A 54,581-nucleotide genomic window follows, 5' to 3' on the forward strand; every position below is an offset into this window, starting at 1 on the left:
TACGCGAGCGGCTCGGCCTCGTCCCGGCCTGATTGCGTCGTGCGTCCATGGTGCGGCGCACAAAGCAATTGAAAGAATCGGCAAAATCAGTCATGAATCGGACATCATGCAAGCCCCGACCGAGATTTTTGAAGCGATCGCGCTCCAGAAGTGCCTGAAGGTGACCTATAACAAGATGGTCGTCACCCTGGCCCCGCACATTCTCTACACGCGCCATGACGAATTGTTCATCGACGCTGTGACTGTCGATCGCGACGGCACCCCCCCGCGCGAACTCAAGCTCGGCACGTTCAAGCTGGTCGGCCTGTCCGACCTCAAGGTGCTGGATGAACAGTTCGAAGCGATGCACGGGCTCTATGACCAGAATGACGACAAATACCGCAACGTCACCCTGTTCGCCGTAGCCCCGGAAAGCGCCGCTGCCTGATCGGCGGAGGGCTACGCACAACCTCCGTTCGTTTCGAGCGAAGTCGAGAAACGCTGCGCTCAGGTTTCTCGACTTCGCTCGAAACGAACGGGTCGGGGCGCGCCCCCCTCACTTCTTCAACCGATACCCCGTCCGAAACATCCACGCGATAATGGCGATACACACCGCCAGCATCCCCGCGACGAACAACAGGCTGAACTCGATCCCCACATCCCCCTGACCAAAGAAGGTCCAGCGGAAACCGGAGATCAGATAGACGATCGGGTTGAAGAACGTGATCGTCCGCCACGGCTCGGCCAGCATCTGGACCGAATAAAAGGCCCCGCCCAGAAACGTCATCGGCATGATCAGCAGCATCGGGATCACCTGCAACTGCTCGAAACTCTGCGCCCATACGCCCAGAATGAAGCCGAACAGGCAGAAGCTGATCGCGATCAGCACCATGAACCCGGCCATCGCAAAGGGATGCGCCACCTGCACATCGACGAACAGATGCGCCGTCAGGAAAATGATGCTGCCGACGATCAGCGACTTGGTCGCCGCCGCGCCGACATAGGCAATGATCGTCTCGGTCGCCGACACCGGCGCCGACAGCAATTCATAAATGGTGCCGGTGAATTTAGGCATATAGATGCCGAAACTCGCATTGAAGATGCTCTCGGTGAACATCGACATCATGATGAGGCCCGGCACGATGAAGGCAGCATAGGGAATCCCGTCCACCTCCGTCATCCGCGACCCGATCGCGCCGCCGAACACCACGAAATAGAGCGAGGTCGTGATCACCGGCACCAGCAAGCCCGTCATCAGCGTGCGCCGGAACCGATGCAGTTCGAACAGATAGATGGCCGCAATGGCGCGCAAATTCTGGAGCATCACGCCGCCTTCTCCTGATGAACCAGGCTCACGAAAATATCCTCCAGGCTGCTCTGCCGCGTATTCAGATCCTTATACGCAATGCCCAGGTCCCCCAGCCGCCGCAGCAGCGACGACACGCCGGTCCGCTCCGCCTGCGTATCGAAAATATATTCGATCTCATGGCCATCGGCCTTCAGCGCCACGTCCCACTCGGCCAATTCGCCGGGCACGGTGGTCAGCGGCTCGGCCAGCACGACGCTCAGCGTCTTCTTGCCCAGCTTCTTCATCAGCGCGACCTTGTCCTCGACCAGCATCAGCTCGCCCCGGTTGATCACCCCCACCCGGTCGGCCATTTCCTCGGCCTCCTCGATATAATGGGTGGTCAGGATGATGGTGACGCCGGTCTGGCGCAATTCGCCGATCAGCGTCCACATGTCGCGCCGCAACTCCACGTCCACGCCAGCGGTCGGCTCGTCCAGAAACAACACGCGCGGCTCATGGCTCAGCGCCTTGGCGATCATCACCCGGCGCTTCATGCCGCCCGACAATTCCAAGATTTTGCTGTTGCGCTTGTCCCACAGCGACAGGTCGCGCAGCACTTTCTCGATATGCGCCGGATTGCGCGGCTTGCCGAACAGCCCCCGGCTGAACGTCACCGTGTCGATCACCCGCTCGAACTGGTCGGTGGACAATTCCTGCGGCACCAGCCCGATCGCCGATCGCGCCCCGCGATAGTCGCGCACAATGTCATGCCCGGCCACCGTCACGCTGCCGCCCGTCGCGCGCGCAATGCCGCAGATGATCGAAATCATCGTCGTCTTGCCCGCGCCGTTCGGCCCCAGCAGCGCGAAAATCTCGCCTTCCTCGATGGTCAGGTCAACACCCTTGAGCGCCTCATGTCCCGACGCATAGCGTTTGGTCAGGCCTTCAATCTCGATGATGGATGCCATGGATGGCTCTGCCCCTTATTGCGTTGCGGCAAAGATAGGGGGCCGATTGCCAAACGCAACCTATTCGCCCCGACGTGTGAACCGAAAGACCGTCGCAGGCGGAAAATTGCGCACCGTCTGACCGACACGCACGACATCCAGCCCCAGCGCCTCGATAACCTCCCGATTGACCGGGTGCCGCATCGAGTAGGTGAACTGCACGAAGCTGCCCCCCGGCTGCAACATACGGAAGGATTCGGACAATATGTCGTGATGCATATGCCGGTCCATCGCCAGCAGCGGTAGTCCGCTCACCACCACCTGATAATCGCCCGGTTCCCCCGCCGTCGCGGTCGACACGATCTGCGCCGGGGTTTCCAGCACCGATACCTGCGGGAAATGCCGCCGCAATCCGCGCGCAAAGGCGGGATTAATCTCCACCACTTCCAGCTTTTCGGGCGGCAGGCCGGTCTTGAGAATGGCGCGCGTGAACACGCCCGTCCCGCCGCCCAGTTCCAGCACCCGGCCATCACTCGGATCAATCTGCGCCACCATCAGCCGCGCGAGATAGCGGCTGGACGGCACGACCGACGCGGTCTGGCGCGGCTTCTGGACCCAGGCGGCCAGGAAATCGAGATATTCGGTGGCGCGGGCGCGAAATTCCCCGCTCGGCAGGGCGATTGCCCGGCTCCGCTTGGGCTTATGCTGCATGGGCGAAATACGACCGCTCTCTATCCATCGCGACTCCCTTAGCGAGCCGGAGCCGTCCCGTCGATTGGCTTTAGCGTTTCTATTCTCTCCTGCAGCCAATCAGCAACCGCCGCGATCCGCGCCAACTTGCGCAGGTCGCCGTGCATGACCAGCCAAAAGCTGCGCGTAATCTCCACCCGCTCGGCCATCAACGGCACCAACCCTGCGTCACGCCGGCCGATAAAGTCCGGCAACACGCCGATCCCCGCCCCCTCCGCAATCATCCTTTGCTGCATGATGATGCTGGTCGACCGCAGATGCGCCTCCAGCCCCGCCTCCACCTCGTCCAGATAGTCCAGCTCCGGCGAAAAGATGAATTCCGGCACATAGCCGATCAGCGTATGCCCACGCAGGTCAGCGGGCGTATCCGGCCGCCCCGCCCGCGCCAGATAATCCGGCGAGGCATAAAGATGCAGCCGATAATCCCCCAGCCGCCGCACCATCAACCGCCCCCGCTGCGGCCGCGCCAGCATCACCGCCATATCCGCCTCGCGCTTGGACGGATTGAGGAAGCCTGATGCGGTAATCAGGTCCAGCCGGATGCCCGGATGCCGCCGGTTGAAATCGCCCATCCCCGGTGCCAAGACCCAGGTGCCGAACCCTTCCGCCACCGATAGCCGCACCTGCCCCGCCAGCGTGCGCTCCTGCCCGCGCATCTCCTCGACAGCCGCCAGTGCCGCGCTTTCGGCCGCCTCGGCATGGCCCAGCAATTCCTGCCCCCGCGCCGTCAGGCTGCGCTCGCCCGCGCCCATTTCGAACAATTCGGCGTCCAGCGCCTTCTCCAACCGCGCCAGCCGCCGCGCGATCGTGGTCGCGTCGATCCCCAGCGCCCGCGCCGCCGGGGCCACCTTGCGCGCCCGCGCCACCGCCAGAAACACGCGCAGGTCATCCCAATCGAACATGCCGCCCCACCCCTGCAAAATTGCAGGCCACCCATGCATAACTTCCCCATTGCTTGCAATAACGCAAGCAGCCTAGAAGGCGGCAACAATTTGAGAGGATGCCTTCCATGCGTGAGATTTCGCACAAGCTCGCCTTCACCCATGACGCGCCAGCGACACGCTATAGCGACGTGTTCGATCCCAATAATGGCGGCGTCCAGGCCCGCGTGGCCTTGGGCGATGCTGCCCTGCTCGACCTCGCCGTCGCCGCTGCCAAGAAGGCGCAGCCCGCCTGGGCCGCCGTCAATCCGCAGCGCCGCGCCCGCGTAATGTTCAATTTCAAGGCGCTGGTCGAAGCGAATATGAACGAGCTGGCCCATCTGCTCAGCTCCGAACATGGCAAGGTGATCGCCGACTCCAAGGGCGACATTCAGCGCGGCCTCGAAGTCATCGAATTTTGCTGCGGCATCCCCCACGTCCTCAAGGGCGAATATACCCAAGGCGCAGGACCGGGCATCGACGTCTACAGCTTCCGCCAGCCGATCGGCATCGGCGCTGGCATCACGCCCTTCAACTTCCCCGGCATGATCCCGCTGTGGATGTCGGGCGTCGCCATCGCGACCGGCAACGCCTTCATCCTCAAGCCCTCCGAACGCGACCCCTCCGTGCCTGTCCGCCTCGCTGAACTGTTTCTCGAAGCAGGCCTGCCAGAAGGGATTTTGCAGGTCGTGCAGGGCGACAAGGAAATGGTCGACGCCATCCTCGACCACCCGGACATCAAGGGCGTCAGCTTCGTCGGCTCGTCCGACATCGCCCATTATGTCTATAATCGCGGCGTCGCCGCCGGAAAGCGCGTCCAGGCGATGGGCGGCGCGAAGAACCACGGCATCGTCATGCCCGACGCCGATCTCGACCAGGTGGTCAACGACCTGTCCGGCGCGGCCTTCGGTTCGGCCGGCGAGCGCTGCATGGCCCTCCCCGTCGTCGTCCCCGTCGGCGAAAAGACCGCCGTGGCTCTGCGTGAAAAACTCATCCCCGCGATCGAAGCGCTGCGCGTCGGCGTCTCCACCGATGCCGAGGCCCATTATGGCCCGGTCGTCACCGCCGCGCACAAGCAGAAGATCGAAAACTGGATCCAGACCGGCGTCGATGAGGGCGCGGAACTGGTGGTCGACGGTCGCGGCTTCACGCTGCAGGGCCATGAGGAAGGTTTCTTCGTCGGCCCCACCCTCTTCGACCATGTCACCACCGGCATGAGTGCCTATAAGGAAGAGATTTTCGGCCCCGTCCTTCAGATGGTCCGCGCCGACAGTTTCGAAGAAGCCGTCGCCCTCCCCAGCCAGCATCAATATGGCAATGGCGTCGCCCTCTTCACCCGCAACGGCCACGCCGCCCGCGAATTCGCCGCCCGCGTCGATGTCGGCATGGTCGGCATCAATGTGCCGATCCCGGTCCCCGTCGCCTATCACACATTCGGAGGCTGGAAACGCTCGGCCTTCGGCGACACCAACCAGCATGGCATGGAAGGCGTGAAATTCTGGACCAAGGTCAAGACGATCACCCAGCGCTGGCCCGATGGCGGCGTGGGCGACGCGGCCAACGCCTTCGTCATCCCGACCATGGGGTGATGGGATGGGGGAGAGCAACAACGCATCCCCCCTTTCTGCCGTCATGCCGGACTTGATCCGGCATCCATTGGCTCTACGCCTGATCGAGTGGAGGTAAACCCAGCATGATCGCACGATCCTCCCAGAACGGATTATCCTTTTCGATGAGCGCCACCTTCCACTCCCGTCGCCATCTCTTGAGCTTCTTCTCAAGCGCGATCGCAGCGGGGAAATCCGCCTGATGTTCGAACCACACCAATCGCTGGACCCCGTATCGCCGCGTAAACCCATCGAATACGCCGGTGCGATGTTGATGGATACGCTCGAACAAATGCCCTGTAACACCAATATACAGCGTAGCATGCCGACCGCTTGCAAGGATGTAGACACAGGGCTGGTTGGACATGATGATCATATGAAGCGCCAATGGATGCCGGATCAAGTCCGGCATGACGCCAATTTAGGGTAAGGCAATGACCAACCAATTCGACCTCACCGACGACCAACGCGAAATCCAGGAGCTCGCGCGCCGCTTCACCGCCGACGCGATCACCCCGCACGCCGCCGAGTGGGACGAAAAACACATCTTCCCCCGCGACACGATCCGCGCGGCGGCGGAACTGGGTTTCGGCGGCATCTACGTCTCCGAAAGCGCCGGCGGCATCGGCCTTGGCCGCCTCGAAGCCGCGCTCATCATGGAAGCCATGGCCTATGGCTGCCCCTCCACCAGCGCCTTCATCTCGATCCACAATATGGCCGCCTGGATGATCGACACGTTCGGCAGCCAAGCGCTCAAGGCCGCCTATCTCCCCGACCTCCTCCCCATGACCCGCATAGCCAGCTATTGCTTGACCGAAGCAGGCGCAGGCTCGGACGCGGCCAGCCTCAAGACCAAGGCGGTCAAGGATGGCGACCATTATGTCGTCACCGGCTCCAAGCAATTCATCTCCGGCGGCGGCGAGAATGAAGTCTATCTCGTCATGGTCCGCACGGGGCAGGAAGGGCCAAAGGGCATTAGCTGCCTCGTCATCGACAAGGATATGCCCGGCGTCAGCTTTGGCGCGCAGGAACGCAAACTCGGCTGGCACAGCCAACCCACCGCCCAGGTCAATTTCGACGCCGTCCGCGTCCCCGTCGCCAATCTCGTCGGCGCCGAAGGACAGGGCTTTGCCATCGCCATGGCGGGCCTCGACGGTGGCCGCCTCAACATCGGCGCTTGCTCGCTCGGCGGCGCGCAGCGCTGCATCGACGAAGCCGTCCAATATACCAAGGACCGCAAGCAATTCGGCCAGTCCATCGCCGACTTCCAGAACACCCAGTTCATGCTGGCCGACATGGAGACCGAGCTGCAGGCCGCCCGCACCCTGCTCTACGCCGCCGCCGTCAAGGTCACGGACAACGCCCCGGACAAGACCCGCTTCGCCGCCATGGCCAAGCGCTTCGCCACCGACACCGGCTCCTCCGTCGTGGACCGCGCGCTGCAACTCCATGGCGGCTATGGCTATCTGATGGACTACCCCGTCGAACGCTTCTGGCGCGACCTGCGCGTCCATTCCATCCTCGAAGGCACCAACCAGGTCATGCGCATGATCATCGCGCGGGATATGCTGCGGGATTAAACAGAAAAGCCGTTCGGGCTGAGCTTGTCGAAGCCCTCCACTTTTCTTCAAGAAAAACGGCCCTTCGACAGGCTCAGGGCGAACGGAAAGATAGGTCAGCGTGACAGACGACGTTCTCACTTTCATCGAAAACACTATCGGCCGCATCCGCCTCAACCGCCCCAAGGCGATCCACGCCCTCACGCCCGACATGTGCGAGGCGATCAACACCGCCCTGCTCGCCTGGCGCACCGACGACAGCGTAACCGCCGTGATGATCGACCACGCGGAAGGCCGTGGCTTCTGCGCCGGCGGCGATATCGCGCTCATCGCCAACAGCGCCAAAACGGACTGCGTCGAAGCCGAACGCTTCTTCCACCTCGAATATCGCATGAACCATCTGCTGTTCGTCTATGACAAGCCGATCGTCGCCTTCATCGACGGCATCGTCATGGGTGGCGGCGTCGGCATTTCGCTCCCCGCCCGCTATCGTGTCGCGACGGAACGGACGACCTTCGCCATGCCCGAAACCGGCATCGGCCTCTTCCCAGACGTCGGCGGCGGCTGGTATCTCCCCCGCCTGCCGGGCCGGGTCGGCGCATGGCTCGCCGCCACCGGCGCGCGGATCGACGGCGCGGATTGCGCCGCGATCGGCATCGCCACCCATTATATGCCGTCCGACACGCTGGACGAGGTCAAGGCACGCATCCTCGCCGACCCCGCCAATCTCGCGCCCATCCTCGACGCCGCCGCGCAAACACCCCCGCCCTCCAAACTCGAAGCCGCCCGCCCCGACATCGACCGCCTCTTCGCCTCGGACAAGGCGGAGGGGATCGTCGCCGCGCTCGACGCCGACGGCAACGAATGGGCCGCCAGGCAGCGCGCCACCCTCGCCACCAAATCGCCCCAGACGATCAAGGTCGCCCTGCGCCAACTGATCGAGGGCGCGGCCCAGCCGGATTTCGCATCCAACATGGCGATGGAATATGGCCTCGCCTGCGCGATCATCCGCCGCCCCGATTTCGTCGAAGGCGTGCGCGCGCTGATCTTCGACAAGGATAACAAGCCGCAATGGAACCCGGCCACACTGGAAGAGGTCAGCGACGCGATGATCGATGCGATCTTCACGCCCCTCCCCGCCGACCAGCAATGGACGCCGCTGCCAGCGCTCGCGACCTGATCTGTCCTACACCGCAGGCACCTGCTATCATCCCGATGCACGCTGCCTGCCCCACGCCGCCCGCTTTCCGATAGGATCAGGGCCGCGCACGAATATGTCCGTTTTTACGGGAAATATGCGAAGTTAAGCAGGAGAGAAGAGCATCATGACCCAGACCATCGCCTTCATCGGACTCGGCAATATGGGCGGCGGCATGGCCGCCAACCTGCTTAAGCACGGCTATGCCGTCCGCGCCTTCGACCTGTCGGAAGAGGCTCTCGCCAAGGCGGAATCCTTGGGTGCCATCCGCGCCAGCAGCGCCGCCGACGCCGCGACCGACGCCGACGCCGTCGTCACCATGCTGCCCGCCGGCAAGCATGTCGAAAGCGTGTATTCGGGCGAAGTCTATGGCGCGGCCAGCCCCGGTGCCTTGTTCCTCGATTGCTCGACCATCGACGTCGCCACCGCCCGCCGCGTGATCGACGCCGCGACCGACAGAGGCTTCGACATGGTCGATGCCCCCGTCTCCGGCGGCATCGCCGCGGCCAATGGCGGGACGCTCACCTTCATGGTCGGCGGCACCGACGCCGGCTTCGAACGGGCAAAGCCGATCCTCTCGGCCATGGGCAAGGCGGTCATTCACGCGGGCGGCGCGGGCAATGGCCAGGCGGCCAAAATCTGCAACAACATGCTGCTCGGCGCGACCATGGTCGCCACCTGCGAGAGCTTCGCTATGGCGAAGAAACTGGGCCTCGATCCGCAGACCTTCTATGATATCTCCAGCGTCTCGTCGGGCCAAAGCTGGTCGATGACCAGCTACTGCCCCGTCCCCGGCGTCGGCCCGCAATCGCCATCCGACAATGGCTATCAGGGCGGCTTCGCCGTCGGCCTGATGCTCAAGGACTTGAAACTCGCCACTGAAGCCGCCGCCTCGGTAGGCGCATCCATACCCATGGGCAACGTGGCGGAATCGCTCTACCAACTCCTCGCCAACCAGGGCGAAGCCACCCGCGACTTCTCCCTCATGATCGAGATGCTGGAGGGTAAGTAACCCCCTCCGTTCGTTTCGAGCGAAGTCGAGAAACGCTCGCACCCCGCTTCTCGACTTCGCTCAGGGCGAACGGTGCATCACTTCCCCTTCCCCGCCTCAGCCGCCGCCAGCACGCGCAACACATTGCCCGCCCAGATCTTCTGCACATCCGCCTCGCCATAGCCCGCCTTCAACAGCGCCTCGGTGATCCTGGGCAGGTCCAGCACATCCTCCATGCCAACGACCCCGCCGCCACCATCCCAGTCCGCGCCGATGCCGACATGGTCCGGCCCCACGACCTTGAGCGCATGCAGCATATGCGCCATGAAATCATCGAAGGTTGCCCGGTCGGTCTCAGGATAAAGCCGGTCGATCTCCTGCCGCTTGGCCAGCAGTTCCGCCCGCTTTTCCGCCGTCATCTTGCCGCCATCCCGCATCGACGCGAACAGCGCGCCCATCGCCTTCTGCCGTTCGGGGTTCGGCTGGGAAGCCTTCAAATAAGCCCCATAGGCGTTCATCTGAATGACGCCGCCCTTGGCCGCCAGCGCCTTCAACCGATCATCATCAATGTTGCGCGGATGGTCATAGACCGCCTTGCACCCCGAATGAGTCAGCAGCACCGGCGTCGTCGACAAGGCCAGCAGATCGTCCAGCACCTGGTCCGAACTATGCGAGGCATCGGGCACGATGCCCAGCCGGTTCATGTCCTTGAGCAATTGCTTGCCGAGCGGACTAAGCCCGCCATAGCGCGGCTTCTTGGACGGGTCGGTCGAACTGTCGGCAAACTGGTTATGCGCAAAATGGGCAAAGCCCACGACCCGCACGCCCATGTCGTAGAAGGTCTGGAGCAGGCCGATATCCTCGCCCAGCGGATAGGCATTTTCGATCGACATATAGACGACCCGCTTGCCCGCCGCCGCGATCGGCGCGGCGTCCTTCGCCTCCAATGCGAGCGCGAAATTGGCCGGGTCCGCCGCCACCATCTCGCGGATCGACACCCCCCGCATCAGCGCGAAATCCCGCGCCTTGGCGAACCCCTCGACCGTCAACGGCCCCTGCCCCGTATAGATGGCCCAGAAACCGCCATCCAGCCCGCCCTTCTTCATGCGCGGCAAATCGACCTGAGTATAGTCGCTATGCACGCCATGTTCCTCGTCGATCGACCAGTCAGGCAGGTCGAGCGAGGCGGGCGTATCGAGATGGCTGTCGAGCGTCAGCAGTTTCTGGTGCAATTGCTGCACCTTCTTCGGCACAGCCTGCGCCGACACCGCAACCGGGAGCAGCGCGATCAGCGCTGCCCCCATCATAAGTCCAACCCGCATCAGATTTCGCCCGAAATGGTGAACTGGAAGGTGCGCGGCGACAGCGGCCGGAAGAAGCCGTCGCCCGTCACGGTCGAGGAAATATAGGAGAGGGTGTCCTTGTCGAACAGATTGTCGACATTGAACCGCGCCTTCACGCTCTTGACCGGCCCCAGGCTGAATCCATCGCCAATATCGACATAGGCGCTGAACACGGTGAAGCCCGGCACGCTCGACCCCGGCGAATTGACGAAGGTGGACCAGCGGCGGCTGGTATATTTGCCGGAGATATTGCCCACCAGCCAGCTCGCCGGTTCGATCGTCACGCCGCCATTGACGATCCATTTGGCGCTGTCGGGAATGAACTTGCCATCGGTCGCATAGGTCAGGGTAGGCGTGACGATATCGTCCTTGAACTTGGCGATATTATAGGTGGCGCTCAGGTTGAAATAGGCAAGGCCATTGAGCACGGATGGTTTGAACGTGCCGCTGAATTCCGCGCCATAGGCCGTCACCCGGCCGACATTCTGAAAGAAGGTTTCGGTGACGTTGGTCGTACCGGGCAGGATTCCCGTGATCGACTGGATGCGATTCTTGAACTTGGTGTAATAGCCCGCCAGCGAGGCATAAAATTGCCCCTGGTTGGTGCGGATGCCCGCCTCGAAATTCTGCGACCGTTCCGGCGCAGGAGCAGGCACGACGGCCGCGCTGCTGTTCAGCGCGACGGAGAAGATGTCGTCCATCCCCTTGGGCAAAGCCATATTTTCGGCATAGGAGGCGAAAATCTGGGTCTGGCTATCGATCTTGTAGAGGACGCCCGCCATCGGCAGGAACCCGTCGCCATAGCTGGCCCGGTTGGTCTGCGGTCCCCATCCGGCGACCCAGATGGGCGCAGCGGCGGTGCCCGCGTTGCGATAATAGTCGTTGAAGTCGCGATAGCCACTCTGGCGATAGTCGACATGCAGTGCCTTGATCCCCAGGTCGAAGATCAGGCTGTCATCCATCAGGGAAATGCGGTCCTTCACGAACGCCTGCGTCGTATGCCGTTCCGACTGATAGTCGCGCCGCACATAGACGAGTTCATCCAGATTGGGCGCGCTGGCGGGCGACCCGTCGGTCGTGTTGAAGCGTGCCTGGGTGCGATTATAGCTGTCGACCTCGGCCCACAGGCCCGCCTCCACGCTATGCGCGCCCATGTCCCAATGGAGTTTGGTGGTCAGGCCATAGCGGTCGCCACCCACCGTCGACAGACCATATTGCGTGCCGCGCGGTGCCGTCAGCGCCAGGCCTGCCGCCGTTTGCCGCGTATATTGCAACAGGCTGTTGGCATAGCTGTCGGGCGACACGCCATAGCCGCCCTTATCCTCATAATAGGCCGTCGCTTCGGCCCATACACCATCGGCGATGCCCAGATGGACGGTGCCGCCATAGAGCTTGTCCTTCCGCACGTTAAGCGCGAGATTGTAGGTATAGGTATAGTTGCTGTTGGAAAAAGCAGGGCCGCCCGCCACCGGCGCGAAACCCGGCGTACTGTTGGGCACGACGGCGATATAGCCACGATCCCGGCCGGTGTTGCCGCCCACATCCGGCGTTGCGGAATTGTAGAGTGTGCGGCTGAGCGTCGGCGAGTCATAGTCGAAAAAGTCGTTAGACACGAATTTGAACCGCGCCCAGCTATCGCCGCCCAGGTCGGCGTGGATCTGCGCCTCCCAATGCTCGCGATCGACCGTGCCGACGCCGCGCCACAGATCACTGTTGAGCTTGGTGCGGCTCACATAAGCTCGGAACGGACCGACCTGCCCCGTGCTGGCGCGGATGAAGGTCCGCTTCAGCCCGAAATCGCCAAAGCTCTGCGACACGAACAGGCCCATATCCTCCTGCGGCGCGATGCTGTTATATTGCACCACCGGCCCCAGCGTCGAATAGCTGGGCAGGCCTACATCGCCTGCGCCGACGGCGGCTTCAACCACGCCCAGATTTTCATTGTCGACATAGCGGAATACCGGGCTGCCACCGAACGCATCACTGCGGCCTGTTGGGATACCATCGACAATGAACCCGATCTGATCGAGGTTGAACGCGCGGGTCTGGACGCTGTTGCCGAATTCATAGAGGCCCAGCGCCCCGTCCGTCTGGACGTTGAAACCGGGCAATTGCTCCAGCATTTTCAGGCCCGAAATGCCCGATGGCGCGGACAGCAAAGCCTCGCGCGTCACCGCCACGACATTGCTCACCTTGTCCTCGCCGATCGCCTCGGACGATTGGGAAATGCGACGGCCAGTAACGGTGATGTTCGTCTCATCATCGCCGACCGGCTCCTGCGCATGGGCGGCAGGAATCAGGGCTGCGGCGGCACAGGCCAGCAACAGCGCGCGAGTGGACGGACGGACGACAAAATGGACGGACATGAAGAGGCTCCCTGGGTGTCATGAGCCGATCAGGGTGACGCGCAGGGCGTCGCACCTCTCCATGGATTGTTGTTCAGTTTCCTTCTGAAACGAGGATGCCCAAAAAAGCCGCCATCATTCTGTCACAAAATTGCTGATTGTTGCTGATCGGCTCCAGCAGATCAGCGTCCTTTCCAGACGCCAGGCCGCTTTTCGACAAAGGCGGTCATGCCTTCCTTCTTGTCCTCGGTCGCGGTCAGGATCTGGAACATGCGCCGCTCGGTCAGCAATCCTTGGGCAAGGCCCGTCTCGAACGCGATATTGACCATTTCCTTGTTCACCATCGCGGCCATCGGCGGCATCGCGGCGATGACGGCGGCGGTCTTGAGCGCATCGTCCAGCAGCTCGGCGGCAGGCACGATCCGGCTTACCAGCCCCGACCGTTCGGCTTCGTCAGCCCCCATCATCCGGCCGGTCAGGCACATGTCCATCGCCTTGGCCTTGCCGACCGCGCGAGTCAGGCGCTGCGATCCGCCCATGCCCGGCGCGACGCCCAGCTTGATTTCGGGCTGGCCGAATTTCGCCGTATCGGCCGCAATGATGAAGTCCGCCATCATCGCCAGTTCGCATCCGCCACCCAGCGCAAAGCCCGCCACCGCCGCAATCCACGGCTTGCGGGTGGCGACCACCTTGCTCTGCCAGCCGGAAAAGAAATCTTCCAGGAAGAAATCGGCCCCGTCCTTGTCGACCATCTCCTTGATGTCCGCGCCCGCCGCGAACGCTTTTTCGCTGCCGGTCAGGACGGCGCAATGCTGGGTCGGGTCGGCATCATAGGCGGCAAAGGCAGCGCTCAGGTCGCTCAGCACCTGGCCGTTGAGCGCATTCAAGGCTTGGGGCCGGTTCAGCGTGATCAGCGTAACCGCGTCGCGCTGTTCGACCAAAATCGTTTCATAGGTCATTGCCATCTCCCATTATTGCGTTGCCAATCAAGTCCGCACCAATTCCGATAAATCCTCCCCCTGTGGGGGAGGTGGCAGCCCGAAGGGCTGACGGAGGGGTGTCACCTTCTCGATAGCAGGACACCCCTCCGTCTGGCTGCGCCAGCCACCTCCCCTTCCAGGGGAGCATCAACGATGCGCACTGCTCTATGGACAAGCGACGCCATCCGCCACCCCTTGCGGCCTAGCATTTCCGCCAAGCCTATCGGCACAGATGCATGAAGTCCCGATCATAGCTTTTCAGATGCGCGCCGCCATCGACATAGAGCGTCTGCCCAGTGACGGCGGTCGCGTCGGCCAGATAGAGGACAGCCTGCGCGATCTGATCGGCCTGCGGCAACCGGCCAAGCGGCATCATCGCTTCCAGCCGCGCCATTTGTTCCGGATCATAGTCGGGCGTCGCGATGGTCAGCCCCGGCGCGACCGCATTGACCCGCACCTTCGGCGCCAGCGCATTGGCGCTCGTCTGCGTCAATCCCGCCAGCGCCAGCTTGGACAGTGTATAAGCCAACTGATCGCCATGGGGATGGTCGATCCGCTGGTCGAGGATATTGATGATGCAGCGATCGCCCGTGCCCGCCGGAACCGTCGCGAACGCCTTGGTCAGCATCGCGGGCGCAGCGCAATTGACGGCATAATGGCGCATCAGGTCATCCGCCGTCACCGTGTCGATCCGGTCCTGCCCAAACATCGCGGCGCTGTTGACCAATATGTCGGGGGGACGACCGAACCGCTCGGCCACCCGCGCAATCAATTCCTCGGCATTTTCCGGGTCAGCGAAATCGACAACGAAGCCGTCCCACTCCGTGCCCTGCGCCTCCAGCGTCAGCGCCAGATGAGAATCGAGCCGCGTATCATGGCTGCCATGGATCGCGAGCGAATGACCGGCCTTGGCAAATGCCCCGGCGATAATGCCGCCCAGCCGGCGATGCCCGCCCGTAACCAGTGCCAGCCGCTTGGTCGCCAGCGGTAATGGACCGACCGGCTCCACCAAAGGCCGCGCGCTGCCCAGTGGACGATAGGGACGTTCCTCTTGGCTCATGAACCGATGAGCTTCAACACTTCCTCGCGCGACTTTTCATCGTCGCGGAACACGCCCAGCATCCGGCTGGTCTTCATGATGACGCCCGGCGTGCGAACACCGCGCCCGGTCATGCAGCCATGCGTCGCCTCGATCACCACGGCCACGCCCTGGGGCTTCAGATGCTCCCAGATGCAGTTGGCAACCTCGGAGGTCAGCCGCTCCTGCACCTGCAAGCGATTGGCATAGGCATGCAGCACCCGCGCAAGCTTGGAAATGCCGACCACATAATCGCCAGGCAGATAGGCGATATGCGCCTTGCCGACGATCGGCGCCATATGGTGTTCGCAATGCGACTGAAACGGAATGTCCTTCAGCAACACGACATCGTCATAGCCGCCCACTTCGTGGAAGATGCGCGACAGATGATAGGCCGGGTCATCGCCATAGCCCCGGCAATATTCGCGCCACGCCCGCGCAACCCGCTCCGGCGTCTCGACCAGGCCCTCGCGTTCCGGCATGTCGCCCGACCACCGGATCAACGTGCGGATCGCATCGGACACTTCGGCCGGAACCGGCTCCTTGCCGTTACCAACGGTTTCCGCATCGGGATCACATGCCATGAACAGCGCCACTCCTTCTCTATTGCCCCGCATATGAGGATTTGATCCCGTAATGACCAGCCCTTTCGGGATGACTGGACAGCGTATCGCACGGGTGGCAAATCGGCACCGAATGGGAGGTGATCGAATAATAATGACGTTAAAACAGTTGAAACATGCGCACTGAACGGATCGCCGCTGTACTTCTGGCCGCCGGCATGTCGTCCCGCTTCGGCGACGAGGACAAGCTGATGGCCGACCTGCGTGGTAAGCCCGTCGCGGCGCATACGCTGGAAACGGTCGCATCGATGGCCTTTGCCGAACTGGTCGCGGTCGTCCGGCCGATCGACGTGGCACCCGTGCTCCACCGCAAGCTGGATCGACGCGGCTACAGCATCATCGTCAATGACCGCCCCGAAGACGGCATATCGGGCAGCATCGTGCGCGCAGTCGAACATCTCATGCCGATCAACCGCGTGCGCGGCATTCTCATCTGCCTCGCCGACATGCCCGACGTGCCGCAAAGCCATTATAACCGCATCTGCCTCGCGGCCGAGGATATCCGTTCGGTCGTCGCCAGCACCGACGGCTTCTCCTCCTCGCCCCCCGCCTTCATCGGCCGCAAGCATTTCCCCGAACTGCTGCGCCTGCGCGGGGATCAGGGCGCGCGCGCCTTGCTCAGCCATGGCCTGCAAATCGAAACCAGCGGCGGCATCCTCCACGATATCGACACGCCGGAGGATCTGGTGAGCAGCGTGCCGCCGCTATCCGACGGCTCAGCTTGACCGGGTCGGATCGGTCATCGCATCGGCCATCTCGCGCGGATCAGGCGCGCGGCTGAGCGGCAGCGATCCGGTCTGCCGTTCCAGCATCCGATGCACCACCGGCGGCACCGGCCCGGTATGCAACGCCCAAATGGCATCGCTATTGGCAATGTCGGCGACGGTCCGCCGCTGATTATGCCGGACATAATCGAGCCAGGTCGATACATGATAGCGCTCGATCCACAGTTCAGGATCGCTCAGATCCCGCATCAGTGACCAACCATGCGCCCCATCGCGCCGCCTGATCCGCCGCCGCTCGCTCATCGCGGTCAGGAAGGGCACGACCGATCCCGCCGGAATGCGATATTCGATTGTCACCACCACCGGCCCGCTGCGCGGCTCGACCGGCACCGCCGTATCCGGCTCCCGCCATCGGTTCTGCAGGTCCAGATTATCGTCGCCAATCTGCGGCAGCGGGCGCATCAGGCCGATCAGCGCCGCCACGAACTGTATCGCCGCCGACGCATAAAGTGCCTCGACCACGCCCTGGCTTTCGGCCAGCCAGCCAAATAGCCAGGCGCCAATCGCCATCCCGCCAAAGGCGCTCATCTGATAGAGCGACACCGACCGCGCCACCACCCAGCGCGGCGCGGACATCTGCACCGACACGTTGAAGGTCGACAGCGCCGTGACCCAGCCGAACCCCGCCAGCAGATAGCCCAGCAGCGCCAGCCCCAGCCAACTACTCATGCCGGTGATCGCCGTGCCCAGCGCCAGCATCAGCGCGGCATAGCGCACGATATGTTCGACCGACAGCCGCGCCCGCAAACGCCGGGTCGACAGCGCGCCCGTCACCGCGCCCAGCCCGAAAGCCCCGCTCGTCAGGCCAAAAGTCAGCGCGCCGCCGCCCAATATGTCGCGCGCGACCAGCGGCATCAGCGCCGACACGGCGCTCGCCCCGATGCCGAAAACCGCGGCGCGCATCAGCACAAGCTGGATATTAGGCGACATCGACACATAGCGAACCCCCGCCCGCATCGCGAGAGCCAGCCGCTCACGCGGCAATATCTTGGGCGGCAATTCCGGGTCCCATCGGAACAGCACCACCAGCAACCCGACATAGCTGACTGCGTTGGTCAGGAACGCCGCTGCCGCGCCTGCCGTCGCGACGATGACGCCGCCCAGCGCCGGGCCGACGCTGCGCGCCAGGTTGAAGCCCATCGAATTCATCGCCACCGCGCTCGGCAAGATCGCGCGCGGCACCATGTCGCCGACCGCCGCCTGCCAGGCCGGGCCGTTGATCGCGGTCGCACAGCCCAGCGCAAAGGTGAAAGCGAGCAGCAGCCAGGGCGTCATCCACCCGGCCCAGGCCGTTACCGCCAGCAAAGCCGACACCACCAGCATCCAGCTCTGGCAGGCAATCATCACCTTGCGCCGGTCCAGATTGTCGGCCACCGCCCCCGCCCATAGCGACAGCAGCATGATCGGCAGCGTCGTCGCCGCAGGCACCAATGCGATCAGCATCGGCGACGCCGACAGCGAAATCATCATCCACGCCGCGCCGACCGACTGGATCAGCCCGCCGAAATTGGACGCCAGGCTCGCCATCCAGATCGCGCGAAAGGTGGGGACGGAGAAGGGCGACGGCGCAGGGGGAGACTCGGCGGGGGACACGCCCCCCATGAAGCGGAATTGGACCGCAGCGTCAAACCCGCAACGGGCGCAAACCGCCCCTACGTCACGGCCAGTGCGGGCAGAAAAACATATTTCCCGCTTGCACTTTACGTAAACGTAAATACATTCAGTGCCGGTATCCGATGCGCCCGGCAGGGGCGACCCACGGAGAGGAAAGCCACATGGAAGCTTATATTTACGACGCCGTCAGGACACCCCGTGGCCGGGGCAAGCCGGACGGTTCGCTGCACGAAATCACCCCCATCCAACTCGCGACCCAAGTGCTGGAAGCGATCCGCGATCGCACCGCGATCGACACGATCGATGTCGATGATGTCATTCTAGGTTGCGTGACGCCGGTCGGTGAGCAAGGCGCGGACATTGCCCGCACCGCCGTCCTCAATGCCGATTATGCCCTGACCACGCCGGGCGTGCAGGTCAACCGCTTCTGCGCCTCCGGCCTGGAGGCCGTGAACATCGCCGCGGCCAAGGTGCTGTCGGGCGAAGCCCTGTTCGCCATCGGGGGCGGCGTCGAATCCATGAGCCGCGTGCCGATGGCATCGGACGGCGGCGCGCTCGCCATGGACCCGGCGGTCGCGTACAAAACCTATTTCGCCCCCCAGGGCATCGGCGCCGACGTCATCGCCACCAAATTCGGCATCAGCCGCGACGATGCCGACGCCTATGCCGTCGAAAGCCAGAGGCGCGCCAAGATGGCGTGGGATGAAGGTCGTTTCGCCAAATCGATCGTCCCCGTCCGCGACGTGATGGGCCAGGTCGTCCTCGACCATGACGAACATATGCGCCCCGAAGCCACGATGCAGTCGCTCGGCGCGCTAAAGCCCGCTTTTACTGCGATGGGTGAGGAAATGCCCGGCTTCGACACCGTCGCCCTGCTCCGCTACCCCGAACTGGAGCGGGTCAACCATATCCACCATGCCGGCAATAGCAGCGGCATCGTCGATGGCGCGGCGGCCGTGCTGGTGGGCAATAAGGATATGGGCGACAAATATGGCCTCAAGCCTCGCGCCCGCATCCGCGCCATGGCCTCGATCGGCTCTGAACCGCTGATCATGCTGACCGGCCCGGAATTTGTCGCGGGTAAGCTGCTCGCCCGCGCAGGCATGACCACCGCCGACATCGACCTGTGGGAACTCAACGAAGCCTTCGCCAGCGTCGTGCTGCGTTACATGCAGGCGATGAAGCTCGACCATGACAAGATCAACGTCAATGGCGGCGCGATCGCCATGGGGCATCCGCTCGGCGCGACCGGCGCGATGGTGCTGGGCACCGCGCTCGACGAACTGGAACGATCGGGCAAAGGCACCGCGCTCATCAACCTGTGCGTCGGCGCAGGCATGGGCACCGGCATCATCATCGAGCGTATCTAACCCCCTTCTCCGTTCACCCTGAGCCTGTCGAAGGGCCTCTCTTCTTGAAGAAAAGTGCAAGGCTTCGACAAGCTCAGCCCGAACGGAATTTTAGAGGCAGCATCATCATGCAGACCATCGCATTCACCACCGACGCCGACGGCATCGCAACGCTGACGATCGACGTTCCCGACCAGTCGATGAACGTCATCGGCCCGGACTTCCTGGCCGATCTCGACACCGCCATCACCCGCATCGCGTCGGAAGACACGATCAAGGGCGCGGTCATTGCATCGGGCAAGGACAGCGGCTTCATGGCCGGCATGGACCTCAAATATTTCGGCTCCATGCTTGCGACCAAGGATGGCAGCCGCCCCGCGCCCGCCGCCATCTTCGACCAGGTTTTCGTCCTCAACCAACTCTTCCGTCGCCTCGAAACCTGCGGCAAGCCGGTGGCCTGCGCGATCGAAGGCACCTGCGTCGGTGGCGGCTTTGAACTCGCCCTCGCCTGCCATCGCCGCTTCGTCGGCGACAGCAGCAAGACCCAGCTTGGCCTGCCCGAAATCCTCATCGGCCTCTTCCCCGGCGGCGGCGGTTCGCAGCGTCTGCCGCGCCTGATGGGCGTGCAGGCCGCCCTCATGTATATGCTGCAGGGCAAGCTTTTCCGCCCCGCCGAAGCCGCCATGCTCAAGGTGGTGGATCAGGTCGTGCCGCAAGGCACGGCGGTCGAGGCGGCACGCGAATGGGTGAAGGCCAACCCCACTGCCAACACCCAGCCCTGGGACGTCAAAGGCTTCAAATTCCCCGGCGGCGTCGGTCAGTTCAACCCCGGCTTCGTCCAGACGATGGTCGGCGCGCTGCCCATGACGCTCAAGCAGACCCAGCGCAACATGAACGCGCCGATCGCCCTGCTCTCTGCCGTCTATGAAGGCGCGCAACTCCCCTTCGACCGCGCAATCCGCATCGAAAGCAAATATTTCGCTAGAGTGGCCGCCGATCCGCAGGCAAGCAACATGATCCGCAGCCTGTTCGTCAACAAACAGGCCGCCGAACGCGGCGCGCGTCGCCCCAAGGCTGAACCCAAGGTGCCCACCACGAAGCTCGCCATGCTCGGCGCGGGCATGATGGGCGCTGGCATCGCGACCGTCGCCGCGCAGGCGGGTATGGAGGTCGTGCTGTTCGACCGCGACATCGCCTATGCGGAAAAGGGCAAGGCCCATGTCGAAACGGTACTCAAGAAGCGCCTGGGCAAAGGGATGACGCCGGAGAAGATGGCGGCAACGCTCGCCCGCGTCACGCCCACCGCCGACTATGCCGATCTCGCCGGTGCGGACTTCGTGATCGAAGCGGTGTTCGAGGATGTCGCGATCAAGGCCGAAGTCACCAAACAGGTCGAAGCCGTCCTCGGCCCGGACGTCATCTTCGGCTCCAACACTTCCACCCTGCCGATCACCAAGCTGGCGGCCGCCTGGTCCAAGCCCGCCAATTTCATCGGCGTCCATTTCTTCTCGCCGGTCGAAAAGATGCCGCTGGTCGAAATCATCCTGGGCAAGAAAACCGGCCCGGCCGCCATTGCCAAGGCGCTCGATTTCGTCGCCCAGATCAAGAAGACGCCGATCGTCGTCAATGACAGCCGTGGCTTCTACACCTCGCGCTGCTTTGGCACCTATGTGCAGGAAGGCGCGGAACTGGTCGCCGAAGGGATCAACCCGGCGCTGCTCGAAAATGCCGGCAAGCAGCTTGGCATGCCGGTCGGCCCGCTCGCGGTCAGCGACGAAGTTTCGATCGAACTGGGCTATAAGGTCATGACGGCGGCGAAGAAGGAATTGGGCGACGCCTATGTCGTACAGCGTTCCGACGATGTCATGACGCAGATGGTCGAGCGCGACCGTCTGGGCCGCAAAAATGGCAAGGGCTGGTACGACTATCCCGAAGGCGGCAAGAAATTGCTGTGGTCGGGCATTGCTGACCTCTTCCCCCGCGCCGACGATCAGCCCGATGTCGAAGCGGTGAAGGAACGCCTCCTCTATCGCCAGTTGATCGAATGCGCCCGCTGCTATGAGGAAGGCGTGCTGGAAACGCCGGAAGATGGCGACATCGGCGCGATCTTCGGCTGGGGCTTTGCGCCATACACCGGCGGTCCCTTCGCGCATATGGACACGGTCGGCATCGCCCATGTCGTGGGTGTGCTGGATCGGCTGCGGGCCGCCCATGGCGACCGCTTCGCCGCCACCGAGCAATTGCGCGCCATGGCCGCCACCGGCGCAACCTTCTACCAGTCGGTGCCAGACCGCGCGGCGGCATGATCGGACTGTAAATCTTAACGACGCTAAGCTACGTCTCCCCGGCAGCAGTTGGGGAGACGTTTTTCTTATGCGCGAAAAGCCGACGATACTGGTCACGGGCGGCGCTGGCTATATCGGCAGCCATGCCGTGCTGGCGCTCAAAGACGCGGGCTATGGCGTGGTCGTGATCGACAATCTCGTCACCGGCTTCCGCTGGGCCGTGCCTGACGACGTGCCCTTCGTGCAGGGCGACATAGCCGACCAGCCGCTGGTCGAAGCGACGCTGCGCGACCATGGCATCACCGCGATCATGCATTTCGCCGGCTCCGTCGTGGTGCCGGAATCGGTCGAAAACCCGCTCAAATATTATCACAACAACAGCGCCAAGACCCGCGATCTGATCGACAGCGCGGTGCGCGTCGGCGTGCCCCATTTCATCTTTTCCTCGACCGCCGCCACCTATGGCACGCCAAACGTGGAAGCGGTGCGGGAAGACACCCCGCAACAGCCGATCAATCCCTACGGCATGTCCAAGCTGATGACCGAATATATGCTGCGCGATGTCGCAGCCGCGCATCCGATGAACTTTTGCGCGCTGCGCTATTTCAACGTCGCGGGAGCCGATCCGCAGGGACGCACCGGCCAATCGACGGCGGGCGCGACCCATTTGATCAAGGTCGCCGTCGAAGCCGCCCTGGGCAAGCGCGAGAGCGTCGCCATCTTCGGCACCGATTTCGCCACGCCCGACGGCACGGGCGTCCGCGACTATATCCATGTCAGCGACCTCGCCGCCGCCCATGTGCTGGCGCTCGAAGCCTTGATGGCGGAGCCGGAGCGCAATCATCTGCTCAACTGCGGCTATGGCCGGGGCTTTTCGGTGCTGGACGTCCTCGACGCCGTGGACCGCGCGACCAACAATCCCATCACGCGCATCATGGCCCCGCGCCGGGCGGGCGATCCCGCCGCGCTGATTTCGGACAATCGCGCCATCCTTTCCGCCTTCCCCTGGCAGCCCCGCTATGCCGATCTCGACCTGATCGTCGCCCATGCCCTCGCCTGGGAGCGCGCCCTGGAGACTCGCGCATGAGCGAAGCGTCGGTCCGCGCCTTCTTCGCCGCCCATGCGCCCGACGTGGCGATCATAGATCAAGGCGTCAGCACCGCCACTGTGCTGGAAGCCGCCGCGGCACTTGGCGTCGAACCCGCGCGCATCGCCAAGACCCTGTCCCTGCGCGTCGGCGACCAAGTCGTGCTGGTCTGTACGCGCGGCGACGCGCGCCTCAACAATGGCAAGGCCAAGGCCGCGCTCGGCGCAAAGCCCCGCATGCTCGGCGCGGATGAGGTCGAAGCGATCACCGGCCACCCGGTCGGCGGCGTCTGCCCGTTCGGTCTGACTGCGCTGCTTGCGATATATTGCGACATATCTTTGCAAGCCTTCGATACCGTCTTCCCCGCCGCCGGTTCCCGCACCACCTCGGTCGAACTGACGCCCGACCGGCTCGCCAGCTTGACCGGCGGACAATGGATCGACATCTGCACCCTCCCGGAAACAGGGGATTAATTTCCATGCCGACCGAACATCATTTCACCGACAGCGCCCAGGCCGCCGCCGACATCGCCGCCCGCGTCGCCGCCACATTGGAACAAGCCATCGCCACGCGCGGCGTCGCGACCCTCGCCCTGTCGGGCGGCCGCTCCCCCCGCCCGGTACTCGAATCACTGTCCGCTTCGCTGTCCGATTGGCGCAAGGTCATCGTCACCTTGGTCGATGAACGCTGGGTCGATCCCACCGACCCCGACAGCAATGAAAAGCTCGTCCGCGACACCTTGCTGCAAGGGCCAGCCGCCGCCGCGCGCTTCGTGCCGATGAAAAATGCCGCCGCCGACGCCTATCTCGGCCAGCCTGCGGCGGAAGCGGACTTCGCCGCGCTCCCATGGCCGCTCGACATCATCCTGCTCGGCATGGGCGATGACGGCCACACCGCCTCGCTCTTCCCAGAGGCCAGGGAACTGGATGAAGGCCTCTCCAGCACGGCACTGACCATCGCGGTCACGCCACCCGCCGCCCCGCACCAGCGGCTTTCGCTCACCGCCCACGCCATCCTGTCCAGCCGCTACATCTTCTTGCAGATCAGCGGCGCCGCGAAAAAAGCCGTCTATGATCGCGCCTTGGCGGGCGGCCCTGTCGAGGAACTGCCGATCCGCGTCGCCCTGTGCCAGGACGCTGTCCCGGTCGATGTCTGGATCAGCCAGTAAGCCCGGCCAGTTCCACCGCCCGCGCAAACACCGCTTCGAACATCTCCGCCGTCAGCCGCCCGGTATTCTGATTATAGCGCGAGCAATGATAGCTATCGATCAGCATCCGCCCGTCGGGCATGCGATGTTCGGCCAGATGGGCAAAGCGCGCCTTGGGCAATCGCCCGCCCAACACCTTGACCGCCGACTGGTGCGCGATCTGGCCGAGCGCCACGAACACCCGCGCATTGGGCAGCGCTGCAACGCCCTGCGCCAGAAACGGTCGGCACTTGTGCACTTCGTCGGGAACCGGCTTGTTCTGCGGCGGGAGGCAGCGCACCGAATTGATGATGATCGCGTCCTTCAGCACCAGCCCATCATCGACCCGCGCATCATAGACGCCCTCGCTCAGCCCAAATTTCGCCAGCGTCTCGAAGAATAATAGGCCCGAATCATCCCCGGTAAAGGGCCGCCCCGTCCGGTTCGCCCCCTGCTTGCCCGGCGCCAGCCCGATGATGCCGATCCGCGCCTGCGGATCGCCAAAGGCCGGCACCGGCGCATTCCACCAATCGGGATGTTCGACACGGCATTCCTCGCGCAAAGCGACAAGGCGCGGGCAGAGCGGACAGTCGCGCGGCGGTTCGGTCGGTTCAAGGGGGCTTTCCAGGATCATGGGCAGCAGATAGGCGCTGATCCATGGCGGACACAAGCACGCACATCTATGCCCTGGCGCTGGGATCGAACCGGCCGCTATCGGCACGCCGCACCCCTGCGCGCCTGCTCGACGAAGCGGCCGCGCTGATCGGACAGCAGATGCGCGTCATCGCGCTCGCCCCCACCATCGCAACGCCGCCCATGGGTCCATCCTCGCGCCTCTATGCCAATAGCGCGCTGCTGATCGAAAGCCCCCTGTCCCCGCCCGCTTTGCTCGCCCTGCTTCAATCGATCGAACACCGGCTCGGTCGCCGCCGCCATCGCCGCTGGGGCGCGCGCAGCGTCGATATCGACATCATCCTCTGGTCGGGCGGCATCTGGCGCAGTCGCCTGCTCACCATCCCCCATAGCGCCTTCCGCCAGCGCGCCTTCGTGCTGACCCCGCTCGTCGCCATCGCCCCGCGCTGGCGCGATCCACTTTCAGGCCTCACCGTCCGCCATCTGCACGCCCGCCTGCAAAAGCACACGCGAAGAGGTTGACCATCGCCATCGCCGCCATTAGGGCGACCTCCACCGCTAAACGGGTCCATAGCTCAGTCGGTAGAGCAACTGACTTTTAATCAGTAGGTCGCTGGTTCGAACCCAGCTGGACTCACCAGTGTTTTCAAGGGGTTAAGACGCAAGAAAGCGCTCCCAAAAGAACCAAATTCTTCTGAAAACGCGCTTTAGTCTGCATTTAGTCTGCAACTGGTAATGCTTGGCTGTCACCTTGCATTTTTAGTCTGCAGCTAGGATGTCATCGGGAAAATAAGTGACATTATGGATTGACACATTGCATTCGGGGCGCTAGTCAAAATCATCACTGATTGCGATCATTATATCACTCTTTCGAGGGTTTGTCGAGTCGCGCCTATTCGGAGACCATATGTCGGACGCTTCCCCATTTCCGCTCCCCTATGACTACAACTCCATCTTCGATGATGTCCGCTGGAAGGAGTTGCCGGAAGATGGTCATCCCTTCATCCCGATGACATCACTCCCAAAGACCTCATCGGTCGCGGAGCGCAGCACCCTCCTCCAGACGCCTTACCATCTCGACGACATCTCCGAGGACAAGACCCATCACGACCTGCTGGAGATGCCGCACGGACGCGCCCTGATCCAGAAGCGTCTCAACGATCTACAGGCCCGTTATTACGAGGCGGCCACCGGCGCATCGATCACGACGGCCAATCCGCCGGTCGAACCGCTGTCGATCGACGCCATGCTCGAATGGTTTCGGGTAATGGACGAGATGATGCACCGCTCAAAGGCTGATCAGATCAAGAAGCTGATGCAGGCGGGCGTGATGGTCACCGTCAACCGCAACATGCCGGACGGCACGATGGTGATGACGGTCGGCCGCGACTACGAGCGCGCCGTCGAGATCGCCCTTGAAGAGTTCGCCAAGGAGAAGGCTCGTGGCTAAGCGCTTCGGCCGCAATCAGAAGCGTGTCCTCCTCGCCCAGATCGCGAAGCTGCAGGACACGATCGATAACCTTCGGGGCGTCATCTACGAACCCGCCACGGGGAAGTATCCCAGCCTTACCTCCATGGGCTCCGTGATCGAGCAGAAGGTCACTGACGAGAAGTCCAACTACCAGATCAAGCGCAAGGCGGAACTGGTGCTCTGGCTCGGCGGAGGCACGGGCACCGATCTCCACGAGTGGCACCGCTACAGCCGCAACCTCATCGAATGGGATGGCCTCGTCTGGATCATGACCGCGATCGACTTCGATCATAATCGGGGATTCCTCGGAGACGGTCAAGTCACGGTCGATCTCCTCGCTCTGGGTAAAGGTCAGGCGCGCGTCACCCATCGCTTCGAAACCCGACACTCTGTGGTTGGCAGTATGGGTCGATCGATGCGTAACACCATCTCGAACCGCCACTTCGTGGAGTTCGATAGCTCCTACCGAGGGCTGGCACAGTGACCGGCGGCCTCCGCTTCAAGAAGGGCGATGTCATCACCAACGACGACGGCCGCTTCTACATGGTCACCGCGATGGATGTCGTCGTCACGCTTCGAATGACCGAGATGACTCCAGACGCCGCCGCGCCCGCCAGCTTCATTGTCCGCGAAGACATGAATGATCCTGTCTTCGATCGCTTCACCCGCCTGCTCCCCGAAGGAACCCAAGAATGAACCCCGGCAACATCCAGCCCCACCCCGACGCTCCGAACGACTATATCGTCTTCAAGGCCCCGCCGGGCATGGAAAACTGCGTGGACCTCGGTTACCGCCTCGTCTCTGTCAAAGGGCGCTACGCGCTCATGACCGAGTTCGTGCCGGACGAAGAGGACCTGCGTCTCATGAACGCGGGTCAGCCGGTCCGCTTCATGATGCACCTGATCACCGACAAAGAGGGAAAGCCGGTGGTCCCGCCCATCGCGATCTGGGGCAAAGGCGAGGACGAAATCTGATGGCGCTGATCATGGGCGATCTTGGCGACTCGAAGCTCTCAGCGTTGGCCCGGCGTGATCCCAAGGGTTGGAATGATCGCATTTTCGAGGAGCCGAACCATCGGCACTATGGTCCGGTGCGGCGGTTGCATATCATTCTGATGCAGATCACCGAGAACTACTCCTCGATCGACAGCCTGTTCGCGGCCGACAACGATATGACGTGGGACACGCTTCTCTCGTTCCATCTCGCACAGAATCGGAGCGAGCCGGAAGCCCAGCGCCGGGTGATCTCGGAATGGCTTTTCTACGCTGACTGGCAAGAGCAATAAAAAGGCCCGGATCGCTCCGGGCCTTTTTATTGTGCAGCAAGCTCTTTGAGGACATCCAGCCCGTATCGATCGACGTAGGCGAAAATGATCCGCACATAGTAGGGAGCGCCGGAGCCATGCTCCTCCTCCCAAATCCTGACGCCTCGATCCTTGCTCTTGTGACCCAGCAAGAAGCCAAGGTCCTCTTGTCTCAGGCCGTGACGCACACGGAAGGCCACCACTTCTTCACGCGAGACTTTCTCCGCTGTCATCACCCTCGCCTTTTGCTGGAAATCCGCGAGAGGCTTTAGCGCACCAGTGGTTGCTAAGGAAAGCTCTTGCATCATAATCCTTGTTGATCCGCAATCCGTTTGCGGACCTCATCCATGGAGATGGGTGCGTAATCGGTATGTTCCACGGATACACACAAATAGCGCGGATTCAATACGTTCTCAAGGTCAGGTGACGGACTTGGCATCATCACCCGGCCGTCGTGTAGGTGCCCATGGACGTTTGCGGACCAGCGCTCCTTGAGGCTTTCCTCATGGATCGGGATGTGGGACATGACGAGCCCGTCCATGATCCGGTAGGCCGCGATGTCATAGAAGTAGGGCGCGTAGTCCTTGAGCTTGAGGATGTCGTGATTGCCCTTGATCAGCTTCTTCTTGCCGTTCAGGCGAGCGAGGATCGGAAGTGCAGCCTTTTTCATCACCACGTCGCCAAGGACGTAGACCTTTGCCCCGGTCGCGGGGACGACGGCATTCCACCGCTCGACCATCGCTTCATCCATTTCAGCAGTGCGACGCTCACGCTCTTGCGGGCTCATGTCCCGATCGACGCGCCCCCACGGCCGGAGCGGGCGACCGTCCTGACCAGCGAAGGTGACCATCGATAGCTGACTGAGATGAGGATCAGCGATTACAAACTGCTCAGCCATACCGGGTCATTCCAACATTACCTTTTCCATCCATACAGTCTCCTTTCTATGTGAGTGACAGTCTCGCTATACGTCACAGGAAGATTTTGTCAAATGGAAAAGCGCCCCACCTTTCGATGGAGCGCTTCATGGACTTGATGATGGATGTCTTAGCCTACAGCGTCAGGGTCAGGCCGGGCAGGCGGATCGAGCGGTGCCGGGGCAATGACACCGGCCGACTTCCCGAAGCTGGGAACGATCAACTGCCAAAGCTGGGTGAACACCTTGATAGGGGCTTTGCGAAACTCTTCCGAGGCGTTGAAGAAGCCGATCAGGACATTTTCCGCCATCACTGCCGCGACACCACAGATCGGGTAGACCCACTTGCTGTCGTGGAAGATGTGCCCGGCCAGCGCCGCGCCTCCCCCGCCGATGATGCAGCCGATCAACAGGGCATACCAAGTGCGCCGCGACCCGTCGATGATCGAGCGCAGGAGGACGAGCATTGCACCGGCGACGCCGATCCAGACTTCATTGGCGATCTGGTTATCCGAGAACACGTTTGGGACCCCAAACATAAATATCGTTGCCTTTATTTGCAGAGAGAGTCCGCTTGATGAAAAGATGAGCGGAGATCAGGAGGCATCCGACACCTGAATGGATCACCATCCACCGACCACTTTCGGGGAGGGCGTATTGCCAATTCCAGTCGATCCCATAGAGCACGAGGGATGCGAGATGGGCCATCGAGAAGATGGTCGAGAAGGTTACCCAGACATAGAGGACAGCGTTTTGCTTCCCCTGAAAGATGTCTTTGGTTGTGAAATTCCAGTCCTTCCCGCTGCCAACGGCAACGATCCCGGACAGAAGGGCAAGGGCGCTACAGACCGTTGCCAGAATGACAAGGAACATGAGGACTGTTCTCAATGGGAGGAGTTATGCCGATAGGCGGCTAAGCAACCGATTATACCCGACATCCAACAAAAAAGCAACCAAGGACTCCACGTCCAAGGTTGCTCTTTGTTCCATCAGTTGGTAGGCGAGATTTACTATCGCCATCCCTTCGTGAGGTGAAACTCACGCATTTCACCCGTTTCTGGATGCAGCTTCATGATGATCCGTGCTTTTGCCGTGCCGGACTTACCCATGCCCGGTCCTTTCAAAGCGGCGGCCCGTTTCTTTTTCGCGATCTTACGAATGAGGTTGCTCAAAATGCGTTTTCTTTCATCATGTTACGCAGGAGCGTCCCGCCGGACGGTCCCAGCTTGTAGCGGAAGATGAGGTTGCCGAATTTCGGCATCACCTCCACGAGATAACGGCGCTCCACCAGATCGCGAACGAAGGGCTGGATCGCCTCTTCTTTCTGCCGAGCGAATGTCGCTATATCGACAAGGCGCGGGGGCTGCTTACCGATACGCTTGGCAAGCTCGGCGGCCATTAAGACCTTCAAATGCCACGCCCCAAGGTTGCGCTCGTCGAAGTGCCGTATCCCGGTGATCATCGCCTGCATGGCGAGGACCTCAGGGTCAGGGTGTCCTAGAACCTCAATCGGCGAGGACAAGTTGCTTTGCTTCTTCGGCATCGCGACCTCCATAACTATCCGCGAACGCCTCGAAACGCTCCTTAATGATCGCGTAAAGGGATGGAGCGACCTCCTTGAGCTTCGCCCTTTCGAGACCGAGGCTGATCTCACCCTCCGCCGTGACAGGGACCACGATCTGACTACCACCATCGAGCATGTCCTCAATCTTGTTGAGAGCGTCGATGACGCTGTTACGGTCAGTCAGGTTCCCCTCTTGGAAGAAGGAGCCCGGAGCCATGGAGCCCACCCGTTTGGTCGGAACGCCGAACGCATTGGGCTCATAGCGAATGATCGCCTGCCCGCCGCGCCCGACGCCTCGCACATTGTCGCCGAAGATGAAGACAAGCGTGGGGTGCTGCTGGCAAAGCTCTTCGCTATACCAGCCGCTGTATCGAATGATCTGCGCCATGCTCATCCCTTCACATTCAAAATCTGGCGCAGACGGAACATGACCTCGACGAGATCGGACTGAGCATCCATGACCGCACCGATTGGCTTATAGGCCGCCGGGCTCTCGTCGAGGATGTCAGCGTCAAGGCGTGCCTCGATCCCCTCCATCGCCTTGGCGTGCTCCTCCATGGTGATGAGCTTCTTCGCCTTGGTCCGGCTCATCACTCGTCCAGCACCATGCGAACAGGAACAGAAGCTGTCCTTGTTGCCCAGCCCACGCACGATGAAGCTGCCGGTGCCCATGCTGCCGGGAATGATGCCGAGCGTGCCCTCACGAGCCTGCACGGCACCCTTGCGGGTGACATGGACGTTCTCGCCGAAATGCTGCTCCTTGGTCACATAATTGTGATGGCAGTTGATCGCGTGCTGCTCGGTCATGAACGGCGGGAAGACCTTGTGGAGGACGCCAAGAACGGCCTCCATCATTGCCTTCCGGTTCTCCATAGCGAACCCCTGCGCCCAATCGACCGCCGAGACATAATCGTCATAGACCTCGGTGTGCTCGACCAGATAGGACAAGTCGGAATCCGGCAGGTAGCGGTCGATATGATACCGCTCCATCTCGCGCTTCGCCTTCTCGATGAAGTAGGTGCCGATCGCGTTACCGATCCCGCGCGACCCAGAGTGCAGCATCACCCACAACCGCTGCTCCTCGTCGAGGCAAAGCTCGATGAAGTGGTTGCCGGTGCCAAGCGTCCCCAGATGCGACCACGGATGACGCTTCGGCTCGATCTTGGGATGCTTGGCGATGATCGCCTTATATTCCTTGTCGATAGCGTTCCAGCGGTTCGCGTTCGAAGCGGCGATGTTACCCCACGAACCGGGATCACGTCCTGACCGAATCTGCTGATCGGTGCCGCGCCCATGGGGAACAGCCGCCTCGATCATCCCACGAACATGGGCGAGATTGTCCGGCAGCATCGAAGCCGTCAGCGAGGTCCGAACCGCCATCATGCCGCAGCCGATGTCCACGCCCACGGCCGCCGGGATGATCGCGCCCTTGGTTGCGATGACGGTGCCGACCGTCGAACCCTTGCCAGCATGGGCATCCGGCATCACTGCCACATGCTTATGAATGAACGGCATCGCTGCCATATTGCGTATCTGCGTCATGGCCTCGGCCTCGAAAGGGAAACCTTCCGGCTCCCACAACTTCACGAGGCGCTTGCCGCCATGGGCATCAGAAAACTGCTCGACCTTCATGTTATCTCCTCTTCTGTTTTTCAGTTGCAGCAGGGTGCGTCCCAGCGATGGGACTGTTCGTTGGCAGGGGGACCACCGGCGCGCCGGTCGCGGACCCGCGTCCATCGGCGAGTGATGATGTGCCGTTCAGCGATGTCGTCTTGATCGATACCGATGACCGTCAAGCCAGCTTCAAGGAAAAGCTCGATCGAACGAGCCTGCTCTTCACGCCAGCGCTCGTTATCCGAGAGGTAGAAGACGACCTTGGCAATCTTCGCCTGAATGATGTTGACCGCGCACCGGATGCACGGAGCAAACGTCGAATAGAGGGTGTAACCCACGACACGCTCTGGAGCGAACAAGAGCGCGTTCAACTCGGCATGGATCGTGAGGTCATATTTGGTCGGGCGATCGTTCAGACGATCTTGCGTGTCGGCGATACCTTGTGGAAAGCCATTCGTGCCCCAAGAGCAAGGTGTCCGATCCGGGCGGACAATCACACACCCGACCTTGGTGGACGGGTCCTTTGACTCCTCAGCATATTTTTTGGCCATTTCGAGCCAGAACTGGTCATTCCACTGCGACACTACGATCTCCAAATCGTCGATTAAAACCCTCCCCGCTCTTCCATCGGGGAGGGTTACTTCGGAAAGAGCGGCGAGTTGGCCGCCAATTGTTACTTTTTCATTGACGCCTCCATGATTTAGAGGGTGTTGTCGTAACCAGAGGTGAACGACAACCGTGCTGCCACTTGGAGTCCTAGTGACATCTCAAGTGACTGTCAACGATTCGTGTGACATTTTTAATGACGAACGCGAAACGCTTTGACAGTCTCTTCGGACATGGCTTCGATGTGCAGACCCTTGGTCTCAAGCAGCTTCGCCCGCGCTTCGGACAGTGGCGGGAAGCGGAACATGCGGCGAAGGTTCTGCTGGCCTTCGACAGCCACCTTCGTCTCCTGCGCCCCGAACCAATCGGTGACCACGGCCGAAATATCGTCGTAGCTCGTCTTGGCTTTGTCGGACGCGAACCGGAGCCGGACATAATCTTCGACGGCGGCCCGCATGTGGACGGCAGGGATCATCGTCGATTCATGCGTCTTGAGTTCGATCGCCGGAACCTTGTCGTCGTGGGTCTCGTAGACGCCGGACTTCACCAGTTCGAGCATGAACTTCTGAACACCCGTCAATGACTCGATCTGCTGCTGCTGGAGATGCGAGGTCGCTGGTGGATTGTAGAGCGAAGACCAAGAATCGTTGACCGGGTTCCACGTCATCAGGTCGTGCATGAGCGCTTCGAGCCCGCCATGCTTTTCCATCTGTTCACGCATCGCGCCGAAGAAGGCGAGATCGCCCCGGCGGGTGCTGTTACACCGCAGCACGAAGAAGCGGCGCTCATCCTTCAACGAGGCAGGGACCACCCACTCACTGTTCGAGATCAGCGCGAGGCGGGTGTAGTTTTCCGACTGGATCGGGTCGTAGCCTTTGCGTTCGATCAGGACCGACTTGTTGGTGATCATGTCCTTCATCACACCTTCGGCCTGCGGGTCGGCGGCCCAGAAGGCTTCTTCGCAGACCATCAGGAGGCAGGTGGCGATATGACCATTGAACTGGCCGACGATCTGCTTGCGCTGGGACACCGTGATCCCGTGGCGTCCCAGAAGCTGGTTGATATAATCGAACAGGGTGGACTTGCCGACGCCCTTCTCACCAGTTACGACAACCGTTGAGCCGGGCTTGCGATCAGGCTGCTGGAACAGATGCGCCAACCACGTCATGAACCACTCGAAATATTCCGGCTTGGACTCGCACATGTTTTCGAAGATGTGCGCCCGGAGCATCGACCAGTCGCCCTTCACCGGCACCGTTGCGTTATCCAACGTGTTCTCCCAAGTGGTCGGAACAGCCGCGTATGGCCAACCGCGAAACAGATTGTAGATGTCCTTGGGCGTCCGGCGGCCGGGCGCAAACACCACATTGCGATAGGTGCGGCGCTTCTCCCATTCGAGCCATAGCTTGAATGCCTCGAACTTCTGCGCCTTGCCTTTACCCTTCTCGCCGCCGCTCCAGATGACCCGTTGCCGCTCATAAAGCGACACGTCGTTCTGGGTCTCGAACGTCACATCCTCCTCCGGCGATAGCGGCTCTACGAGGATGCGGACGCCGCCGCTGGTCCGGACGACTGCGTATTTTCGATTAAGATAGTGAAGAATGGACTCTTCGTCGTCGCCCTCAGGCTCATCCGGAATGGTTTCCGCCACAAGCACTTGGCCACCGTCGTCAGCAGATACCACCGCGTTGCGACGTGGAGGTGGGCTACGATCATCCTCTTCTTCATCCTCTTCAAGTTCGATACGATAGGAGCGGTTCTGGAGGTCCTTCGCGGTGATCACCTCTTGGTCGATCAGTTCGCGGAGAAAGTCCAAACGGTCCCGGCCGGAGCAGGCATTGTGGACGCAGTGGAAGGTGAACCCACCCTCAAACCCATCAGCCTGATTGTCGGAGGCATTGACGACATAGGTGCCGCCGCCGCCAAAACTGGTATGTTCGTTTTCGAATGGGCACTCGACATGGACGCCCGGCTTCCCGCCGGTGCGGGGTTCACGCATGAACTCGCCGCCGACCACCTCTTCGAGCATCTGCTCGACCTCGAAGACCTTGGCGTGTTTGGCCGCCCACGGCCGCAGGTCGAAGCCGCTCTCGGTGACGTAGCGACCACGATCGTCCTCATCGTCTTCACCGGCGTCGGTGAAGGCGTTCTGCGCGACGGCGCGACGCTTACCGTCCTTGCCGCGCTTCATCTTCACCCGGTCGAACTTGTCGAGGTCCAGTGGATCGCCGACGATATGCCACGAGCCGAAGGAGGTGCTCCCCTTTGCGTGGCGAGGGCCGTAGAACAGGCGCGCCGGATCGACGCACTTCTCGTCGAAGAACAAGCCAAGGTCGGTGCAGAAACCGGCGTAGCGCTCCTTCCACTCGGCGATGGCGTCCTGCTGGGTTCCGCCGCGCTTGGAGAAGACAAAAGGCTCCGCCAAAGGGAACACGGCGCGGAACTTCGGCATCGGCTGATGCTGCACGAGAATGACGACGCCTTCCTCGGTGTGTTGGGCATCGTCGAGGATCGTGCAACCCTCCACGATCGCAGGCAGCACGCCCTTCACCTGCATGAGATATTCCGCCACGGTCTCCGGGGTCGCCACCATTTCCCCGGACCACTTGAAGAAGTGATCGCGTTTGATGACGCTGGTGTCCTTGAGATGGCTATGGGTGGTATAGATCACCGCTTCCAAGCCATGCTTGCGGATCGTGTCCTGCACATCCTTGAGCGGCGCGCCGCTGTCCAGATCGACGCCAAGGATGTGGTTCACGATCATCGCCGCCGCCTTGCGGTGGCCGTTGGCGCACTCACCCTGCAGGAAGCAAGCGCCGTCCTTACCGCCCTCTTTGTGATCGCGCAGATAATCGGTGAACTGACCGAAGGTGGATTTGATACCCTTCCATTTGCCCTGCAATTCGTCACGGCGGCGGCCGTTGGCCAGCGTGATCTCGGTCCGCGAAGCAGGCGTCTCGATATTGAGGTCTTCGGGGAGATAAAATGCGACAGCGGCTTCGCCTGACAAATCGCCGATCAGGATGTCCAAAGGCACCATATGAATACCGGTCGGTTGGTCCGGGACAGCTACACCGTCGAGAAGAAAGATCATCCCCTCGTCGAGTGGGATAGACGGAGCCGGTTCCACCACGGCCGGGTTCCCGGCGACGAACAGACCGACCGCTTCCCCTTCATCGGTCACCAGATCAAGGCTTGGATTATCCATGCCGAGGATCGCGGCCTCGGCCTTATTGAAGTCGTCGAAGAGCACCTCATCGTGGCGATCGACCACACGGATGCAGCCCTGTGTGTGCCCAAAGAGACTGTCGAGAATTTTTGCGATTTTTGCCATGGGAACTCAGGAAAAGAGGGGAGTGAGGGAGGAGAAGTGGGCGTGGTGGATTTCGCCGCCTGATGCGAGATCGTGGAGGCTGGCGGCCTTGACCGCTTCCACAGCATTTGCGCCGTGGGCCATCGCCCCCATGGCGAAGAAACCGCCGGAACCGATCGCCGTGTAGTTGGCTTCGATCTCCAACAGCCCATGCTCATCGAACTCGAAGATGCGCCCATCACTATCAAGGAACAGCGCGGAGAACTCCTTACGGTTTTCCACCAACACTTCGGGCAAATTGTCGGGAGCACACCCCGCCTCCGCCCATTGTTCGAGCGGGCGGCGGAGGTTGCCCATTCCTGCCAAGGCGACATAGAACCGACCGCAGCGAGCGATCTTGTTCTTCGTGCCATTGTGGAATGTGCGGTAGGAGATGCGGGTGTCGGCAGCGATAATGCCGTCCCGGATGGCGATGGTCGTCAAAGCGCGATTCCATTGATGTCGGGATCGCTTAGCTACGGGAAGACAGGCCAAGTGTCAAGTCAGAATGTCACATGCAAGATTCTGAATGACCATGAAAAAGCCCGGCCGCACTAGGCGACCGGGCTCGTTTTTCTAATGCCGCTCTTTCCGGCTGTCAGGCTCATGCCGTTCAAAACAGGGCCGTGTATATCATTTCAACGGTCCTGATCAGTCGATCCGTATGTGGGCACCCACGCACAATTCAGGTGGAGACCGGGCACGGTCGCGGGGGAGGCGACCTGCGGTCAGGGGGCGGGGCGTGTGCCCGGCCTCCGCCTGAATTGTGTGGCCCGTTCTGTTGCTCGGTGGGCCAGTCCGCACCCAAAGGAGTTGATCCCTCTAGGAATTTACCGAGCACAGTTTAGTCCGAAGACCTCACATTCGCCCGGCTGAGATCACGCCGCGAGGCGCATCTCGACAACTTCGTTGTCGTTGACGGTTAAGTCGGTTTGATCCGCATGACGGGCGGTGTCTAAACGGGTCGCGTCCTTCTCTCCGCTCGGCGTGTCGATCCTGTTTCACCCCCAGCAAGGATGATGGAAGCTAAGCCACGGCTTGCTCATATGACATCTCGAAGAGTATCACCCATCATCCATGGTGGAGGTGGCGGGTTCTGCCCCCGCGTCCACACCTTGCATTGATCGTCCGATTACGACCATATCTGTGTGACCCTGCGCCCCGTGGTAAGAACCACGGTCGATAACGGCACGTAGGGCCAACCTGTTTGCCATCACTGGCAATGTGAGCCCTCGAAGCTCGCCGGGGCACTACTCCCAGCTACGCCGCCCTAGTGTTGAGCAACATACCGCTACCGGCGGTTCAGGCCGGGCGCTTATGCAAGAGGTCTCGCATTGCGAGTGATGCTCGGCACCAGTGCAGATGATCATTCCTGCGCTGGTGCCCTGAACGGTGGTGGCGCATTCGGGCTTTGTAGGCCTTTTCCTCATCGTCACCGGGAGGAGGTTCCTCCACATCGCCGCAGCCCCGATGTCATTTTCACTATGCGAATCGACATCTGGAGTCAACACTCTTTTGAAATGCTCTCCAATTATTTTGACTTGATCCGCACACTTACGGTTTGGCCGAGCAGACGCCCGCCTTCCGTGGTGACGCGGAACAGGATCGGACAGGTCTCCCCCTCCTCCCCCGCCGACAGCCAGACTGTGAGGCGATTGTCCGTGAATGAGTAGCTGTCGATATGGACAGACCCTTCCACGACCGAAACCTCCAGCACTGCCGCGATCCGATCTCCCGGAACCATGCGGCTGGAATAGTCCACCACATAGTCGAGAACCTCATCAGGGTCTTTCGGGGTCTTCCATTTGATGCTCATACGAATGCGATCCGGTTTTCTGCTGCTAGGGAGACTTCACGATCTTCTTGCTCAAGAAGGACGGTGCGATCTTCGGTTTCTAGGGAGACGGTGCGATCCTCGGCCGGGAGGAACGTGGCGCGATCGTCCGGCGTCGGAATGTTGCTGCTGAACGACAGCGACACCATGCGCCCGCTGACGCCTCCAGACGCCTCCATCTGCGAGGTAAGGACGACCGCTGCAAACCATGTAGACAGGGTTGAAGTGCCAAGGGACCGCATCGCCCCACCCCGGATGGTGATACCATCAAAGCGGGCGATCACATCTCCCAACGCCCGCACACGGCCGGTGGCGAACTCAAGCTCCCGGAACGTGCCGATCGACGAACCCGACGCTGCCATATCCGCTGGCACGGTGACATCGAAGGGTCCGAAAGAGGCCTGCGATGTCCCCGCAGCATCCATGCGGATAGGAACGATCCCGCTCATATCCGCAACGCTCATCCCCGCGCTCGACATTTCGCTCGAAACGAAAGCACTCGCGAGAAGACGGAAGGAAGCCGTTTCATAGCTGGGCGCGGAGACCATCCGGGCACCCACGATCCGATGCCCGATGAAGCTACCGATGCTGGTGCCGCCGGTGCCGGTCGAGAACTCACCTTCGCCTTGCTCGAAAGCACGCGAGATCATCACATCACTGGCAACACCCTCGGCGCTGATGGCCGCCCCGGCAATCGCTCGCCCTGTAAAGCCACCGCCTGTGCTCCCCGACGACGAGAACGTCGCAGCAGCCTCCTGAAATGCGATGCTGTGAAACTCAGGCTCAGGCGCTTGGCTTAGGGAATAGATTTGCGACGTGATGAGCGGCAGCGCGTTCATGCTGCTGGTAGCTACACCTCCGGCATTACGCATTTCACCGACACGATAGGTCTGTGATTGCATATAGCAAACCGGCGTAGCCCCTGCTGCTGACAAGGAGGCTGCAACGGTCTTCGCACCCTCGAATGCGGCATTTGCCTCACCAGAAGAAGCGCAATCCGCGCTGACAATCTGTCCTTCCAGAGACGAAGCGACGAGGTTTTTGATGATGCCGTAGCGCGATCCTACACCGACATGTCCCGCGTCCGTGATGGGCGCGTCGGTATCCTCATATGCACCGTATAGGACACCATCTCGGAAGACAGTGATGACACTATCGAAGATCGTCACCTCAATCGAGGCGTAGGCATCATCGGTTGGCACAAGCGAGCCATTCGAGATGGTAGCCAAGGTGACACGGGAACCACCGACGCTCTTATAGATTGCGACGCTGGAGATGGCACAGCTTACAAAATAGCAATTCCGTGCGGCAGGATCGAGTCGGAGTGCGACACCGGCGGTGCCACCAGAGAGGAAGCGTGCAACATCAAACGTCACGCTGTAGTTTGGGCTAGGTGCTGCTACGTCATTATAGCCGATAGCGCCGGGTGTCGTCGTCGAAGACGAGCGGACACCAGCGCCAGTTGCTTGCACATTGAGGACGGCACTGACGTAGCCCATGCTGCTGCTGAACGCAGCAGACTGGACCCATGATCCGCCAACGTCTGCAGCCCAGCCGTTGAGGGCTGTGGCTGAGCCGCTACCGAAAAAGTCGTCTTGCAGGAAGACAGCCAAGGATCAAACTCCTCTAAGAGGAAGGATCAGTCCTCGGTGATGGTCCCTGTGGTGGACATGCGGGGAGTGATGCCATTGCCGCAGACGATGTTGGGAGTGACCGTGCCGGAATAGAGCAAGGTGCCTGCGCCATTTGGCGCGGTGCCGATACCAAAATGGGTCGCGGTGCCGCCCCCACCGGTGCCTGTCGGGAAGTCGATGTTCGCGGCCGGACTGACCGCGTTGCCCGTCACCTGCCAACCCTCTGCCGTGCGGGCAACAGCGACACGCGCATAGTTGGTGTAGGTGATCTCGCTGGTGGACTGCGTGCCTGCGTCGCCGGGGTCGGCGGTGTGCAACGACACATAGAGACTGGTCAGGGGCGCAACGCCAGCGTTGTCCGCCATGTTGGCGATACCGGTGCCGTTGAAGAGAAGCGCCAGAATGGCGTTCTCAAGGAAATTGCTCTTGGACATGATGGCCCTCAGGTTATGGATGTCGATGTGGAGGAAGGCACCCAAAGGGAGGGATGCGAGTGCGGCATAATAGCGGATTAACTCGCGGAAGTCAATGTGGACTTCTGAATATGGCACCGGTGCGAGGAATCGAACCCCGGACGCGCGGGTTTGGAATCCGCCGCTCTCCCACTGAGCTACACCGATATGGAGCCGCCTTCCCGGATCGAACGGGAGATGCCGGGGTTGCAATCCGGAGCCTTGCCACTCGGCCAAGGCGGCATAGGATGGAGGAGAGTGAGGGGATCGAACCCTCGCAGCCTTGCGGCTACCGCTCCGTAGCAGGGAGGTGCGTTACCACTCCGCCAACTCTCCAATTCTGGTTCCCCGCCGAGGACTCGAACCTCGATCTCCCGGTCCAGAGCCGGGCGTCCTACCATTGAACGAACGGGAAATAGCCGCAGGGCTTAGGGGTGACCGGCGGGTCTCGAACCCGCTATCTCCGGAATCACAATCCGGCACGTCATCCAGTTCTGCCTCGGCCACACCTGAGACCTGCGTAGATGGAGCCCGGTGAGAGAATCGAACTCTCGTCCTCGCGTTACGACGGCGTAGCTCTACCATTGAGCTAACCGGGCATTGGAACTATCGCGCATGTGAGATGCGCGATAGTTATTGAACCGAAGGCGGGGTAACCCTTGGATTGACCCATTTTCGGTAACTGGTGGGGACGGAGGGACTTGAACCCTCAAGCCATATGGCGGCGGGCTCTCGACCCGCTGCGTTTACCGATTTCACCACATCCCCATGAGATGGTAGCCTGCCCCGGACTCGAACCGGGATGACCTTTCGGTCGCTCGCTTCTGAGGCGAGTGCGTCTGCATTTCACCAGCAGGCCAAACCATGGTGGGAGGTGAGAGAATTTGCACTCTCACAGGTCCGAAGACCGTCCGCTTTACAGGCGTGTGGGCTCACTCGTGCCCAGCCCTCCCGAAACTGAAATTCTCCTTGGAAAACAAAAAAGCGCCAGACCCGCTTGGGGACTGACGCTGGAAACTTTTGGCAGAGGGTGGAGGAATCGAACCCCCAACCTTTTCAGGATTGGCCCGGCTTTCGAAACCGGTTTGCACCCTGTGCGCCACCCTCCACAATGTGGGAGCGGCGCGTCAGAACCACTCCCTTAGAGGGATGAACTCGATAGCTGTTGGCAATAATGCCAAAGCGTTAGCAAGGTGTGGGTCTGTGTCATGATGGGGAGTTTAACCGATTCGTGTGATAGTGTCAACAACAAAGTGACATCTTTACTGAAAATGGTGGTAAGGGCTGGAATCGAACCAGCGCCGCCCGGTTTTTCAAACCGGCGCTCTACCTCTGAGCTACCTCACCAATGATGGAGGCCCGCGTCGGACTCGAACCGACAACCTATCCCTTCGTAGGGGACTGCACGTCCAGTTGTGCTTCCGGGCCAAGAGAATTTGGAGCGACATAGGAGGATCGAACTCCTGACGCGCGGACTGGAAAACCGCCGCTCTACCGCTGAGCTAATGTCGCTCGAAATTCTCATCACTGCCATGGTGCCCCCGGCGGGACTCGAACCCGCTTTACCGGCGTGAAAAACCAGCCTCTTACCCATAGAGGACGGGGGCATTATGGCATTTTGAATGGTAGCCCCACCGGGACTCGAACCCGGTTTACCGCCGTGAGAGGGCGGCCTCTTACCCATAGAGGATGGGGCCATGTTGGAGGAATGGCGGTTCTGATGGGGCTTGAACCCACGGCCTTCGAGTTGACAACCCGACGCTCTGACCAACTGAGCTACAGAACCAAGACGGGAGCGGTGAGGACCGAGTTGACGATCGCCGCCCCGTCGTCATCGCGATCGACGAACGAGGCAGGTTTACTCACCGCAAAAGATGGAGCGGGCGACGGGGATCGAACCCGTGTTTCCTCCATGGCAAGGAGGTGTCCTACCGCTGGACGACGCCTGCATTAAACTGGTGGGCCGGGTGGGTCTCGAACCCACCACCTTGAGGTTAAAAGCCCCCTGCTCTGCCTACTGAGCTACCGGCCCGAAAGCCGAGAACAACGAAAAACGCCCCACCGGGCGATCGGTAGGGCGTTTGAAGTCTGATGTCGTTTTGGTGGATCAGGTAGGGCTTGAACCTACCGCCTTGGGAGTAAGAATCCCCTGCTCTACCTACTGAGCTACTGATCCGTCAGAACGACACCAGCAGCAAAGGCACGCTACCGGTTAGAGGCTAAAACCTCGTTCGCCTTCTCGGCGATCTCGTTTGAATCCGAAGCGCATGATAGAGACTTTCAATTCCGTTAGGGCCATTTGGCCGTTGAAGTGTGAATGGTAACTGATAGTGGTCAGACTGTCAACAACTATTTTCAGACTGTCACTTGAATTTTGGTTGTGATGGCAGGGCTCGAACCTGCGACACGCGGATTATCGGTCCGCTGCTCTACCAACTGAGCTACACCACAATGGTTCGCGTGGCAGGCCTCGAACCTGCGACCACCCGGTTAACAGCCGGGCACTCTACCAACTGAGCTACACGCAAACAGCAACCTTAAAGGCTGCGAAACTGGTGGAGAAGGTCGGAGTCGAACCGACGCGCTTCCGCTTGCAAAACGGGTGCTCTACCTCTGAGCTACATCCCCATCGAGGTGGGCTCGCAGGGTCTCGGATTTCCGCCCGAACTTCGCGTCCCATACCTACCGCGTCCGACAGGCTCGATCTTGAAACTGGTAGCAGGACCGTGCAGCCTTCGATCGTATCGGGAGCGTTGGGATGTCATCCCACCTGCCCGGCGTGTCGATCCCTGCATGGACCTGCTCTTACCGGACGACGAACTCCGGCGTTTCGGCTCGTCGAGCCTCTATCTGGTGCGTCGTGATGGGTTTGAACCACCGGCATCCTGCATGTCATACAGGCGCTCTACCACTGAGCTAACGACGCATGGTTGAGGATGACGGGATCGAACCGCCGCACAAGGCATGTGAAACCCCTGCTCTACCGCTGAGCTAATCCTCATCGCGTGATCCATCCGATTTTACGGATACCGGGATCGAAATTCGGCGCTCTACCACTAAGCTACTCCCTGCTCGGCAGGGAGGCCGGGATCGAACCGGCGTCTCCATGAAAGCGCTCTTCCACTAAGCTACATCCCGGATCAGGGGATGGTCGGGATCGAACCGACGCTTCTTCCTACTCTGGTGCCAGACGGGTGGATTTGAACCACCGACCTGCGGCTTATGAGGCCGTCGCTCTTCCGGGCTGAGCTACACTGGCATAAAATGGTCTGGAGGGCAGGATTTGAACCTGCGACATCACGCTTCCAAAGCGCACGCTCTACCGGGCTGAGCCACCCCCAGATGGAACACGAAAAAGGGGACCAAGATTGCCTTGGTCCCCTATACGGTTCGGGTTTTTATGTGTGAGACCGGACCTTAGTCTCCCACCCCTGCGGCACGCGCCATCGCATTCACCGGCATGGCGACCGGTGCGATATTGGCGTTGATGATTGCGGGGGTGAACATGGGAAGTCTCGAAATCCTTGAAGCGACATTGCCGCGAATTGAAGCCGAATGATATGCGCAAACTGTCAGTATGTCAAGCACAAATAACACTCATAATGAAAAAAGTTGGGGCAGGGGAACCGCTTCCCCTGCCCCTTTCCCACGGGAGACAACCGCTGGGAAATTCGTCAGCCCTGTTTGGACACACGCCGCTCTGGCGTCTGATCAGGGTCTTTCCAGATGTGGACGCCTTTGACAAGGGGGCCTTTCTCGTCTGGATAATGGTCCATACCCTTGCGCGTCATGAACTTTATGTAGCGAGGTCCCCGGTGCCGCTTCCGAGCGGCGGCGATGGCGGCATTAGGGTTCTCGCTTTCCGGAATGAAGATGGACATGCCGGTGATGTTGCCGTCTGCATCTTTCGAGGCAGTCTCCAACTGGCTGAACGGCCACCGCTCCTCATCGAAAGGGCGACCACCCCGACCCGGCGCTGTGCGAATCTTGATCATAGGATGAGCGCCACCGGCCGCCTGAGGCGCAGTGCTGTCACCGGCCTGCTTGCGCCGTGGCGTGGTTTTCTTCTCCTTGGTCGCTTCCGTGCTCATGACAGTCTCCTCTTTGCTGTTGCGGCTTGGTTATGAGATTCGGTCAACCGGGTCAACGAGAAAGTTGATCCAGTTAGGAAAGATATTCCACCCTATACGGCAAATACCATATTGCTCACGTCATCAGATGGCTCAATGTAAGCCTCCGTTGTTTCCAGCCGCGAGTGACCGAGAAGACGCTGCACGTCACGCAGCGAGTTATGGAAGTTGTTCGCAGAGCGCGCCATGTTCGTGCCGAACGTCCGGCGGCCGGAGTGACTGGAGCATCCAGTGAAGCCAGCAGCGGCGTAGAGCTTCCAGAACCATGTGGTCAAGACAGCCGGAGTCATCGGCTTGTCACGCTTGTAACGGCCGATCGCGAAATGCTTCTCGTTGGGATAGTTGAACCGGAACTCCTTGAGCGCATCGCGGATTGCCGGATGCATCGGGATGACCCGCTCGTTCTTCTTCTTGCCGACGTTGGCAAACACGGTGATGTATTTCGCGATGCGGCCTTCGGAGTCCGTGACAGCCTTCATATCCATCTTCGCGATCTCACCGGCTCGCAGCCCAGCCTTGTGGCTTAGCAGGAGCAGCAGCCGGTCGCGGACAGGCATGGAGCTATTGTGGGTGATGTAGTCGAGCAGCATATCCAACTGCTCTTTTGTCAGGGTCTTTGCCCGTTTTACAGCCATTGGTTGTCTCCCTCATCGTGATTCGATAAGGGAGTTTTATGTGGAGTATCTGGTGGAGTCAACACACATCCAACAGATACTCCATATTGATGGTTAATGGATGAACGTGAATGGAGGAGTAGGTTTCCCCTCGTGGAGGTGGCGGCGATGCCAGTAGAGCTTGTTGAGCGCCAGCATGAACCACGCTGACTTCAATTCAAAGCTCTCCGGCTCGATGAGCCCGCTATAGAAGGCAGCAGAGAGAAACTGGCTTTGCAGCTTCAACAGATGGATCGCGGCTTCGACGATGCTGGTGTCGTCGGAGGTCAGCACCTCTTCATAAGGGAAGACGGTCGTAAGATCGATCTCATCGACCTCGAACACCTGAGCGATATAGCGCACCCGATCGACATTGCTGACACCATCATCTGGCGAAGGGGCAGCATTCTCGCACAGATTTTTCGCAATTTGGTTCAGATCATTCACTAAGATTTCGCTCCATGGTCGCTACAACGACAGCGTTCATATTCCGGATCGCCGTCGTCAATCAAGTATCCGCCCCACCCTGTCCAGCAAAAGTGAAGTGTCGGATTCATAAAGGAGCATTCCGGTGGGATAACACCGGAATGCTCGATCTCGTTACACTGGTTTGGACTCAATCCGCGTGGCATTGTTTCACTCCATGCTCCGGGCAGTCCTTATGATAGCGCAGCACAGTCTTCCACTTCCGCTTCCCCGACTTCTCGTGGAGGAGGAACTGGTCGAAATCGATGCGCTTTTCTTTGGGAACGACCCCATGGCAGATGCACGGGTCATCGGCCTGTTCGTTGGTGACAGTCTCACTATTCATCGCCGGAAACTATAGACAATCTGGCTTGACATTGCAAGGACAAACGTCTAGCGAGACTGTCACAAGAAGGAGACACCATGCAGTATCGCCATGGCCACGCAGAGGTTTTCGCCGAAGGATTCGGGGAAACCGCAGAGTTCACAATTATGGCCTCCGGCAAGGCCTTCAAGTCCCTGATCGACGGCCTCTACAGCCGCAAGGTCGAGGCGGCTGTCCGTGAGCTTTCCACCAACATGTTCGATGCCCACATCGCTGCTGGCGTGATCCAGCCTTGTGATGTGCATCTGCCGTCCACACTGTCGCCGCTATTCTCGATCCGCGACTTCGGCACGGGCATGAGTCATCAGTTCATGATGAACCGCTACACCACGCTCTTCGACAGCACGAAGGACGGGCAGGCGAGCGCAGCCGAGGACACCACGACCCCGGCGAACAAGCAGGTTGGAATGCTTGGCCTCGGCCGCATGAGTTTCTTCGCCTACACCGATAGCTGCTCGATCACGATCTGGCAGGACGGCACGGTGCGTCACTATGTCGTATCCATGGGCAAGGGCGGCGCGCCCAAGATCGACTATGCCGGTAGTGCCGCGAGCGATGAACCCCGTGGCACGAAGATCGAGTTCGCGGTCAAGCAAAAGGACATCGACGAGTTCCGCCGGTCCGCAATCCGCGTATTCAAAGGGTTCCCGCTGCTGCCGAACGGCTTGCCGATGGATGTTGTCACGGCGCTGACCGAGAAACCCTCTCATGTCGGACCATTCTGGAAGGCCTACCCCGCTTCCTATCTGCCGGACGGTGGCTTCTACGCCAAGCAGGGCTGCGTCCTCTACCCCATCGACCTGTCACTGGTATCGGCCGCCAACCTCGACGAGGATGAGACGGACGCGATCACGATCGAGGAGAGCGTGCGGTTCAAGGGCGTCCCCAAGGAACTGCACCCGTCCCGCGTCGCGGAGTTTCAGGCGCTTTCCGCTAACCTGACCGTCGTCCTCGATTTCCCGATCGGAAGCCTTGAGTTCGACGTGTCGCGGGAGCGTCTCGCCTACACCGATGACACCGTTATGGCGCTGCGCCAGCAGTGGATCAAGTTCGTCAAGAGCCTTGACGCCACCTATGAACGCACCTTCGCCAAGTGCGGCACCGAGTTCGAGCAATTGCAGCAGGCGAAAGGCCCTCTGTTCGATGGGCTGGGTGTGCTGTTCACCCGGACGAGCTATTCCTATGAGGCTGAGGTTCTCAACGAATATCTCGCTACCTGCTTCGCCAAAGATGGCACCGAGCGCGGCTTGAAGCCATTGGCGAGCGTCATTCAGCGCCACGAGGGTCAGCCCTATTATCTCGTCTACAGCTACCAGACTTGGAAGACGAACGGCGCTCCGAAGAAGCACAACGCCTTCCTGAACTCGGTCATGATCTACATCGACGAGGACAAGGGGAAGCGGGCGCGGCAGGCGAAGAAGATCATCCAGCACTGGCTCAACAACGAGCAGGAGCAGTATGAGCGGGCGTTCATCATCAACAAGCGTCGGCTCAGTCCACGCTTGCACAAGGCGATGGGCCGCCCGCCGGTCGTGCGGCTGTCATCACTCCCAGACCTCCCAGCCAACATCACGGCCAAGCCGCGTGGTGGTAACAATGGCGGGGGCGGCGCGTTCCACCGTATCAAGCTCATCACTCCCAACCTGACCACGGCGGGCGCTGAGAGTGATGCCGATTATGCAGGACATCTGTTTGCCTTCATGAACAAAGGTCGGGTCGAAAAGCCGGACAATGATTATTCGGCGCGCGTCCATGGTCGGACGGTCTATCCTGACTATGCGGTCGAGGACGTGATGCTGATCCACCAGCTTCTCAAGCGGACCACCGGCCAGTCGATCTCCTTCATCAACACCCGATCGAATGAGCCGCTGACCAAGTGGGCTGACTATCCGCTGTTCTATGGCTGCATCGACGACCTGCCCCAGATGATGAGTGATGGCGATGTCCGCCAGTTCATTGCGATCCTCAATTGGGACCGGTTCGAGCGCAGCGATTTGGCCTACGCGCTGCAAGCGTTGAAGGTCAAAGACGGTGAACGCAATCCGATCACTGATCTGAAACGGTTCAACAAGCGCCGCCGGTCTATGCCTGTCGATGATCAGACGATGTGGTTCATGTTCCTTATGAACGACAACTTCAAGCACCACATCGGACCAATCATCGACCGCGCCGTCGCCATGGGTCTGGAGGTTCTCCCTCCCCGCGTGGAAGACATGCAGCACCACGGCTTCTTCATCAAGCAGGAGGAGTTCGTCACCCCCATCTTGCCAAAGCGCTGGATGAAGGTCGCGAAGGTCTGCCGCACCGTCAACAACAACAAGCAATTCATCCATCAACTCCTGAAAGATTACGCCTCATGCTGAGTTTCACCATCGGCCGGAGCACGATCACCGTCTTCATCGACGGGAGCATCGCGACTATCGATGACAGTCACGCCAACTATGTGCCACTTCTCGCTGAACTTCGGAAGCCCCCGGAGGAGCGCGACCTGATCGCGATCGAGAAGTTCTCGACCATCAAGAAGATGCTGGCGTCGATGAATTTCGGCCCGGTCACCGTCACCGAGGTCGAGGTATTGTTCGAGGGCTCACCGGTCGGCAGCTATCTCGCCAAGCGGATGCTGGAAATCTTCAACGACGGCATCGACATCACTCCCTACGCGGCCTTCATGGTCAACGTGTTGAAAAACCCGGCGGGCTACATCCATCAGGAACTCTATGAGTGGATGGAAAAGGCGCAGTTGCCCATCACGCCCGATGGTCATTTCATCGCCTTCAAGAAGGTCCGGCGCAACTACAAGGATTGTCATTCCGGTCTGTTTGACAATTCGGTCGGCACGCTTCTGGAGATGGACCGGGAGGCCTGCGACACCAACCGGCACCGCACCTGCTCGACCGGATTCCACTTCTGCTCGGCCAGCTACCTGCCGCAATTTGGCGGTGAGCGAGTGATGGTCGTCAAGATCAATCCCGCCGATGTGACCTCGATCCCGTCCGACTACGCCTTCGCGAAGGGGCGCACCTGTCGCTACGAGGTCATCGCCGAACTGTCGGCGCAGTCTGAGGCCTACAGCAAGGCGTGGAGCGCTGCGATCGTGGACTTCGAGAACCCGGCGGAGCTTCCGCTGACGGTGCTGCAGGTGCCGGTCGAGGCGAGCGATCCAGATGAGATCATCCAGACGACGGTGATGCCGCCGGAGAAGATCGTCAAGCAGCGTTCCGTCAAGAAGATGGATGTCGCCGCCGAGGTCAAGGAAGCGGTAAAGAAAATCCCCGCTGCCGTTCAGGGCAAGACGTTCACCACCAGTGACAACCGCGTCTTCACCAAGAAGCAGGTGAAGAAGGCCATCGCGGATAATGTCTCGAACCGTGGAGCCGCACGGGCTCTGGGCATCGGCGAGTCCACCCTGCGGGGCTGGATCAAGAAGCTCTGATGGGCACGGTCCAAGTGGCCGTCATGGGGCCGGAGGGGAGCGGGAAGACCTCTCTCCTCAACCTCTTGCAAAAGGCCCTCCTCGATCTGCCGGGGCGGACTGCTGACAGCGGGTTCCGCCTCCTCAACCTCAACACGATCGAAATGTTCACGGTAGTGATCGACGATCCAGTCGCCTTTGCGAAGGCCGTGGAGTCCCTTGATGACTGAAATTGCGCTGCAACTGATCTGCTACGTCGCAATTTGTTTTGCGCTGCTGGTGGGGCTCCGGGCGTTGCTCCACCGCGCGCCGCGCCGCCTCCTGCCCCTTGTTCCTTTTCGAGGCGTTATTGAAGAGCCCTACCGGGATCGCACGAGCTATCGGGTAGTGGTGCCGGAGGAGGAGACCATGGGCATGTGTCCGATGGAAAAGTTGCGCCTCGCCAATGCCATGCTCACTTGGCATTTCACCATGCGTCAACAGTGACCCTCGACGACATCCTCCCGATCGCCGTCCTCGTCTGCGTGCTCGCAGCCACGCTTCTCTCGATCGTGTCACCGACCAGCCGCCAGCGCTGATCCCTACCCTACCCTGCCCCCGCCAAGGCGCGGCAGCGTGTGAGTCCTTACGTTGATCATTGAACTTCTCGACGGTTTCTACACCGCAACCTGCACCATGCAAGAGCGTGACCTCCCGCGTGAAGCTGGGTTCACCTTCGACCGCCTACACACCCGGAAGTGGCGGACCAAGGACTGGAAGCGCGCTGCGACGCTGATCGACTATCTGGATGACTACGCTTACTCCATCGTCAAACCGCTCCTAGACGCTCACGAGGCGGAACTAAGCGCGTCTTATTCCATGTTCGCCGATGCGGACATTCCCGTCCCCTACATGACGAACCACAAGGGGGAGGTTCTCGACTACCTCCCCTATCAGAAGGCAGGCATTCTCTACGCTCACCAGCGTGAGGACACGCTGATCGCCGACAGTCCGGGTTTGGGTAAGACGATTCAGGCGATCGGCCTGATCAACTATGAGGGGATCACTTCCGGCATCATCATCTGTCCGTCGAGCCTCAAGCTCAACTGGAAGAAGGAGATGGAAAAGTGGCTCGTGGACAAGAGCCTTACGGTTGGCGTCGCCTACGGTAACGACATCCCGGACACCGATTTCGTCATCATCAACTACGACATCTTGTGGCGCAATAGGGACGCGCTTTGGGCGGAACATTGGGGTATCCTGATCGCCGACGAGGCACAGTTCGCGTCCAACCCGAAGTCGAGCCGGACGAAGGCGATCTTCGGCGAGTGGTATTACGACAAGAAGCTCAAGCGCGAGGTCCGCAAGAAGTGGGCCAATCCCAAGATGAAGATCATCCGGAAGGTCGCGGGCCTGCTGCGTGCCAACAAGCGGCTCATGCTGACTGGCACACCGATGATGAAGCGACCGATCGACATGTGGCCGATCATCCGCGACTTCGACCCAGAGGAATTGGGCAAGTCCTATGAGGGATTCGCGTATAATTATTGCGACGCCTACGAAAACGGTTTCGGTCTCGATGTCACCGGCGGCTCCAATCTGGAGGAACTGAACGAGAAGCTCCGCAAGAGTTTCATGGTGCGTCGTTTGAAGTCGAACGTCTTGAAAGACCTCCCTGAAAAGACACGCGAGGTCGTGGTTCTTCCGCCTGAGGGCTTGAAGAAGATGATCAAGACCGAGCGCGACAAGTTCACTGATGCGTTGGCCATGCTCGACGCGGTGAACATCGGTATCGACTATAAGCCGAAGATGGCTCTCGAAGAGGCTGACCCCGGCCTCATGCTCGATACGATGACCACGATCCTGCGCGGCGACTTCGACCGGGAGGCGCTCGGTGAATTGTCCGGTGGTGAAGTCGAACCGGGCTTTGCAGCCTACTCCGAGGCGCGACATAACCTCGCCCTGTCGAAGGTGCCGATGGCGGCCGAGCATATCAAGCGGCTTGTGGATTCCGGTGAGAAGGTGATCGTCTTCGCCATTCACACCGATGTCGTCGCGGCGATCCGCGAACAGTTCCCCACGGCCGCCCGCATCGTCGGTGGTATGACACCCAAGAAGGTGGAGGCCGAGAAGCTCCGGTTCCAAGGCGACAAGGACCTTGGCATCGAGCCGGAAGAGGACTGCAATGTCATCATCGCCAACATCAAGGCGGGCGGCACCGGACACACGCTGACCGAAGCCACCGTCGTGGTCTTTATCGAAATGTGGTCGGTGCCCGGCGACATGGAGCAGTGTGAGGATCGCGCCCACCGGATCGGCCTCGAACACAATGTTCTCATCCAATATCTCGTCGTCGATGGAACCATGGACGCCATGACCATCAACACCCTCATCCAGCGCATCGACATGATCCAGCGTGGCGTGGACGGTCCCGAACCAAACGGCGTGAATGATAACGAGCGCCAGCAGAAGGAAGTAGCGTGAGCGGCGGTAAGACGATCGTCATCCTGAACGAAGGACACCAGCAGGAATTGCAGCGGCGTGCCGCGCTGACGTTCGCGATGCATATTGCGGGCGACGGCGTTTCGCACTGCTCTCGTTGCCACAACGGCAGACGACTCCACGGCGGACAGGCCTGTCACTGTGGGAGGCGTCGATGATCCGCCACGGTGAAGCGCCCTTCCTCGAATGCAGCAGCGCCGGTGACCGCCGGTTCAGCGCTTTCTATGCTCGCGTCAACGGGAAGACGATTGAGCAACAATATCAGGCCGCGAAGGTCTTTCGCAATGGTGACACCGGTCTCTCCGTCAAAGAGGCCAAAGGCTTTCGGCCAGTCAATGTCGCGGAGGTCAGCAAGCTCTACGCGGACCTGTGGGATCAATATATCGCGGAGCATCCCGATCTTCTCCCCATCATCGTCAACGCCACCGGCCTGTCGGACAAGTTCGGCCGAAAGGGCGGGGTATGTCAGGCGACAGAATTGTGGCGCATCCGCGCCCATCACATCACTCCCAAGGAGGCATATGAAGCAAGTTAAACACCCTTCGCATGTCACGCGGTCGTCAGACGCATCGACTTACGATGAAGTCTGCACAGCCTGTGACGCAACAGACATCGCAGGTGGTGGGTGGGGTGCGCTTGCCCTCCCGTGTCCGCAGGCAAAGGAACAAGGAAACAGCGTGGACACCTCCTACACCATCGCGCCCCTGACGGACGAGCAGGAAAAAGAACTCAGCCGCATTCTCGCCAATTGTCCTCCCGGTCCCCTGCAGGCCTGCTACGGCCGCGCTGCCAAGGGCTATGACTACGAGATGAAATCGTGGCCGTGGTTCTATCGAGAGATGATCGCCGGTCGGAAGAAGCACGACATGCGGGACAAACGCAAGCGGTCCTACAAGGTCGGCGACCGCGTGCTGCTCCGCGAATGGGACCCTCGCTCCGGCTCCTATAGCGGCGAGCAGTGCGTGTTCGAGATCACCTACATCACCAGCAACGACAGCCCATGTGCGCTATCGTCGGGCGGGCTCGATCGCAATATGGCGATCCTGTCGATGTCGCCAGTGATGGAAACCATGCAGTGACGCTCACGGACGAACAAACCGAGAAGCTGGTAGTGATGACCGGCGACGCCGAAGCGGCAGTTCGGGAGCTTCGCGACAAGCTCTATCGCTCTGAACGCGGTATCAAGGCCGCTCAATGGTTCGCTGCCCATGGTGATCCCAAGGAACTGCGGATTTCCACCCACACAGCGTCAGGTTGCACCGGCTACAAAGAGGCGATGATCTACCTCAACGATCTGTTCCAGACCTTCGCTGCTGACATGATGCTTTCCGCGCTGGAGAACGCAGGCGCGGACATGGACGCCATTCGACACGATCCCAAGTGACATTTTGACTTGACACACAGCGATCGTGTGTCTATCAGAACCTCACCTAGTAAGGACCTCCCCAACATGAGCCAGTTTCCTCCCCTTCCGGGGACTCCGCGTTTTGCGGATGCCGTCCGCGCGCCTGTGCGCCCTGACTGCAGCTTCCCCATCGCGGATGCAATCCAACTTCCGAAGGGGCGCATGTTCGTCCCGCTCGATCCCCCTCACCCGATGAACGTCTTCGACATCGAGTATATCGCGCACAGCCTTTCGCTGCAGTGCCGGTGGATGGGCGGCACGTCGAACCTCGCGACCGGGGAGCCGGTCCTGTATTCGGTTGCCCAGCATTCGGTCATCGTCTCCGATCTGGCCAACATCGGCCGCTCCAAACTCGTGCCCGGCGCAGATTGGGAGAAGATCGCCAGCCCGGCTCTCTACGGCCTGATGCACGACGCGAGCGAAGCCTATCTCTGCGACGTGCCGCGCCCGCTCAAGCCCGCCCTCGGCGGCTATTACGACTATGAGAAGGCGTTGATGGCGGCGATCCTCGCCGAGTTCAACGTCCCGACTTCGCCGGAAATCTACGAAGCCGTGCGTGCCGTGGACAATGACATGATCTTCCTCGAACGCGACAAGCTCATCGGCGTGCCGCCGGTGCCTTACAGCAACGAGAACGACCATCCGGGCAAGACGATCGATGAGGTCGTTCCGGAGTTCTATTGCTGGTCGCCGAGGGAGGCCAAGCAGCGGTTCCTCGACAAGTTCGCCGAGTGCAAGGTCTGGGACGGCCACCACGTTCCGCTTGAATATGCGAAGCGGGGGTATGGCCTGTGAGTCAGTTCACCCTCTCTACAAACGTCAAGGTCAACGGCCAGTTGGCGATCGTCCGCTCGGAGTTCGAGTGCTGGTTGGATACTCCGACCGAGGAGTTTGACCAAATCGTCGAGCGCTTCATGCGCGCTGTCGCGTTGGTGGAGTGCATGAAAAAGCCGCTGTGGCGACGCGCTCTTGGCTGGCTTTTTGGAGGTTGTCGATGACTGGCCTCTCCGGGGTCAGCGCGATGAGTGCTGCAGAATATGATCTGCAGTATGAGCCGATCATCACCGATAGCGCGACCGACGATCCCGAACTGGCGGACCTGCTCCGTCGTCGGGAAGCGGCACGCCGCGATGCCGCCATGCTCGGCGGATCGGGCTATGACCGGATCGAGGCAGACTTCTACCCCACTCCGCAGGAGAACGTGGACTGTGCTCTGACCCACGTCATCCCGCAGGGGAAGATTTGGGAACCAGCATGTGGTCGAGGCGACATCGCCTTGCGCCTCATGCACTTCGGCTATGACACATGGTCGAGCGATCTGCACGATCAGGGCTTCGGTGCGGCGGGCATGGACTTCTTCGCCCAGACCGCGTTGCCCAAGTGCGGCGGCGAGCCCATCCGCTCGATCTGGACGAACCCGCCCTACGCCACCACGCCCGACTATCCCAAGGGCATGGCCGAAGCCTTCGTTCGCCATGCGCTCGATCTGACCGAGCCTGTCAAGGGACAGGTCGTGATGTTCCTCCGCAACGAGTTCGACTGCGGCAAGGGACGGATGGACCTCTTCAACCTCCCGCCGTTCCACAAGAAGATCGTGGTCACGAAACGGCCGCGCTGGATCGAGGGCTCCACCGGATCGCCCCGCCACACCTACGCTTGGTTCATCTGGGACTGGCGTCACATCAAGGGTGCGGCCTCCATCGTCTATTCTCACCCCAGCAAGGTCTCGCCCGTCCGGGCGTCCTGACAAGGCTTTTCTCCAACATGGAAATCAACCAGCTTTATGAAGCGATTGCTCAAGAAGGCAGTCAGCGCGCTGCTGCTCGCGCTCTCGGTATGCCGGAATCAACCCTCCGGCTTCACCTCAAGCGCGCTGCGTCGGCTCCCGACACCGCCCCGCCAGTCCAACTCCCCCTTGAGTTCCGGTCCTACCGATCGCCCAAGCCCGTAGTCTTCGAGCCGCTGGGCGATCGACCACGCTACTTCATCCTGTCTTCGGCGCAGGATGGGTCGGAAGTCCATGAGAGCTTCCTGCAGTCGTTGAAGACCTATGCGGAGTGGTTGGAGAACTGCGAGATCATCATCTCCGGCTTCACCTACAACAAGGCGCTGTTCGAAGATCACGACAAGCGGTCGGAGGGCGTGTATTACGCCGCAAGCATCGACGATTACATCGTCCACGATCGTATCAACATCGGTCCAAAGCTAGTGTTCTGCGGCGAGATGAACACGCTGCCCACGGCCGTCCAGCCGCTGTCGGGTTTCGAGAGCTACACCCGCGACAAGTGGGGTATCTTCCCGCACGTCAAGGTGCAGTTGAAATCGATCCCCACCGCCAAGAACGCGCTGTCAAAGCA

General features: G+C 60.8%; 60 protein-coding genes, 26 tRNA genes and 1 other RNA gene (2 of these 87 only partly in view). 31 read left to right on the top strand and 56 right to left on the bottom strand.

Annotated elements, in window-relative coordinates:
- Together V2I08_RS07205 and V2I08_RS07210 are read left to right on the top strand one after the other, a co-directional pair.
- Positions 1–32, top strand: partial view of an MATE family efflux transporter gene (locus V2I08_RS07205; protein WP_349634504.1) — the end only. It extends 1,333 nt beyond the left edge of the window; only the last 32 of its 1,365 coding nucleotides appear in the window; its start codon lies off the left edge, out of view; its stop codon occupies positions 30–32.
- A 74-nt stretch (positions 33–106) separates the two neighbouring features.
- Entirely contained in the window at positions 107–427 is a 321-nt protein-coding gene (locus V2I08_RS07210) for a hypothetical protein (RefSeq protein WP_037479154.1), read from the top strand.
- Between the two features lie 108 nt (positions 428–535).
- Here V2I08_RS07210 and V2I08_RS07215 read toward each other — a convergent pair whose 3' ends face one another.
- Genes V2I08_RS07215 through V2I08_RS07230 form a run of 4 tightly spaced genes read right to left on the bottom strand, consistent with a single transcriptional unit; the run spans position 536 to position 3,866 of the window.
- The gene (locus V2I08_RS07215) at positions 536–1,303 is read right to left on the bottom strand and encodes an ABC transporter permease (RefSeq protein WP_405053627.1); all 768 of its coding nucleotides are present in this window, start codon (positions 1,301–1,303) and stop codon (positions 536–538) included.
- A complete protein-coding gene (locus V2I08_RS07220; protein ID WP_349634505.1) occupies positions 1,303–2,235 on the bottom strand; it encodes an ABC transporter ATP-binding protein in 933 nt (310 codons plus the stop codon). Before V2I08_RS07220 ends, V2I08_RS07215 begins: the two co-directional genes overlap by 1 nt.
- A gap of 60 nt (positions 2,236–2,295) precedes the next feature.
- Positions 2,296–2,925, bottom strand: coding sequence for a methyltransferase domain-containing protein (locus V2I08_RS07225; protein ID WP_349634506.1), 630 nt, complete (start codon positions 2,923–2,925; stop codon positions 2,296–2,298).
- Positions 2,926–2,963: 38 nt separating this feature from the next.
- A complete protein-coding gene (locus tag V2I08_RS07230; RefSeq protein WP_349634507.1) occupies positions 2,964–3,866 on the bottom strand; it encodes a LysR family transcriptional regulator in 903 nt (300 codons plus the stop codon).
- 107 nt (positions 3,867–3,973) lie between these two features.
- Between V2I08_RS07230 and V2I08_RS07235 the strand changes: the two genes are divergently transcribed.
- Positions 3,974–5,473 carry a CoA-acylating methylmalonate-semialdehyde dehydrogenase gene (locus V2I08_RS07235; RefSeq protein ID WP_349634508.1) on the top strand — a complete coding sequence of 500 codons (1,500 nt, stop codon included), beginning with the start codon at positions 3,974–3,976 and terminating at the stop codon, positions 5,471–5,473.
- A 73-nt stretch (positions 5,474–5,546) separates the two neighbouring features.
- On the opposite strand, the gene V2I08_RS07240 is transcribed toward V2I08_RS07235, so the two are convergent.
- Positions 5,547–5,858 (bottom strand): GIY-YIG nuclease family protein, encoded by a 312-nt coding sequence (locus V2I08_RS07240; protein ID WP_349634588.1) that lies wholly within the window; start codon positions 5,856–5,858, stop codon positions 5,547–5,549.
- A 67-nt stretch (positions 5,859–5,925) separates the two neighbouring features.
- Between V2I08_RS07240 and V2I08_RS07245 the strand changes: the two genes are divergently transcribed.
- The 3 genes from V2I08_RS07245 to mmsB all read left to right on the top strand — a co-directional run bounded on the left by V2I08_RS07245 (position 5,926) and on the right by mmsB (position 9,260).
- Positions 5,926–7,071 carry an acyl-CoA dehydrogenase family protein gene (locus V2I08_RS07245; RefSeq protein WP_349634509.1) on the top strand — a complete coding sequence of 382 codons (1,146 nt, stop codon included), beginning with the start codon at positions 5,926–5,928 and terminating at the stop codon, positions 7,069–7,071.
- Positions 7,072–7,171: 100 nt separating this feature from the next.
- Complete coding sequence (locus tag V2I08_RS07250) at positions 7,172–8,230, top strand: enoyl-CoA hydratase/isomerase family protein (RefSeq protein ID WP_349634510.1); 1,059 nt, start codon at positions 7,172–7,174, stop codon at positions 8,228–8,230.
- Between the two features lie 145 nt (positions 8,231–8,375).
- Positions 8,376–9,260: a 3-hydroxyisobutyrate dehydrogenase gene (mmsB, locus tag V2I08_RS07255; RefSeq protein ID WP_349634511.1), complete on the top strand. Its 885-nt coding sequence runs from the start codon at positions 8,376–8,378 to the stop codon at positions 9,258–9,260.
- Between the two features lie 77 nt (positions 9,261–9,337).
- Here mmsB and V2I08_RS07260 read toward each other — a convergent pair whose 3' ends face one another.
- From V2I08_RS07260 to folE, 5 genes are all read right to left on the bottom strand, one after another.
- Complete coding sequence (locus tag V2I08_RS07260) at positions 9,338–10,561, bottom strand: dipeptidase (protein WP_349634512.1); 1,224 nt, start codon at positions 10,559–10,561, stop codon at positions 9,338–9,340.
- Positions 10,561–12,948 carry a TonB-dependent receptor domain-containing protein gene (locus V2I08_RS07265; RefSeq protein ID WP_349634513.1) on the bottom strand — a complete coding sequence of 796 codons (2,388 nt, stop codon included), beginning with the start codon at positions 12,946–12,948 and terminating at the stop codon, positions 10,561–10,563. Before V2I08_RS07265 ends, V2I08_RS07260 begins: the two co-directional genes overlap by 1 nt.
- 161 nt (positions 12,949–13,109) lie before the next feature.
- Positions 13,110–13,886, bottom strand: a complete 777-nt coding sequence (locus tag V2I08_RS07270) for an enoyl-CoA hydratase-related protein (protein ID WP_349634589.1) — start codon at positions 13,884–13,886, stop codon at positions 13,110–13,112.
- 241 nt (positions 13,887–14,127) lie between these two features.
- Positions 14,128–14,967 carry an SDR family oxidoreductase gene (locus V2I08_RS07275; RefSeq protein ID WP_349634514.1) on the bottom strand — a complete coding sequence of 280 codons (840 nt, stop codon included), beginning with the start codon at positions 14,965–14,967 and terminating at the stop codon, positions 14,128–14,130.
- The gene (gene folE, locus V2I08_RS07280) at positions 14,964–15,569 is read right to left on the bottom strand and encodes a GTP cyclohydrolase I FolE (protein WP_349634515.1); all 606 of its coding nucleotides are present in this window, start codon (positions 15,567–15,569) and stop codon (positions 14,964–14,966) included. Before folE ends, V2I08_RS07275 begins: the two co-directional genes overlap by 4 nt.
- Positions 15,570–15,724: 155 nt before the next feature.
- Between folE and V2I08_RS07285 the strand changes: the two genes are divergently transcribed.
- Entirely contained in the window at positions 15,725–16,333 is a 609-nt protein-coding gene (locus V2I08_RS07285; RefSeq protein WP_349634516.1) for a nucleotidyltransferase family protein, read from the top strand.
- Here the strand turns inward: V2I08_RS07285 and V2I08_RS07290 are convergent.
- Positions 16,325–17,995, bottom strand: a complete 1,671-nt coding sequence (locus V2I08_RS07290) for an MFS transporter (protein WP_349634517.1) — start codon at positions 17,993–17,995, stop codon at positions 16,325–16,327. The two genes, V2I08_RS07285 and V2I08_RS07290, sit on opposite strands and share 9 nt — an antisense overlap.
- Positions 17,996–18,168: 173 nt before the next feature.
- Here V2I08_RS07290 and V2I08_RS07295 point away from each other — a divergent pair, with 173 nt between their 5' ends.
- From V2I08_RS07295 to pgl, 5 genes are all read left to right on the top strand, one after another.
- The gene (locus tag V2I08_RS07295; protein WP_349634518.1) at positions 18,169–19,377 is read left to right on the top strand and encodes an acetyl-CoA C-acetyltransferase; all 1,209 of its coding nucleotides are present in this window, start codon (positions 18,169–18,171) and stop codon (positions 19,375–19,377) included.
- 107 nt (positions 19,378–19,484) lie between these two features.
- The gene (locus tag V2I08_RS07300; protein ID WP_349634519.1) at positions 19,485–21,662 is read left to right on the top strand and encodes a 3-hydroxyacyl-CoA dehydrogenase NAD-binding domain-containing protein; all 2,178 of its coding nucleotides are present in this window, start codon (positions 19,485–19,487) and stop codon (positions 21,660–21,662) included.
- 67 nt (positions 21,663–21,729) lie between these two features.
- A complete protein-coding gene (gene galE / locus V2I08_RS07305) occupies positions 21,730–22,728 on the top strand; it encodes a UDP-glucose 4-epimerase GalE (protein WP_349634520.1) in 999 nt (332 codons plus the stop codon).
- Positions 22,725–23,201, top strand: a complete 477-nt coding sequence (locus V2I08_RS07310) for a YbaK/EbsC family protein (RefSeq protein WP_349634521.1) — start codon at positions 22,725–22,727, stop codon at positions 23,199–23,201. Before galE ends, V2I08_RS07310 begins: the two co-directional genes overlap by 4 nt.
- A gap of 5 nt (positions 23,202–23,206) precedes the next feature.
- The gene (gene pgl, locus V2I08_RS07315; RefSeq protein WP_349634522.1) at positions 23,207–23,896 is read left to right on the top strand and encodes a 6-phosphogluconolactonase; all 690 of its coding nucleotides are present in this window, start codon (positions 23,207–23,209) and stop codon (positions 23,894–23,896) included.
- On the opposite strand, the gene V2I08_RS07320 is transcribed toward pgl, so the two are convergent.
- Positions 23,886–24,548: a uracil-DNA glycosylase gene (locus tag V2I08_RS07320; protein WP_349634523.1), complete on the bottom strand. Its 663-nt coding sequence runs from the start codon at positions 24,546–24,548 to the stop codon at positions 23,886–23,888. The two genes, pgl and V2I08_RS07320, sit on opposite strands and share 11 nt — an antisense overlap.
- Before the next feature lie 23 nt (positions 24,549–24,571).
- On the opposite strand from V2I08_RS07320, the gene folK reads away from it, so the two are divergent.
- The 7 genes from folK (at position 24,572) to V2I08_RS07355 (ending at position 27,303) form a co-directional block, all read left to right on the top strand.
- On the top strand, positions 24,572–25,069 hold the full coding sequence (folK, locus tag V2I08_RS07325) for a 2-amino-4-hydroxy-6-hydroxymethyldihydropteridine diphosphokinase (protein ID WP_349634524.1): 498 nt from the start codon (positions 24,572–24,574) through the stop codon (positions 25,067–25,069).
- 42 nt (positions 25,070–25,111) lie between these two features.
- Positions 25,112–25,187 (top strand) — tRNA-Lys (locus V2I08_RS07330).
- A gap of 267 nt (positions 25,188–25,454) precedes the next feature.
- The gene (locus V2I08_RS07335; RefSeq protein ID WP_349634525.1) at positions 25,455–25,997 is read left to right on the top strand and encodes a hypothetical protein; all 543 of its coding nucleotides are present in this window, start codon (positions 25,455–25,457) and stop codon (positions 25,995–25,997) included.
- Entirely contained in the window at positions 25,990–26,502 is a 513-nt protein-coding gene (locus tag V2I08_RS07340; protein ID WP_349634526.1) for a hypothetical protein, read from the top strand. The genes V2I08_RS07335 and V2I08_RS07340 overlap by 8 nt, the downstream gene beginning before the upstream one ends.
- Complete coding sequence (locus V2I08_RS07345; protein WP_349634527.1) at positions 26,499–26,714, top strand: hypothetical protein; 216 nt, start codon at positions 26,499–26,501, stop codon at positions 26,712–26,714. Before V2I08_RS07340 ends, V2I08_RS07345 begins: the two co-directional genes overlap by 4 nt.
- The gene (locus V2I08_RS07350) at positions 26,711–26,992 is read left to right on the top strand and encodes a hypothetical protein (RefSeq protein WP_349634528.1); all 282 of its coding nucleotides are present in this window, start codon (positions 26,711–26,713) and stop codon (positions 26,990–26,992) included. The genes V2I08_RS07345 and V2I08_RS07350 overlap by 4 nt, the downstream gene beginning before the upstream one ends.
- Positions 26,992–27,303: a hypothetical protein gene (locus V2I08_RS07355; RefSeq protein ID WP_349634529.1), complete on the top strand. Its 312-nt coding sequence runs from the start codon at positions 26,992–26,994 to the stop codon at positions 27,301–27,303. Before V2I08_RS07350 ends, V2I08_RS07355 begins: the two co-directional genes overlap by 1 nt.
- A 26-nt stretch (positions 27,304–27,329) precedes the next feature.
- Here the strand turns inward: V2I08_RS07355 and V2I08_RS07360 are convergent, their stop codons facing one another.
- The 44 genes from V2I08_RS07360 to V2I08_RS07575 form a co-directional block, all read right to left on the bottom strand.
- A complete protein-coding gene (locus tag V2I08_RS07360) occupies positions 27,330–27,629 on the bottom strand; it encodes a hypothetical protein (RefSeq protein WP_349634530.1) in 300 nt (99 codons plus the stop codon).
- On the bottom strand, positions 27,626–28,219 hold the full coding sequence (locus V2I08_RS07365) for a hypothetical protein (RefSeq protein WP_349634531.1): 594 nt from the start codon (positions 28,217–28,219) through the stop codon (positions 27,626–27,628). Before V2I08_RS07365 ends, V2I08_RS07360 begins: the two co-directional genes overlap by 4 nt.
- A 149-nt stretch (positions 28,220–28,368) precedes the next feature.
- Positions 28,369–28,758 carry a hypothetical protein gene (locus tag V2I08_RS07370; RefSeq protein WP_349634532.1) on the bottom strand — a complete coding sequence of 130 codons (390 nt, stop codon included), beginning with the start codon at positions 28,756–28,758 and terminating at the stop codon, positions 28,369–28,371.
- The gene (locus V2I08_RS07375) at positions 28,745–29,110 is read right to left on the bottom strand and encodes a hypothetical protein (protein ID WP_349634533.1); all 366 of its coding nucleotides are present in this window, start codon (positions 29,108–29,110) and stop codon (positions 28,745–28,747) included. Before V2I08_RS07375 ends, V2I08_RS07370 begins: the two co-directional genes overlap by 14 nt.
- 137 nt (positions 29,111–29,247) lie before the next feature.
- Entirely contained in the window at positions 29,248–29,409 is a 162-nt protein-coding gene (locus V2I08_RS07380) for a hypothetical protein (protein ID WP_349634534.1), read from the bottom strand.
- Complete coding sequence (locus tag V2I08_RS07385; protein ID WP_349634535.1) at positions 29,406–29,780, bottom strand: hypothetical protein; 375 nt, start codon at positions 29,778–29,780, stop codon at positions 29,406–29,408. Before V2I08_RS07385 ends, V2I08_RS07380 begins: the two co-directional genes overlap by 4 nt.
- A complete protein-coding gene (locus tag V2I08_RS07390; protein ID WP_349634536.1) occupies positions 29,743–30,189 on the bottom strand; it encodes a hypothetical protein in 447 nt (148 codons plus the stop codon). The genes V2I08_RS07385 and V2I08_RS07390 overlap by 38 nt, the downstream gene beginning before the upstream one ends.
- Positions 30,190–30,191: 2 nt before the next feature.
- A complete protein-coding gene (locus V2I08_RS07395; protein WP_349634537.1) occupies positions 30,192–31,433 on the bottom strand; it encodes an RtcB family protein in 1,242 nt (413 codons plus the stop codon).
- A 20-nt stretch (positions 31,434–31,453) separates the two neighbouring features.
- Positions 31,454–32,011, bottom strand: a complete 558-nt coding sequence (locus tag V2I08_RS07400; RefSeq protein WP_349634538.1) for a deaminase — start codon at positions 32,009–32,011, stop codon at positions 31,454–31,456.
- Between the two features lie 203 nt (positions 32,012–32,214).
- A complete protein-coding gene (locus V2I08_RS07405; protein ID WP_349634539.1) occupies positions 32,215–35,355 on the bottom strand; it encodes a primase-helicase family protein in 3,141 nt (1,046 codons plus the stop codon).
- Positions 35,356–35,361: 6 nt separating this feature from the next.
- The gene (locus V2I08_RS07410) at positions 35,362–35,817 is read right to left on the bottom strand and encodes a hypothetical protein (RefSeq protein ID WP_349634540.1); all 456 of its coding nucleotides are present in this window, start codon (positions 35,815–35,817) and stop codon (positions 35,362–35,364) included.
- A 321-nt stretch (positions 35,818–36,138) separates the two neighbouring features.
- Positions 36,139–36,569: a transfer-messenger RNA gene (gene ssrA / locus V2I08_RS07415) on the bottom strand.
- Positions 36,570–36,904: 335 nt separating this feature from the next.
- Positions 36,905–37,189 (bottom strand): hypothetical protein, encoded by a 285-nt coding sequence (locus V2I08_RS07420; protein WP_349634541.1) that lies wholly within the window; start codon positions 37,187–37,189, stop codon positions 36,905–36,907.
- A complete protein-coding gene (locus tag V2I08_RS07425; RefSeq protein WP_349634542.1) occupies positions 37,186–38,820 on the bottom strand; it encodes a hypothetical protein in 1,635 nt (544 codons plus the stop codon). The genes V2I08_RS07420 and V2I08_RS07425 overlap by 4 nt, the downstream gene beginning before the upstream one ends.
- Before the next feature lie 26 nt (positions 38,821–38,846).
- Entirely contained in the window at positions 38,847–39,275 is a 429-nt protein-coding gene (locus V2I08_RS07430) for a hypothetical protein (RefSeq protein WP_349634543.1), read from the bottom strand.
- A gap of 111 nt (positions 39,276–39,386) precedes the next feature.
- Positions 39,387–39,461: transfer RNA gene (locus V2I08_RS07435), tRNA-Trp, on the bottom strand.
- Position 39,462: 1 nt separating this feature from the next.
- Positions 39,463–39,536: transfer RNA gene (locus V2I08_RS07440), tRNA-Cys, on the bottom strand.
- Between the two features lie 6 nt (positions 39,537–39,542).
- A tRNA-Ser gene (locus V2I08_RS07445) sits at positions 39,543–39,629 on the bottom strand.
- 5 nt (positions 39,630–39,634) lie between these two features.
- Positions 39,635–39,708: transfer RNA gene (locus V2I08_RS07450), tRNA-Gln, on the bottom strand.
- An 18-nt stretch (positions 39,709–39,726) separates the two neighbouring features.
- A tRNA-His gene (locus V2I08_RS07455) sits at positions 39,727–39,800 on the bottom strand.
- Between the two features lie 18 nt (positions 39,801–39,818).
- Positions 39,819–39,892 (bottom strand) — tRNA-Thr (locus V2I08_RS07460).
- An 84-nt stretch (positions 39,893–39,976) separates the two neighbouring features.
- A tRNA-Leu gene (locus V2I08_RS07465) sits at positions 39,977–40,061 on the bottom strand.
- A gap of 6 nt (positions 40,062–40,067) precedes the next feature.
- Positions 40,068–40,152, bottom strand: a tRNA-Leu gene (locus V2I08_RS07470).
- A 6-nt stretch (positions 40,153–40,158) separates the two neighbouring features.
- Positions 40,159–40,246: transfer RNA gene (locus V2I08_RS07475), tRNA-Tyr, on the bottom strand.
- A gap of 319 nt (positions 40,247–40,565) precedes the next feature.
- Positions 40,566–40,640: transfer RNA gene (locus V2I08_RS07480), tRNA-Phe, on the bottom strand.
- A gap of 5 nt (positions 40,641–40,645) precedes the next feature.
- Positions 40,646–40,721, bottom strand: a tRNA-Arg gene (locus tag V2I08_RS07485).
- 9 nt (positions 40,722–40,730) lie between these two features.
- A tRNA-Gly gene (locus V2I08_RS07490) sits at positions 40,731–40,805 on the bottom strand.
- A 21-nt stretch (positions 40,806–40,826) separates the two neighbouring features.
- Positions 40,827–40,900, bottom strand: a tRNA-Glu gene (locus tag V2I08_RS07495).
- A 16-nt stretch (positions 40,901–40,916) separates the two neighbouring features.
- Positions 40,917–40,990, bottom strand: a tRNA-Glu gene (locus V2I08_RS07500).
- A 12-nt stretch (positions 40,991–41,002) separates the two neighbouring features.
- Positions 41,003–41,079 (bottom strand) — tRNA-Asp (locus V2I08_RS07505).
- A gap of 89 nt (positions 41,080–41,168) precedes the next feature.
- Positions 41,169–41,242 (bottom strand) — tRNA-Gly (locus tag V2I08_RS07510).
- Between the two features lie 7 nt (positions 41,243–41,249).
- Positions 41,250–41,325: transfer RNA gene (locus V2I08_RS07515), tRNA-Lys, on the bottom strand.
- Positions 41,326–41,393: 68 nt separating this feature from the next.
- Positions 41,394–41,469 (bottom strand) — tRNA-Lys (locus V2I08_RS07520).
- A 199-nt stretch (positions 41,470–41,668) separates the two neighbouring features.
- Positions 41,669–41,744, bottom strand: a tRNA-Ile gene (locus V2I08_RS07525).
- Between the two features lies 1 nt (position 41,745).
- Positions 41,746–41,821 (bottom strand) — tRNA-Asn (locus V2I08_RS07530).
- Between the two features lie 25 nt (positions 41,822–41,846).
- Positions 41,847–41,921, bottom strand: a tRNA-Ala gene (locus tag V2I08_RS07535).
- A 223-nt stretch (positions 41,922–42,144) separates the two neighbouring features.
- Positions 42,145–42,219, bottom strand: a tRNA-Val gene (locus V2I08_RS07540).
- Position 42,220: 1 nt separating this feature from the next.
- Positions 42,221–42,294 (bottom strand) — tRNA-Val (locus V2I08_RS07545).
- A gap of 180 nt (positions 42,295–42,474) precedes the next feature.
- Positions 42,475–42,552, bottom strand: a tRNA-Met gene (locus V2I08_RS07550).
- 6 nt (positions 42,553–42,558) lie between these two features.
- Positions 42,559–42,635: transfer RNA gene (locus V2I08_RS07555), tRNA-Pro, on the bottom strand.
- A gap of 332 nt (positions 42,636–42,967) precedes the next feature.
- Positions 42,968–43,384 carry a hypothetical protein gene (locus V2I08_RS07560; RefSeq protein ID WP_349634544.1) on the bottom strand — a complete coding sequence of 139 codons (417 nt, stop codon included), beginning with the start codon at positions 43,382–43,384 and terminating at the stop codon, positions 42,968–42,970.
- Positions 43,385–43,476: 92 nt separating this feature from the next.
- Entirely contained in the window at positions 43,477–44,058 is a 582-nt protein-coding gene (locus tag V2I08_RS07565) for a site-specific integrase (protein ID WP_349634545.1), read from the bottom strand.
- Positions 44,059–44,151: 93 nt separating this feature from the next.
- Entirely contained in the window at positions 44,152–44,523 is a 372-nt protein-coding gene (locus tag V2I08_RS07570) for a hypothetical protein (protein WP_349634546.1), read from the bottom strand.
- A gap of 169 nt (positions 44,524–44,692) precedes the next feature.
- Entirely contained in the window at positions 44,693–44,887 is a 195-nt protein-coding gene (locus V2I08_RS07575; protein ID WP_349634547.1) for a hypothetical protein, read from the bottom strand.
- Between the two features lie 77 nt (positions 44,888–44,964).
- On the opposite strand from V2I08_RS07575, the gene V2I08_RS07580 reads away from it, so the two are divergent.
- The 12 genes from V2I08_RS07580 to V2I08_RS07635 all read left to right on the top strand — a co-directional run.
- Positions 44,965–47,289 (top strand): hypothetical protein, encoded by a 2,325-nt coding sequence (locus V2I08_RS07580; protein WP_349634548.1) that lies wholly within the window; start codon positions 44,965–44,967, stop codon positions 47,287–47,289.
- Entirely contained in the window at positions 47,283–48,359 is a 1,077-nt protein-coding gene (locus V2I08_RS07585) for a helix-turn-helix domain-containing protein (protein ID WP_349634549.1), read from the top strand. Before V2I08_RS07580 ends, V2I08_RS07585 begins: the two co-directional genes overlap by 7 nt.
- The gene (locus V2I08_RS07590) at positions 48,359–48,568 is read left to right on the top strand and encodes a hypothetical protein (RefSeq protein WP_349634550.1); all 210 of its coding nucleotides are present in this window, start codon (positions 48,359–48,361) and stop codon (positions 48,566–48,568) included. The genes V2I08_RS07585 and V2I08_RS07590 overlap by 1 nt, the downstream gene beginning before the upstream one ends.
- Entirely contained in the window at positions 48,561–48,824 is a 264-nt protein-coding gene (locus tag V2I08_RS07595) for a hypothetical protein (RefSeq protein WP_349634551.1), read from the top strand. The genes V2I08_RS07590 and V2I08_RS07595 overlap by 8 nt, the downstream gene beginning before the upstream one ends.
- Positions 48,825–48,968: 144 nt before the next feature.
- On the top strand, positions 48,969–50,801 hold the full coding sequence (locus V2I08_RS07600) for a DEAD/DEAH box helicase (RefSeq protein WP_349634552.1): 1,833 nt from the start codon (positions 48,969–48,971) through the stop codon (positions 50,799–50,801).
- Between the two features lie 172 nt (positions 50,802–50,973).
- A complete protein-coding gene (locus V2I08_RS07605) occupies positions 50,974–51,354 on the top strand; it encodes a hypothetical protein (protein WP_349634553.1) in 381 nt (126 codons plus the stop codon).
- Positions 51,355–51,496: 142 nt separating this feature from the next.
- Positions 51,497–51,898: a DUF3850 domain-containing protein gene (locus tag V2I08_RS07610; RefSeq protein WP_349634554.1), complete on the top strand. Its 402-nt coding sequence runs from the start codon at positions 51,497–51,499 to the stop codon at positions 51,896–51,898.
- Positions 51,895–52,203, top strand: coding sequence for a hypothetical protein (locus tag V2I08_RS07615; protein WP_349634555.1), 309 nt, complete (start codon positions 51,895–51,897; stop codon positions 52,201–52,203). The genes V2I08_RS07610 and V2I08_RS07615 overlap by 4 nt, the downstream gene beginning before the upstream one ends.
- A gap of 66 nt (positions 52,204–52,269) precedes the next feature.
- On the top strand, positions 52,270–53,019 hold the full coding sequence (locus V2I08_RS07620) for a hypothetical protein (protein WP_349634556.1): 750 nt from the start codon (positions 52,270–52,272) through the stop codon (positions 53,017–53,019).
- Positions 53,016–53,222 (top strand): hypothetical protein, encoded by a 207-nt coding sequence (locus V2I08_RS07625; RefSeq protein WP_349634557.1) that lies wholly within the window; start codon positions 53,016–53,018, stop codon positions 53,220–53,222. The genes V2I08_RS07620 and V2I08_RS07625 overlap by 4 nt, the downstream gene beginning before the upstream one ends.
- The gene (locus tag V2I08_RS07630) at positions 53,219–53,971 is read left to right on the top strand and encodes a hypothetical protein (RefSeq protein WP_349634558.1); all 753 of its coding nucleotides are present in this window, start codon (positions 53,219–53,221) and stop codon (positions 53,969–53,971) included. The genes V2I08_RS07625 and V2I08_RS07630 overlap by 4 nt, the downstream gene beginning before the upstream one ends.
- A 17-nt stretch (positions 53,972–53,988) precedes the next feature.
- A protein-coding gene (locus tag V2I08_RS07635) for a LysR family transcriptional regulator (RefSeq protein ID WP_349634559.1) crosses the window boundary here: on the top strand, positions 53,989–54,581 show its 5' portion. 1,093 nt of this gene lie beyond the right edge of the window; 593 of the gene's 1,686 nt are visible here — the first part of the coding sequence; it begins with the start codon at positions 53,989–53,991; its stop codon lies off the right edge, out of view.

It is taken from the genome of Sphingobium sp. MK2, from assembly GCF_040170545.1.
GTDB lineage: Bacteria > Pseudomonadota > Alphaproteobacteria > Sphingomonadales > Sphingomonadaceae > Sphingobium.

Bases quoted from the DNA above. Each gene is read 5' to 3' on its own strand.
- V2I08_RS07405 (WP_349634539.1), bottom strand. From the start codon at position 35,355: ATGGCAAAAATCGCAAAAATTCTCGACAGTCTCTTTGGGCACACACAG.
- V2I08_RS07395 (WP_349634537.1), bottom strand. From the start codon at position 31,433: ATGAAGGTCGAGCAGTTTTCTGATGCCCATGGCGGCAAGCGCCTCGTG.
- V2I08_RS07235 (WP_349634508.1), top strand. From the start codon at position 3,974: ATGCGTGAGATTTCGCACAAGCTCGCCTTCACCCATGACGCGCCAGCG.
- mmsB (WP_349634511.1), top strand. From the start codon at position 8,376: ATGACCCAGACCATCGCCTTCATCGGACTCGGCAATATGGGCGGCGGC.
- V2I08_RS07390 (WP_349634536.1), bottom strand. From the start codon at position 30,189: ATGGCGCAGATCATTCGATACAGCGGCTGGTATAGCGAAGAGCTTTGC.
- V2I08_RS07275 (WP_349634514.1), bottom strand. From the start codon at position 14,967: ATGAGCCAAGAGGAACGTCCCTATCGTCCACTGGGCAGCGCGCGGCCT.
- V2I08_RS07565 (WP_349634545.1), bottom strand. From the start codon at position 44,058: ATGGCTGTAAAACGGGCAAAGACCCTGACAAAAGAGCAGTTGGATATG.
- V2I08_RS07220 (WP_349634505.1), bottom strand. From the start codon at position 2,235: ATGGCATCCATCATCGAGATTGAAGGCCTGACCAAACGCTATGCGTCG.
- V2I08_RS07560 (WP_349634544.1), bottom strand. From the start codon at position 43,384: ATGAGCACGGAAGCGACCAAGGAGAAGAAAACCACGCCACGGCGCAAG.
- V2I08_RS07590 (WP_349634550.1), top strand. From the start codon at position 48,359: ATGGGCACGGTCCAAGTGGCCGTCATGGGGCCGGAGGGGAGCGGGAAG.
- V2I08_RS07285 (WP_349634516.1), top strand. From the start codon at position 15,725: ATGCGCACTGAACGGATCGCCGCTGTACTTCTGGCCGCCGGCATGTCG.
- V2I08_RS07335 (WP_349634525.1), top strand. From the start codon at position 25,455: ATGTCGGACGCTTCCCCATTTCCGCTCCCCTATGACTACAACTCCATC.
- V2I08_RS07260 (WP_349634512.1), bottom strand. From the start codon at position 10,561: ATGCGGGTTGGACTTATGATGGGGGCAGCGCTGATCGCGCTGCTCCCG.
- V2I08_RS07605 (WP_349634553.1), top strand. From the start codon at position 50,974: ATGATCCGCCACGGTGAAGCGCCCTTCCTCGAATGCAGCAGCGCCGGT.
- V2I08_RS07210 (WP_037479154.1), top strand. From the start codon at position 107: ATGCAAGCCCCGACCGAGATTTTTGAAGCGATCGCGCTCCAGAAGTGC.
- V2I08_RS07375 (WP_349634533.1), bottom strand. From the start codon at position 29,110: ATGTTCCTTGTCATTCTGGCAACGGTCTGTAGCGCCCTTGCCCTTCTG.
- V2I08_RS07385 (WP_349634535.1), bottom strand. From the start codon at position 29,780: ATGCCGAAGAAGCAAAGCAACTTGTCCTCGCCGATTGAGGTTCTAGGA.
- V2I08_RS07575 (WP_349634547.1), bottom strand. From the start codon at position 44,887: ATGAATAGTGAGACTGTCACCAACGAACAGGCCGATGACCCGTGCATC.
- V2I08_RS07240 (WP_349634588.1), bottom strand. From the start codon at position 5,858: ATGTCCAACCAGCCCTGTGTCTACATCCTTGCAAGCGGTCGGCATGCT.
- pgl (WP_349634522.1), top strand. From the start codon at position 23,207: ATGCCGACCGAACATCATTTCACCGACAGCGCCCAGGCCGCCGCCGAC.
- galE (WP_349634520.1), top strand. From the start codon at position 21,730: ATGCGCGAAAAGCCGACGATACTGGTCACGGGCGGCGCTGGCTATATC.
- V2I08_RS07620 (WP_349634556.1), top strand. From the start codon at position 52,270: ATGAGCCAGTTTCCTCCCCTTCCGGGGACTCCGCGTTTTGCGGATGCC.
- V2I08_RS07215 (WP_405053627.1), bottom strand. From the start codon at position 1,303: ATGCTCCAGAATTTGCGCGCCATTGCGGCCATCTATCTGTTCGAACTG.
- V2I08_RS07310 (WP_349634521.1), top strand. From the start codon at position 22,725: ATGAGCGAAGCGTCGGTCCGCGCCTTCTTCGCCGCCCATGCGCCCGAC.
- V2I08_RS07595 (WP_349634551.1), top strand. From the start codon at position 48,561: ATGACTGAAATTGCGCTGCAACTGATCTGCTACGTCGCAATTTGTTTT.
- folK (WP_349634524.1), top strand. From the start codon at position 24,572: ATGGCGGACACAAGCACGCACATCTATGCCCTGGCGCTGGGATCGAAC.
- V2I08_RS07630 (WP_349634558.1), top strand. From the start codon at position 53,219: ATGACTGGCCTCTCCGGGGTCAGCGCGATGAGTGCTGCAGAATATGAT.
- V2I08_RS07225 (WP_349634506.1), bottom strand. From the start codon at position 2,925: ATGCAGCATAAGCCCAAGCGGAGCCGGGCAATCGCCCTGCCGAGCGGG.
- V2I08_RS07230 (WP_349634507.1), bottom strand. From the start codon at position 3,866: ATGTTCGATTGGGATGACCTGCGCGTGTTTCTGGCGGTGGCGCGGGCG.
- V2I08_RS07365 (WP_349634531.1), bottom strand. From the start codon at position 28,219: ATGGCTGAGCAGTTTGTAATCGCTGATCCTCATCTCAGTCAGCTATCG.
- V2I08_RS07265 (WP_349634513.1), bottom strand. From the start codon at position 12,948: ATGTCCGTCCATTTTGTCGTCCGTCCGTCCACTCGCGCGCTGTTGCTG.
- V2I08_RS07295 (WP_349634518.1), top strand. From the start codon at position 18,169: ATGGAAGCTTATATTTACGACGCCGTCAGGACACCCCGTGGCCGGGGC.
- V2I08_RS07320 (WP_349634523.1), bottom strand. From the start codon at position 24,548: ATGATCCTGGAAAGCCCCCTTGAACCGACCGAACCGCCGCGCGACTGT.
- V2I08_RS07430 (WP_349634543.1), bottom strand. From the start codon at position 39,275: ATGTCCAAGAGCAATTTCCTTGAGAACGCCATTCTGGCGCTTCTCTTC.
- V2I08_RS07585 (WP_349634549.1), top strand. From the start codon at position 47,283: ATGCTGAGTTTCACCATCGGCCGGAGCACGATCACCGTCTTCATCGAC.
- V2I08_RS07360 (WP_349634530.1), bottom strand. From the start codon at position 27,629: ATGATGCAAGAGCTTTCCTTAGCAACCACTGGTGCGCTAAAGCCTCTC.
- V2I08_RS07300 (WP_349634519.1), top strand. From the start codon at position 19,485: ATGCAGACCATCGCATTCACCACCGACGCCGACGGCATCGCAACGCTG.
- folE (WP_349634515.1), bottom strand. From the start codon at position 15,569: ATGGCATGTGATCCCGATGCGGAAACCGTTGGTAACGGCAAGGAGCCG.
- V2I08_RS07350 (WP_349634528.1), top strand. From the start codon at position 26,711: ATGAACCCCGGCAACATCCAGCCCCACCCCGACGCTCCGAACGACTAT.
- V2I08_RS07355 (WP_349634529.1), top strand. From the start codon at position 26,992: ATGGCGCTGATCATGGGCGATCTTGGCGACTCGAAGCTCTCAGCGTTG.
- V2I08_RS07420 (WP_349634541.1), bottom strand. From the start codon at position 37,189: ATGAGCATCAAATGGAAGACCCCGAAAGACCCTGATGAGGTTCTCGAC.
- V2I08_RS07245 (WP_349634509.1), top strand. From the start codon at position 5,926: ATGACCAACCAATTCGACCTCACCGACGACCAACGCGAAATCCAGGAG.
- V2I08_RS07580 (WP_349634548.1), top strand. From the start codon at position 44,965: ATGCAGTATCGCCATGGCCACGCAGAGGTTTTCGCCGAAGGATTCGGG.
- V2I08_RS07270 (WP_349634589.1), bottom strand. From the start codon at position 13,886: ATGACCTATGAAACGATTTTGGTCGAACAGCGCGACGCGGTTACGCTG.
- V2I08_RS07290 (WP_349634517.1), bottom strand. From the start codon at position 17,995: ATGGGGGGCGTGTCCCCCGCCGAGTCTCCCCCTGCGCCGTCGCCCTTC.